Origin of the sequence: Anaeromyxobacter sp. SG66 (genome assembly GCF_022690805.1) — a bacterium.
In the GTDB taxonomy this organism is placed as follows: Bacteria; Myxococcota; Myxococcia; order Myxococcales; family Anaeromyxobacteraceae; genus Anaeromyxobacter; species Anaeromyxobacter soli.
The window spans coordinates 1-56,242 of record NZ_JALCZC010000022.1 but is presented as its reverse complement, the minus strand read 5'-3'; the positions used below and the strand labels follow the sequence as shown (position 1 = coordinate 56,242).

Here is a 56,242-nt window from a genome sequence, read left to right as displayed (position 1 = left end):
CGCGGCCGCGCCACCGGGCCGCGGCCACCGCCGGCTTCTGGGTCCTGGCCTCGGCGTTCCTCGTGCACGCCGTCGCCATCGGCGTCGGCTGCAGCGAGTACGGCGGGGCGGAGTTCTTCGGGCTGCGCGGCGGCCTCGTCCTGCTCGTCTGGCTCCTCACCGGCGCGTACCTGTTCCTGCAGCGCTACTACAAGCTCCCCACCATCGGCGCCTTCGTGACGCCGCTCGCGCTCGTCGTGCTCCTGCCCACGCTCTTCGGGACGCCCGGCCACCCCGGCGTCGCGCCCGAGACGGTGCGGTACCCGAGCGTCACCCTGCACATCCTCTCCGCGGTGGGAGGCGTGGCGCTCTTCGCGATCGCGTTCGGGGTCGCGATCATGTACCTGCTGCAGGAGCGCGAGGTGAAGGGCAAGCGCTTCGGCGCGCTGTTCTCGCGCCTGCCCTCGCTGGACGCCCTCGATCAGATGATCCAGCGGCTCGTCCGCGCCGGCTTCGTCGTCTACACGGTCGCGCTCGTGGCCGGCACCATCACCGCCACGGCGGTGTGGAACAGCGCCTGGTCCTGGGATCCGCAGCAGGTGGTCTCGCTCGGGATCTGGATCCTCTACGGCGCGATGGTCCAGCTCCGCCACAGCGGCTGGCACGGGCGGCGGTACGCGCTCATGACCCTCGTCGGGTTCGTCATCCTGCTCTCGTCGATGGTGTCGCTGAAGATCGTCCCCGGGGTGACCCGCCACGCCGGCGACTACGGCGCGCGGGTCTCGGAGATCTCGCAGTGAGCGGGCGTGAGATCTACCTCGTCGGCCTCTCGCACAAGAGCGCGCCCATCGAGGTGCGCGAGCGGGTCGCCCTGACCGGCGATCTCCTCAAGGCGGCGCTCTGCGCGCTCAAGGGGTCGGACGGCGTCGCCGAGGCGGTCGTCGTCTCCACCTGCAACCGCGTGGAGGTCTACGTCCACGCCGACGGCATCGAGCCGGCGCGCGGCTTCTTCACCTCGCGCACGGCGGAGGCGGACGGCCACCTCTACGCAAAGATCGGCGTGGAGGCGATCCGCCACCTCTTCCGCGTCGCGGCGAGCCTCGACTCGATGGTGGTCGGCGAGCAGCAGATCCTCGGACAGGTGAAGGAGGCATACGGGCTCGCGAGCGCCGCGCAGTCGGCCGGCCCGTACATGTCGCGCCTCTGCAACCGCGCCTTCGCGACGGCCAAGCGCGTCCGGAGCGAGACCGACATCGGCCGCGGCGCGACGAGCATGTCGCAGGTCGCGGTCGAGCTCGTGGAGAAGATCTTCGGGGATCTGAAGGGCAGGACCATCCTGCTCGTCGGCGCGGGCAAGATGGGCGCGCTCTCCGCGAAGGCGCTCGCGGTGCTCGGCGCGGATCGCATCCTCGTGACGAACCGCTCGCCCGAGCGCGGCATGGCGCTCGCCCAGCAGGTCGGGGGGAGCTTCCGCGCGTGGGACGAGCTGCAGCGCCTCCTCGTCGAGGCGGACGTGGTGATCGTCTCGACCGGCGCGCCGACCTACGTCGTCACCCGCGAGATGGTGCACCAGGCGATGAAGGCGCGCCGCAGCCGCTCGATGTGCCTCATCGATCTGGCCGTGCCGCGCAACGTCGATCCGGCCTGCGCCGACCTCGGCGAGGTGTTCGCCTACGACGTGGACGACATGGAGAAGGTCGTCCAGGCCACGCAGGAGGCCCGCCGCGGCGAGGCGCTCCGCGCCGAGGCGATCGTCGAGGCGGAGGTGATGGCCTTCGCGAGGGAGCGGGACGCCCGCGCGGCGCTGCCGGTCCTCGCGCAGCTCCGGCGGCACGCGGAGCAGATCGCGCGGGCGGAGGCGGAGCGGACGCTCTCGCACCTCGGCCCGAAGCTGGACGAGAAGGGCAAGAAGAGCGTGGAGGCGATGGCGCAGGCCATCGTGAACAAGCTCCTGCACGGTCCGACGGCGCGCCTCAAGGCGGCGGCGTCGACGGGCGACGGCGACCTCCCGGGCGCCGCCGCGGAGCTGTTCGGCATCGAGAACGAGCCGGCGCGCCCGGAGAGCGCGCCGGCGGACCCCGTCGAGGGCCGCGCCGCGGCCTCGTCGGAGCGCAGCTAGGAGAGCTACCCGAGATGATCCGCATCGCGACCCGCCGCAGCCCCCTCGCCAAGTGGCAGGCCCACCACGTCTCTGACCTCCTCCGGGCGAAGGAGCCCGGCCTCGAGGTCCGCCTCCACGAGCTCGTCACGAAGGGCGACCGGATCCTCGAGGTCCCGCTCGCCGAGGTCGGTGGCAAGGGCCTCTTCGTGAAGGAGATCGAGGACGCGCTCCTGAACGGGGACGCCGAGATCGCCGTCCACTCGATGAAGGATTTGCCCGCCGTGCTGGCGCCGGGCCTCGCCATCGGCGCGGTGCCGGAGCGAGAGGACCCGCGCGACGCGCTCTGCTCGCCGCGCTACAAGACGCTCGCCGGGCTCCCCAGGGGCGCCAAGGTCGGCACCTCCAGCCTCCGTCGCGGCGCCCAGCTCAAGGCGCTCCGCCCCGACCTCCACATCGAGGTGGTCCGCGGCAACGTCGAGACCCGCCTCCGCAAGGCGAGCGAGGGGCTCGACGCGGTCGTCCTCGCGTACGCCGGGCTGCGCCGGCTGGGCCTCGCCGAGCACGCCACCTACGTCTTCCCCCCCGAGGAGATGCTCCCCGCCGTCGCCCAGGGCGCGCTCGCGCTCGAGGCGCGCGCGTCGGACGGGCCGACGATGACGCGGCTCGCCGCGCTCGACCACGCCGAGACGCGCACCCGCGTCGAGGCGGAGCGCGGGTTCCTCGCCCGCATCGAGGGCGGCTGCCAGGTGCCCATCGCCGGCCACGCCACCGTCCAGGGCGGGCGCGTCGCGATGCGCGCGCTCGTCGCGTCGCTCGACGGCACACAGGTCATCCGCGGCGAGCGGAGCGGCCCGGCGGCCGAGGCGCGCGCGCTCGGCGTCGCGCTCGCCGAGGAGCTCCTCTCGAAGGGCGCGGACGCGATCCTCCGCGAGTGCGAGGGCAAGATTCCGGGCCTCGCGGCGCCGAAGCGCTAGGCGGCTTCCGTGGCGGCCCGCCTCGACCGTCGCACCGTCGTGGTCACCCGCGGGAAGGGCGGCGAGGACGCGCTCTCCGTGCGCCTGCGCGCCCTCGGGGCGCAGGTGCGCGAGGTCCCGTCCATCGCGTTCGCGGACCCCGGCGATCCGGGGCCGCTCGACGCGGCGCTGCGCGGGCTCGGCCGGTTCGACTGGGCGGTCTTCACGAGCGCGACCGCGGTCGATCGCACCGTGGCGCGGCTCTCCGCGCTGGGCGTGGAGACGGCGGCGCTCGCGCGGCTGCGGCTCGCAGCGGTGGGGCCCGCGACCGCCGAGCGGCTCGCCCGCGCGGTGCGGGAGCCCGACCTCGTCCCCGGCGAGGCGAAGGGCGACGCGCTCGCGCGGGCGCTCGAGCCGCACGTGCGCGGGCGGCGCGTGCTCTTCCCGCGGCCGGCGGAGGGGCGGCCGGAGACCATCGCGGGGCTCCTCGCGGCGGGCGCGGAGCTCACCGCCGTCGAGGCGTACCGGACCGTGCCCGCGCCGGCGGAGGCGATCGCCCCGCTCGGCGACTGGCTCGCGCGCGGAGAGGTCGATGCCGTCGCGTTCGCCTCTCCGTCCGCCGTCCGGGCGGTCGCGAGCGCCCTCGGCGAGCGGGCGCCGCTCCTTCGCGGCGTGCTCCTCGCCGCCATCGGCCCTACCACTGCTGAGGCCCTGCGCGAGCACGGCCTCACGCCGGGCGCGGAGCCCGAGCGGTACACCGGAGCGGACCTCGCGGAGGCGGTCGCGGCGAGGCTCGGCCCCGGGTAGATCTTCGAGGCGAGGGTCTGCGCATGACGACTGAGCTGGACATCGGGGAGACCCTCATCCGCATCCGGGTGCCGCTCGAGCGGTCGGACGGCGAGGCCGGTCCTCCCGACGACTGGCTGTGGGCGGAGCCGCTCGGCGCGGGGCGGTACCGGGTGGAGAGCTGCCCGTTCTTCGCCTACGGCATCTCGCGGGACGACGTGGTCCTCGCGGCCACCGAGGGCGAGGGCGGCGGCGCGGTCGACGAGGACGCGCCCCGGCTCGACGACGTCGTCGAGAAGTGCGGCCACCGCACGCTGCGGCTCGCGCTCGATCCGGGCGCGGAGCTGTCCGACGAGGGCGTGCAGACGTTCCTCGAGCGGCTCCTCGAGCACGGTTGCACGCACGAGGCGCTGCGCCCGAAGCTGGTCGCCGTCGACGTGCCGCCCGAGGTGGACGTGGCCCGGGTCGCGGAGGTCCTGCAGGACCGCGCGAACGAGGGGCTGCTGGTCTGGGAGTGGGCGGATCCGAGGCCCTGCTGAGGGATCACGAGCGGGCGCCGCCCTCAGGAAATCCGAGGACGACGCCGCCGGCCTCAGCGCCCCTTCTTCGCGGCCGCCCGGCGCTCCTTGCGCGCCTCCTTCTCGGCGCGGCGGCGGGCGAGGAACCCCTGCTTCTCGGCGCGCGGCGCGGCCGGCGCGGCGGCGGGGGCACCGGCGCGCGGGGGCGCAGCGCGAGGCGAGGAGCTGGCGGACGGAGGCGGCGCGGCGCCGGCCGCCGCGGTCCGCGCGACGCGCGGCTCACCCGGGCGCTTCGGCGCGAGGGTCCAGTGGAAGAGCCGCTTCACGACGAGCGTCGCGTAGGCGCCCGGCGGCAGCGTGAACGCCACGTTCACCCGCAGGCGACCGCGGTTCAGCTCGTCCCGCTTCGCCTCGCCGACGGCGAGCCGGCCGGGGAACACCAGGATCGGGCGCTCCTCGGGGTCGAAGTGGATCTCGGGCGTGCCGGGCACGGCGAGATCCGCGAGCGTCTGGCCCTCGCGGCGGAGCACCGAGAGCGCGGCGCTCTCCACGGCCGGATCCGAGAACTTCGTCCCCGGGCCGAGGAGCGGGAAGCTCCGCTCGTGCAGCAGCCGCGCCTGCGCGGCGTCGAGCTCGCGCGGGAACAGGAGCGAGCCCGCCTGGTAGCGGATGGACACGAGGCGCTGAATCCCGACGACGTCCTTCAGGTACTGCTTCACGCCCTCGTTCCACAGCCAGCTCTGGTAGGCGAACACCTGGAGCGCGCGCCAGCGCGGCTCGGTCCGCAGGAGCGCGCCCCGGTAGTCGCTGGGGTTCTTGCGCAACCACCGCACGACCGCCTCGTAGCGCTCGGCGCCGGGGTAGGGGTTCCTGCGATCCCACTCGCCCCAGTGCTCCTTCCAGAACCCCTTCACCCGCGCGTCGTCGGAGGCGTCGAGCTCGCTCGGGTGCGCGAGGACGTTCCGGAGCGCGAGCTCGAAGTCACCGCGCATGAGGTCCTTCACGATGAAGCCCTGGCCGTGCTTCAGCGCGCCGAACCGCTGCGAGTCGAAGTAGTTCACGACCCCCAGGCGGCGGACCTCCGCGATGGAGGCCGTGAGGCGGGCGACGTCGTCCTCGGAGAGATCGCGGACGGTCACGGCGAAGCGGTTCGAGGTCGTGTTCTCCGCGGAGATCGCCTCGCGGGACCGCCCGAGCGGCTTCAGGCGGAGATCGGGATCCTGCAGCTCGATCTCGCGGCGGTGGATCGCGATGAGCTGGGTGGTGCGCCCCTGCTTGTCCTTGAGGCCGCAGAAGCTCACGGCCGCGCGGGGGATCTTGAACTGCTTGCAGATGCGCTCGACCGCGTCGAACGTGGAGAGCTTCTGCTTGTCCATCAGGTAGACGTAGTGCGAGCCCTTCGGGTCCTCGTCGAAGCGCCACGACTCGGAGACCTGGAAGTCCTCCGGCTTCTGCTTGAGCTTCATGCGCGCTCCCTACCACGGAACGACCGCCGGGGCGCGGTGCGGGGGGTGGCGCCGCTCCCCTGGCCGGGTGTATGGACCCCGTCCGACCCCGTGCGGCGTGCGCCCGTGGGGCCCGGGGGCGGGTCGATCTCGGAGGTCCGAATGGGCATGGGAGAGCTTCTCGTCGTCCTCTTCATCGTGGTGCTCTTCTTCGGCGCGAGCCGCTTGCCCGCGCTCGGGGAGGGGCTCGGCAAGGCGCTGCGCAGCCTGAAGGGTGCGGTGAGCGGGGAGGGGGTCTCGGGGGGCGGAGAGAAGGCCCGAAAGGTCCCTCCGCGCGAGCTCGGTCCGGGCAGCAGCGAGGGTGAGACCGGAGGGGACGAGCGCTAGTCGAGCGGAGCGCGGCGCGGGAGCACGTCCGGGCGATCCCGGGAAGCGGCCGGCTAGGCCGTCTTCTGCCGGAAGAACAGGACGATCGACAGACAGTGGAACTCGTCGTCGCTCGACTGCGTGACCACGCGGTCCACGACCTCGAGGTCGGCGTTCGAGCGCATCCAGCGCGTGACGGTCTCGCCGAGCTCCTCGCGTTCCTTGGCCTTGGTCGCGGAGAAGACCTTCACCCCGGTGAACTGCTGCATCGCGCTCTCCCCTGTCTCTGACGCCTCGCCCCTTTGCGGCGCGACCGACCCGAAAAAGTATTGCCGACGCATTTTGCACTGTCAAACCTGCGACGCCGATAACACTCGATGTCTCCTCGCGGTTTTTGGGGTCCGCGCCCCCGCCGCGGCTTTTGCTCGGCGGTTTCGGCGTCCCTAGGTTCAGGCCGAGCGGAGGGGTCATGCGGCCGAAGAAGGGCTTCGCGGTCGAGTTCATCAACCGGATCCGGACGATGGATCCCTCGGAGCTGAACGCACTCATCGTGCGTGAGGCGGGGGAGGACCTCGCCCAGTTCTTCCTGTCCTACAGCGCGAGCCTCATCTCCCGTGATCCCGAGAAGGTCCTCGAGAACACCTCGAGCCTCATGTTGATGGGCTATCTCATCCGCGCGGCCGAGGACCGTCGCGAGCACCGCCACGAGCAGGCGGTCGCCCTCGCCTGATCCTTCTCAAGCTCCCGCGCCCCGTGCTAAGCACGCGACGGCCCAGCAGAGGCCGGGGGCGCCATGCTCATCGATCTCCACGTCCACAGCCATCACTCCCGCGGCGGCACGCTCGCGCCGCGCGATGCGCTCCGCCGCGCGAAGGAGGCCGGGCTCGACGGGGTGGCGTTCACGGACCTGAACACGCTCGACGGCCTCGACGAGATCCGCGCCGCGGGCCGGGACGAGGGCCTGCTCGCGCTCGTGGGCGTCGAGGTCTCGACGGATCGCGGCCACTACCTCTGCTTCTTCCCCGATCCGTCGAAGGTCCCGGCGCCGCCGCAGGCGTTCGGGTCCGCGACCCCGTGGCCGGTGCGCGACGTGCTCGCGAAGGTGCGGGCGCTCGGCGGCGTGGCGGTGGCGGCGCACCCCTACGACAAGACGATCGACCGGCCGAGCGGGGACTTCATCTTCACGCTCGAGGGGCTCGCCGCGATCGAGGGCTTGAACGCGCGCGTCACGGCCGCGGCGAACGACCTCGCGGTCGAGGCCGCGGACCACATGACCCTGCCGTGCACCGGCGCGTCCGGCGCGCACGCCTCGCTCGACGAGATCGGGAAGGCCGCGACGCTGTTCCGTGACCCGGTGACGAGCGAGGCCGACCTCGTGGCGCAGCTCAAGGCCGGGACGGTCTTCTGCGTCGCGATGGGCGTCACGCCGCAGCCCGCGTCAGCGGGCGACCGTCGCGAGCGGCGCGACGACCGCGGCGGGCATGGCCACCGGGGCGGTCATGGCGGAGGTCACGGCGGGCGCCGCGAAGGCGGCGGGAACCGCGGCGGCCATCGCGACCGCGGCGGGCGCCGGTAGAGAGCCCCACCGCAGGCCGGATCCGTACTGCCTCCGTACGCCGAGCAGCGGAGCGACGAGTCCGCCCGGCGCAGGCCGGGATCGTGCGCCGTACGCTAGCGCTCCCAGCGGACCAGTCGATCGTCCTGCAAGAACGCGCGGCGCTTGCCGCCCGCCCACGACCACTCTTCCGTCCCCGCGGGCCGGTCGATGCGCTTCCGCTCCGGGAGGCCCCACGCCATCTCCAGCGCGCGCGGGCTCATGCCCTCGGCGGGCTCCTTCTTGAGGATCGCGGCGCGCTGGTCCGGGGGGAGGCCCCGGAAGAACGAGGAGGGATCCTCGACGGAGAGGATCTGCTCGACCTCGGCGCGGACGTCGGCGTAGCTCGCGGCGGTCTGCGGGAGGACCACGACGAGCGGCCGCGACTCGCCGGCCGCCTCGACGTAGACCCACGGGCTGTATCGCGGCGTCATCACCACGCGGCGCGCGATGAGCCAGCCGGTCGGGAACTCCACCTCGCGCAGCCGGACCGCCGTCCCGGGCGGGAGGATCCGCTCGGGCGTGGGCGGGGCGATCGGCGTGCCGCCGGTCGTCTCGATCATGTCGAGCTCGGCCGGCGACTGATCGGTGAGCAGCATCTTGGACCGGTCGCCCCAGAACGGCGCGACGTAGGCGGCGACGCGCAGGTAGCGCTGCTGCCCGTCGAGCTCCTGGTGGACGCGGGTTCGCTCGGTGTCGGGGATGGCCGCGTGCGGCGCGCAGGCCGCGAGGGCGAGGAGGGCGGGGACGAGGAGGGGAGCGCGTCGCATGCACCATTCTTCGCAGAGCCCCGCCCCGCGCACAAGCGAGGCTCCGTCGGCGCTCGAGGTGCCGCGAGGCCGATCGGGTCGGCGCGGCCGGAGAGCGGGGCCGCGCGCTCGCACCCGTCTACTTCCGCTCGGCGTTCTTCCCTTCCTCGATGAGCTCGCGGACGCGCTGCCCGCCCTTGTGACCCAGCTCCGAGTAGCCCTTCGAGCCGAGCTGCTCCTTGCGCGCCTCGCCTCCGAGGCGGCCTGCCTCGCGTACCGTCATGTTGCCGCTCGCGCGGCGCTGTCCCTTGTCCCGGTCCGGCATGTGCGACTCCCTGTCCTCCTGAGGATGGGCCAAAGCTGAGGGTGGGCCCTCTGCGGGGCAAGGGCGCGCGCGCATAAGCTTCTCCCGCCGACGCACCGGGCGCGCCGGCGGGCGCTCCTCGGGGCGGCGCAGGCGGTCGCTCACCGTTACGCTTCAGGCCATGGCGCGGCTGAGCGACAACGCCCTTCACGTCCTGGAACGCCGCTACCTCCTGCGCGACGAGCACGGCGCCGTGGTCGAGACGCCGGAGGCCCTGTTCCGGCGCGTCGCCCGGGCGGTCGCCGCGGCGGAGCCGCCCGGCGAGCGCGATCGAGCCGCCGAGCGGTTCGAGGCACGCATGACGGGGCTCGAGTTCCTGCCCAACTCGCCGACCCTGATGAACGCGGGCCGGACGCACGGCCAGCTCGCCGCCTGCTTCGTGCTGCCCGTGGAGGACGACCTCGCAGCGATCTTCGACGCGCTCAAGTGGGCGGCCCTCATCCACCAGTCCGGCGGAGGCACCGGCTTCGCGTTCTCGCGGCTGCGGCCGCGCGGCGACGTGGTGAAGACCACGCACGGCGTCGCGAGCGGTCCGGTCTCGTTCATGCGCGTCTACGACGCCGCGACCGAGATCATCAAGCAGGGCGGCGTGCGGCGCGGGGCGAACATGGCGGTCCTCTCCGCCGCGCATCCGGACGTCGTCGAGTTCGTGGACGCGAAGCGCGGCCACGGCCTCGAGAACTTCAACCTCTCCGTCGCCGCGCCCGACACGCTGTTCCACGCCGCGTCGCGCGGCGAGCCGTGGCCGCTCCGCCATCCGAGGAGCGGGGCGGTGGTGCGGACGATCGACGCGCGGGCGCTGCTCGACAGGATCGCGGAGGCGGCGTGGGCGTCGGGCGAGCCGGGCCTCCTCTTCCTCGACCGCGTCGAGGCGGCGAACCCGACCCCCGACCTGGGACACTTCGAGGCGGTGAACCCGTGCGGCGAGCAGCCGCTGCTGCCCTTCGAGGCGTGCACGCTCGGCTCCGTGAACCTCGGCCGCTTCGAGCGGGGCGGCCGCGTGGACTGGGACGCGCTCGCCGCGTGCGTGCGGGACGGCGTGCGCTTCCTCGACGACGTGCTCGACGTGAACGTCTGGCCGCTGCCGCAGATCGCGGAGATCTCGCACCGCAACCGGAAGGTCGGGCTCGGCGTGATGGGCTGGGCGGATCTGCTCGTCCGCCTCGGGACGCCCTACGACGCGCCCGAGGCGCTCGCGCTCGCCGACGAGGTCATGGGCTTCGTGCAGCGCGAGGCCCACGCCGCGAGCGAGGAGCTCGCGCGCGAGCGCGGCCCGTTCCCTGGCTTCCCCTCGAGCGCGCTCGCGCGGGACGGCCGCCCGCCGCGCCGGAACGCGACCGTCACGACGATCGCGCCGACCGGCACGCTCGCGCTCATCGCGGGCTGCTCCTCCGGCATCGAGCCGCTCTTCGCGCTCGCCTACGTCCGCCGGGCGCTCGACGACTCCGAGCTCCGCGAGGAGCACCCCCTCGTCGCGCGGGCCCTCCACGAGGCCGGCGCCGGCGCGGCGATCTCCTCGGTGCGCGCGGCGGGACGCGCGCGCGGGATCGTGGGCGTGCCGGACGCGGTCGCGCGGCTCTTCGCCACCGCCTACGACGTCTCGCCCGAGGCGCACGTCCGGATGCAGGCGGCCTTCCAGCGCCGCACCGACAACGGCGTCTCGAAGACCATCAACCTGCCCCGCGACGCCGTCGTCGGCGACGTGGCGCGCGCGTATGCGCTCGCGTTCGAGCTCGGCTGCAAGGGGATCACCGTCTACCGCGACGGCTCGCGCGAGCAGCAGGTGCTCACGAGCGGCGCCACGCGGAACGGCGAGGAGTGTCCGCAGTGCGCGTCCGCCCTCACCCGGGCCGGCGGCTGCATGACGTGCGGTCACTGCGGCTGGGCGAGCTGCGAGACGACCGAGTGAGGTGAGCCGTGCCTCGCTGCCGCGCCCGGGCCATCCGGGGCCGGCGGTCGTTCCGGGCGGGGCGCGGGAGGGGAGCCCTCGCTCGCATACGCGTCCTGCGCGGACGCGTCACGTCGTCACGGGAGTGGTAGGGGCCTTCCACCGACATTACAGACAGTGCCGGACGTCGGGAGAAGTCGCCGTCAGGGAGGTCCCCGATGAGAGCGATCGTCGCGGATGATCACGAGGTGGTGCGGCGGGGCGTGCGTGCCCTCGTCGAGTCGCACCCCGGCTGGACGGTGTGCGGCGAGGCCTCGAACGGACGGGACGCCGTCCGGCTCGCTCAGGAGCTCCGCCCGGACGTCGTGGTGCTCGACGTCACCATGCCCGACCTGAACGGGCTCGAGGCGACGCGCGAGATCCGCTCGACGGTGCCCGGCACCGAGATCGTCCTCCTCACGGTGCACGACTCGGATCAGCTGCTCGATCAGGCGCTCAGCGCCGGCGCCCGCGGCTACGTCCTCAAGGAGGACGCCGCCCGTCACCTCGTGGACGCCATCGACGCGCTGTCCCGCCACACCCCGTACCTCACGGCGCGCGGGGCGGAGCGCCCGGCCGCCGTTCCGGCCGCGGAGGCGGGCCGGAACGCCGCCGTGTCGCGCGGAGGCCGCGTCACCTCCCTCACGCAGCGCGAGCGCGAGGTGCTCCGGCTGCTCGCGCAGGGCGAGTCGAACCGCGAGGTCGGCGAGCAGCTCTCCATCAGCGCGAAGACGGTCGAGACCCACCGGGCGAACGTCATGCGGAAGCTCGGCGCGAGCTCGATCGTGGACCTCGTCCATTACGCCATCCGCAACGGCATCGTCGTGCCGTGACGTGACCGCGCGGCCTGCGGAGAGCCTCGGGGGCCGCGGTCGCGAAGCCGCAGGCGACGGCGCGCGCCAGTCCCCGGCTTGCCGCCGAGGCGTCCCGTGGGGGCGGGCGGCGATCGTGCGCAGACGGCTCCGGAGGGGGCGCGCGTCGCGGATGGGGCCTGCGTAGACGATGGCGACGCGCTCCGACACCGACCCAGCGTCGACCGGCGCCGAGCGGCGGGCCGACCCGATCGCGTCGGCGGCCGAGCAGCTCCTCGCGGTGGGCGCCGCGGAGCTCGACGCCGCGGTGGACGCAGTCCTCCGGCACGCGGTCCTGCACGTGGGCGCGGAGCGCGGGGCCGTCGTCCTCCTGGGCCGCGAGCAGAGCCTGGCGCTCGAGCGGTCCTGGGCGGCCCCCGGCGTGCCGCCGGTCCGGGAGCAGCTCGACGCGCCCTGGGTCCGCGCCGAGATCCAGGCGGGCAGGGTGGTCGCGCTGTCGTCCACGGACGATCTCCCGTCCTCGGCGGAGGCGGAGCGGCGGATCGCCCGGAAGAGCGGCATCCGCTCGGCGCTGTTCGTGCCCCTCGTGTGCGCGGGGCACCCGGTCCTCGGGTGGGCGGGGTTCGTCACGCTCTCGCGGCCGCGCCCCTGGGCGGCGGGGGTCATCGAGGACGCCCGCCGGCTCGCGACGCTCCTCGCCGCCGCGCTCCTGCGGCTCCGCGCCGAGCGCGAGCGCGACGAGCAGGCCCGGCTGCAGGCCCTCGCGCTCGAGGTCTCGTCGGGCTTCATGGACCTGCCTCCCGAGCGCGTCGTGGAGGGCGTCGTCGGGGCGCTGCGGCACACCGCGCGCGCGCTCGAGGCGGATCGCGGGTCCGCGTGGCTCCTGGAGGACGAGGGCGGCGCCGTGATGCGCCTGCTCGCGTCCTGGCCGCCGGACGCCGGGCTCCCGGAGCGCGGCGCGCGGGACGAGAAGCCCTGGCTCGGCGCGATCCTCGAGCGTCACCTCCGCGAGCACCGGCCGTACGCGCTGCACACGATAGACGAGCTCCCGCCGACCGCCGAGGCGGATCGCCAGCGCCTGCGCGCGCTCGACGCCGAGGCGCTCGCGGCCATCCCGCTCCGCGCCGGCGATCGCGCGCTCGGCTGGCTCGCCTTCTCGTGCCGGCGGCCCCACGCGTGGTCGGCGCACGCGCTCGCGAACACCCTCATCGTCGGGGACGTGGTCGGCGGCGCGATCGCGAGGGCTCGCGACGCCGAGCGGATGCGCGCGAGCGAGCTCGGCGCGCTTGCGTCGCGGGACCTCCTCCAGTCGACGATCGACGCGCTGTCGGCGCACGTCGCGATCACCGACGCGGAGGGGACCGTCCTCGCGGTGAACGCCGCCTGGCGGCGCTTCGCGGACGAGAACGGGCTCGCGATGCCGCGCCACGGGCTGGGCGCGAGCTACGTCGCCGAGTGCGAGGCCGCGGCCGCGAACGGCTGCGCGGAGGCCGCGGCCGTGAACGGCGCCATCGGCGCCCTCGCCGCCGGCCGGCTCGACGACTACCGCGTCGAGTACGCGTGCCATGGCGCGCAGCGGCCGCGCTGGTTCCAGCTCCGCATCACGCGCTTCGGAACGCCCAGCGCGACCCGGCTCGTGTTCGCGCACGAGGAGGTCACGGAGCTCAAGCAGTCCGAGGAGCGGCTCCACGCGCTCACCGGCCAGATCCTGCACGTGCAGGACGGCGAGCGGCGGCGCATGGCGCGCGACCTGCACGACGGGGTCGCCCAGCAGGTGTTCGCGATGTCGCTCGAGCTCGCCCGGGCGCGCGGACGCGCCGAGGACCCCGAGGTCCTCCGATCGCTGCAGGAGTGCGAGGCCCTGTGCCGGATGGTGCTCCAGGACCTGCGCACCGTCGCGCACGTGCTCCACCCGCCGATGCTCGACGTGGTCGGGCTCGTGCCGGCGCTCGACTGGTTCGTCCGCGGCTTCGCGGCCCGCAGCGGGATCGACGTGGCGTTCCGGTCCGAGGGCGTCGAGCGGCTCGCCCCCGAGACGGAGCTCGCGCTGTTCCGGGTGGTGCAGGAGGCGCTCGCGAACGTCCAGCGCCACTCGGGGAGCCCGTCCGCCCAGGTGTCGCTGACGCAGGGGGAGGGCGAGGTGGTGCTCGTGATCCGCGATCAGGGCCGGGGCATCCAGCTCGGCCCCGGCGCGCTCGTCGGCGTGGGCGTGGGAGGGATGCGCGAGCGGATCCGCCAGCTCGGCGGCACGCTGCGGATCGTGGGCGGGGCGGAGGGGACCGAGATCCGCGCCACGGTGCCCGCGCGCGTTCCCTGATCGAGGGCGCCCGCTTCGCGTCGCGAATCTCGAATCGCGCCGGCCCCTCAATCCCCGCGCACGGCCCGCTCGCCCAGCTCGCGCGAGCGCCGCGTCGCGGCCTCGACCGCCGCGATGAGCGCGGCGCGCAGCCCGCCCTGCTCGAGCACGTGCACGCCCGCGATGGCCGTCCCGCCCGGGCTCGTCACCTGGTCCTTCAGGCGGCCCGGGTGCTCGCCCGTCTCGAGCACCAGCTTCGCGGAGCCGAGCACGGTCTGGGCGGCGAGCGCCATCGCCACGGAGCGGGCGAGCCCGACCTTCACCCCGCCGTCGGCGAGCGCCTCGATGACGAGGAACAGGAACGCCGGTCCCGAGCCGGAGAGGCCGGTCACGGCGTCGAGGAGCGGCTCCTCGACGACGACCGTCGTACCGACGGACTGGAAGAGCGCGCGGGCCTGCTCGAGGTCGGCGTCGGTGGCGTGCGCCCCGCGCGCGAGCGCGCTCGCGCCGGCGCCCACGAGGGCGGGCGTGTTGGGCATCGTCCGGACGATGCGGACGCCGGCGCCGAGCTTGCGGGCGATCGCCGCGATCGAGACGCCGGCGGCGATCGAGATCACGAGCTTGCGGTGATCCACCGCCGGCGCGATCTCGTCGAGGAGCTGCTCCATCGTCTGCGGCTTGACGGAGAGGACGACGATGTCCGCCTGCTCGGTCGCCTCGAGGTTCGAGGCGACCGTCGTGACGCCGTAGCGCTTCGCGATCTCGTCGCGCCGCTCCGAACGGAGCTCGGCGCACAGGATCTCGGCGGCGGTCGCCGTCCCCGCGCGGAGGAGCCCCTTCACGAACGCCTCGGCCATGTTTCCGGTGCCGAGGAACGCGATCTTCTTCCCGAGTGCCATCGGGGAAGCCTAGACGACCCGGCGGGATTCGTGAACAGCCAACGAGCGAAGCGCCTCCGGGTGGGCGTCGCGCGCTCGAGACCGCGCGTTCCCGGGCCCGGCCAGAGGGGTGAGGCGCCGGCCGTGCGCGCGAGGGCTGCTCCATGGAGCGCGCTACCCGATGATGAAGTCCTCCTTCGCCACCGGGCCCCGCGTGAACCGGTCGAGCGTGAACTGCTCGAAGATCTCGTGCTTGCCCTTGCCGGTGAGCCAGTCCGCGTACAGCTCCGCGACGGCCGGCGCCATCATGAACCCGTGGCCGACGAACCCGGAGAGCTGGTGGAAGTTCTCGAACCCGGCCGGGCCGAGCACCGGGTTGTTGTCGGGCGTGACGTCGTAGCAGCCCGCCCACTGCCTGAGGACCCGCGTCCCGGCGAGCACCGGGATGCAGTCGATCGCGGCGCGCGCGAACCGCGCGAGGAAACGGAGCGTCGACCCCTGCACGACGCCCTCCGGCTCCAGCGGATCGCCCATGCCGCCCACGAGCTCGCCGCGCTGGGACTGCGAGAAGTAGAGGCCGTTCCCGAGGACCGACACGAGCGGATCGAGCCACGGCTTCATCGGCTCCGTGACCAGGATCTCGTGGCGCGTGGGGCGGTTCGGGAGCGCCACGCCCGCGAGCGCGGCCACCTCCTTCGACCAGGCCCCGGCGGCGACCACCACGAGATCGCAGGCCACGCGGCCGCGGTCCGTCACGACGGCGGTGACCCGCCGCTCGGCCGTCTCGAAGCCGGTGACCCTCGTGAAGGTCGCGATGCGCGCGCCGGCCGCCTCCGCCTGGCCGGCGTAGCCCCACAGGAACGGCCAGGGGAAGACCACCCCGTCGTCGGGGTTGTACGAGGCCGCGAGGAAGCGCGACGGATCGAGCTCCGGCACCACCTCGAGCGCCTGCGCCCGGTCGATGACGCGGGTGCGCAGCCCCTCCTCGCGGTGGAGCTCGGCGTTGCGCTCGATGCGCTCCACCTGCTCCGGCGTGGGGGCGAGGAACAGGTACCCGCCGCGCCGGAACCAGACGTTCACGCCCATGTCCACCGCGAAGCGGTCGCAGAGCTCGAGCGAGCGGCGCGCGAGGCGGATCATCGTGGGGGTCGTCCACTGCGCGCGGACCCCGCCGCCGTTCCGGCCCGAGGCACCCGCGTTGAGGTAGGCGCGCTCCAGCACGAGCACGTCCTTCGTGCCGCGCCGGGTGAGCTCGTAGGCGAGGGCGAGGCCCATGATGCCCCCGCCGACGATGACGACGTCGGCGCGCGCGGGCAGCGGCGCGAGCTCGGCGGCGGGCGTTCGCGCCTCGGCCGGGTGGACGGGCACGCCGTCGTCGATGGGGAGGTCGGCCGGCTCGATCGCCGCGAGCGCGCCGAGCGGCGCCGGCCGGTAGGGCGGCCGCACCGTGAAGGGCAGCACCTCGGCCGGCGTGGCGCCGAGCCGGAGCAGCTCGCGGGCGACGAGGGCGACGCAGCTCTTCCCCTGGCAGGGCCCGGTGCCGAGCCCCGTGTAGCGCTTCACCGACTCGAGATCGCGGTTGCCGGCCTCGAAGGCGCGCCGGACCTCGTCGAGGAGCACGTCCTCGCAGCTGCACACGAAGGTCTTCGTCATCGCGCGGCCTCCCCCGCCCGCCGGCCCGCCTCGGCCGCGCGCGCGCCGTCCATCGTCCCCGTCACCTCGCCCGCCGCGAAGAGCCCGTCGACGCCGGTCCGCCCGTCGGCGGCCACGCGCAGGGCGAACACGCCCGTGGTCGCGTCGAGCACGAGCTCCGCGCCGAGCTCGCGCGCGAGCTCGGTCGCCGGCGCGGGAGGGGTGGCCACGGCGACGACGTCGACCGGGATCCGCTCGCCCGCGAGCTCGAGCGCGCGCACGCGCGCGCGGCCGAGGACCCGCCCGCCCTCCGCGCTCCGCAGCCGGCGGACCTCCATCCCGGCCGCGGCGAGCCGGGCCGTGAGCGCCTCCGGCTCCGCCCCCTCGCCGAGCACGATCGCGCGCCGGCCCGGGACGACCCCGTGCTCCGCGAGAGCCACCGCGAGGCCGCGGCCCCCGTACACGCCCGGTCGATCGCCGTCGGCGATGGCGGGCGGCTGGGGGTGGCCGCCCGCCGCGACCACGATGCGTCCGGGCCGCACGAGGCGGAGCCGCCGCGGCGGCCCGTCGGCGTCGAGCGCGGCGAGGGGGCTGCCGCCGTCGCGCCAGAGCCCGAGCACCGCGGTGCGCAGCGCGACCTCGCCCCCGGCCGCCGTCACCCGGGCGACCACCCGCGCCGCCCAGGCGAGGTCCGGCTCTCCCCGCAGGCCGTAGCGACAGCGGAGCCGTCCGCCCACCGCGGGCTCGGCGTCGGCGACGAGCACCCGGCGGCCCAGCTCCGCGAGGGCCTCGGCGGCGGCGAGCCCCGCGGGGCCGGCGCCCACGACGAGCGCGTCGAAGCGCTCCTCCGAGGCCGGCGCGGAGCGCTCGGCCGGGAGCGCCTCGACGTCGGGCAGCGTGCCGAGGCCCGCGAGCCGGCGCGAGAACGCCACCGCGGCGTGGTTCGCGATCCCGCTCCAGGTCATGAGGTGGTGGTGATCGAGGCCGTGCGGGTAGACGAGGTCGATCGCGCCGAGCAGGTCGTGCTGGGCCGTCGGCAGCGCGTTCTGCGTCTGCACCGTGAGTCCCTGCTGGCACGGCGTCCGGCAGGCCCGCTGGTTCGGGAGCCCGCCGGCGCGGACGAGGCAGGAGCCGCACGAGCCGGTGAGGCAGAAGGCGCCGCGCGGGCGGTGGTACTTGGCGCTGCGCGACACGAGGGGGCGCCCGTGGGCGAGGAGCGCGGCGGCGACGGGCTCGCCCCGCCGCGCGGGGATGGGCTCGCCGTCGAAGAAGATGGTGCAGTCGGGATCGAAGGTCGGGAGGCGGGGCATGGGGTCCTGGCTCGGGCGCGCGGAGAATAGCGCCGAGGCGGCCCGGCGTCTCGCCCGCGCACCGTGCCCGAAGGTGCCCTGTGGCGCGTCCGCGCGCCGCCCGGGTTATGACACACCGCGTGGCGGTCCTCTTCGTCTTCGTCGACGGCGTCGGCGCCGGGCTCCCGGACCCGGACCGGAACCCGCTCGCCCGCGCCGACCTGCTGCTGTCGCGCTTCGCGGACGGCACCGGGACGCCGCTCCCGGCCGGCGGGCGTGCCGTCCTCGCCGACGCGTGCCTCGGCGTCCCCGGTCGCCCCCAGTCGGCGACGGGGCAGACGGCGATCCTGACCGGCGAGAACGCGCCGGCGGCGGTGGGTCGTCACGTGCTCGGCTTTCCGAACGCGCCGCTCCGCGAGCTCCTCCGCGCGCGCTCGCTGTTCCGCGCGCTCGCCGCCGCGGGGCGCACCGCGGTGTTCGCGAACGCGTACCCGGTCGCCTACCTGCGCGCCCTGGGCCTCGAGGCGGACGGCGAGCCGGAGCTCGCGCTCGGGCGTCGCCGCCCGCGCGCCGCGGCGACGACGATCGCGTACGCGGCGGGGGGCTTCCGCTTCCGGACGTGGGCCGACGCGCGCGCGGGGCGGGCGCTCACCCACGACCTCACCGGGCGCCGCGCGCGAGCTCACGGCGCGGACGTGCCCGAGCGCGCGCCCGAGGAGGCGGCGGGGATCCTCGGCGCGCTGGCCGCGGGCGCGGATCTCGCGCTCGTCGAGTTCTTCGAGACCGACGAGGCCGGCCACGCGCGGTCCATGCCCGCCGCCCTCGACGCCTTGCAGCGCGTCGACGCCTTCCTCCGCGCGCTCGTCGCCGCGCTCGGGCCGGACGACGCGCTCGTCGTCGCGAGCGACCACGGCAACGTGGAGGATCTGTCCATCCGCAACCACACCCGCGCGCCGGTCCCCGTGCTCGGGTTCGGCCGCGCCGCGGCCGCGCTCGACGCCGTGCGGGACCTCACCGACCTCGCACCGCTCCTCCTCGGCCTCGCCGGGGCGCTTGCGCCGCCCGCACGCTGAACGGTAGAGGAGGGCGTGCCCCGCGTCGCGCTCGCCGCCGCGCTCGCGCTCCTCGCCGCGTGCGCTCCGCGCGCGCCCCGCGACGGGGCCGGCGCCGAGCGCGCCCTCGACGTCTCCGCCGGCGGGGCGCGCTTCCGCATCGTGTTCGGCCCGGAGGACGCCGGCGAGGCCCGGCGCGTCGCGGACGCGCTCGCCCTCGCGGCGCCGCGCGCGCAGCGCTTCGGGGCGCTCGCCGTCCCGGTGACCATCACCCTCCACCCCAGCCACGCGGCGCTCGAGCGCGCCGCGTCGCGGCCGGGCTACCCCTGGCTGAGGGCCTGGGCGCGCTACGCCACGATCGAGCTGCAGTCCCCGCGCACGTGGGGAGGGCTCGGCGGGCTCGTCGGCGCGCGCCGCGGCCGGGTCGCCGAGCTCCTCGCGCACGAGCTCGCCCACTGCGCGATGTGGCAGCGCGCGGGCGACGCGCAGACCTGGCTCTACAAGGGCATCCCGCGCTGGTTCACCGAGGGGCTCGCGAGCGTCGCGGCGGGGCAGGAGCGGCGCCACGCGGCTCTCGCGGACCTCGCGCGCTTCTACGACGGCGCGGCGCCCTCCGCGGCAGGGGGCGCTGGCGGCCCGGATCCGCTCTCCGAGTCGGAGGCGCTGTACCTCCGCCAGGCGGAGCTCGTCTACGGCGCCGCGCACCACGCGTTCGGATTCCTCGTCGCGCGCTACGGCGACGCGCGCGTGCGGGCCGTGCTCGACGGGATGGGCGCGGGGCTCTCGTTCGCGTCCGCCTTCCGCGCCGCCGTCGGCCTCGAGCCCGAGGCGTTCGAGGCGGAGTTCCGGCGCTACGTCGCGTGGCGCGGCTTCGAGCGCTGAGCTCAGGCCCGGCGCACGACGCTCGCGACCAGCCACAGCCTGTCGCCGTAGGCGCGCTCCGCGCAGAGCCAGAGCCGCACCGGCTCGCCGGCCACCTGGAGGGCCGCGCCCGACTCGGGGCCCCACACCCACTCGCGCGCCTCGGCGCCCCCGCCGCTGCGGGGCGGGCCGGCCTCGGCGCCCAGCAGCGCGAGGGACACACGCACCGGGTCCGCCGGCTCGGCGCCGACGACCTCCATGAGCGTCACGAGCCCCTCGCGATCCGCCTCGAGGTGGGCGACGGCGGCGAGCTCGCCGTCCTTCCGGAAGCAGACGTCCGGCTCGGAGAGATCGATGTTGAGGAGGCGGCGCCGCTCGGCGTCGAGCCCGATGGGCGTCGCGTAGGGCGTCCAGCCCGCGCGGAGGAACGCGTCGAGGGCGCCGCGGCGCGGCTGGAGGAGGACGGAGTCGAGCGTGGGGACGGGGAGGGGCAGGCTCACGGCGCCACCCCCGGACTGCGCGGGGAGGCGCCCGAGGGGGCCTCGGACCAAGGCGCGGGCAGGATCGGGCTCCGCTCGCTCGCGCGGGCCACCCGCTGCAGCTCGATCTCGCCGACGAGCGCGGCAGGGGCCACGGTCGACACCGGCACGTAGCCGCTCTCCGCGCCGCAGTAGCCGTTGAACACCTTCACCTCGCGTGTCGTCGCCATCACCTTGTTCACGCTGGTGAGCGGCGTCCCGACGAGCTCCACGCCGCGCACGAGCACCTCCTCGCCGGTCCTCGCGTCCACCCGGTAGACGAGCCGCGGGGTCCCCTTGAACGCCTGGTAACCGTAGGACATCGTGTTCGTGTCGCCTCCCGTGACGTCGCGGATGACGAGCCCGTAGGGCTTCCCCTGGCGGCGGGCCTCCTTCATGAGCAGGCGCTTCAGCTCGTCGTGCGACACCGTCCGCCGCGACTCGACGACGAGGTTCGCCATCCGCGCGGTGGGGCTCCGCCCGCCCTGGCTGCGGCCGTGGCCGTTCGAGCGCTCGAACGGGCGCACCGGCTTTCGCGAGAGCAGGTAGGTCACGAGCCGGCCGTCCTTCACGAGCACCGTGCGCTGCGCGGCGACGCCCTGATCGTCGAACGCGTAGCTGCCGTTGAGCGCCGTGCCGGCGGCGCTCTCCAGCGTCGGGTCGTCCACGATCGAGAGGAAGGCGGGGAGGATCTGCTGCCCCACCTGCCCCTTGAACGTCTGACCCTCCTTGTCGTCGTCGACGCGCTCACCCTCCAGCCGGTGTCCGACCACCTCGTGGAAGAGCACGCCCGCCGCCTCGGGCTCGAGGATCGCGGGCCCGGTGTACGGATCGATGGCCGGCGCCTTGCGCAGGGCCTCGAGCTCCGCGGCGACGGCGTCGACGGCCTCCCGGACCTCGCCCTCCGATGGGAGCGCGGCCTCCGTGCGCGCGTAGAAGTCGCGCCCGTCCTCGAGGAGCTGGCCGTCCGGCGCGCGGGTCACCGCCTGCAGGTGGACGAGGTAGAGCGTCCGCTCCGTGACGAGGGCGGACCCCTCGCTCGAGGCGAACCAGCGGACCTGCCTCTCCGCGGTGATCCGGAGGGAGGCGTCGAAGATCGCGGGGTGCGCCCGGAAGCGCGCCGTGGCCTCGCGCGCGAGCGCCTTCCAGCGCTCGCGGTCGAGGGGGAAGGGCAGGGGAGCGTCGACGTGGCGCGAGGCCGCCTCGCGCGTGAAGCTCGGGGCGCGCGCGGGATCGTCCTGCCGGTACACCTGGCGCGAGCGCTTCTTGAAGTACGACGACAGCGCCTCCTTGAGCTTCTCGTCGGTCGCGAGCCACAGCGCGTTGCGCAGCGCCGTGGTGTCGCCGTCGAGCGGCGCCTCCTTCGGCGCGTACCAGCTCGGCCCCTCGCCCATGACGAGGAACGGCCCCTCGTCCGGCGCGGACGAGTCGAGCTCGTAAGAGCCGACGCGCAGATCGACGAACAGGTTGCGGTCGCGACGCGCGTCGTCCTCGAAGAGCGCTCCGAAGCGCGCGCTGATCTGGTGGCGCGCCACGTCCGTCACCTGGTAGCCGATGAAGTACGGCGCGTCGTAGCCCTCGATCCGCAGCCGCTCCATCGAGCGGGAGAGCTCCGCCTGCATGGCGCCGAGGATGGCCAGCCGCTCGTCGGCGACCGCCTGCGCGGGCGGGTGAGGGGGGGCGGGTGCGGCGGCGACCGCGAGGGCGGCGGCGAGGGCGGCGGCGAGCATCGCCCGTGACTTAGCACGGGGCCCCGGGCGGCGCGGGCTCGGATCGTCCTCCGGGGCGGCCGCGGCTCGGCGGCCGGCCGGGCGAGCTTTCGCCCCGTCCCCCACCGCGCGTGCGTTCGCCTGGCGGTGCACGGCTCCGGAGTCCCGCGAAGCGTGCAGACGCGCGCGAGCGGAGCCGCGCGGTGCCGCTCGTGCCCCGCCCTGTTCACCGGTTGGGAAATCCGTTTCTCCCTCCGCTCGCCGAGCTCGCGGCCGGCGCGTCGCCGGGGGGGAGGCGCGCGCTGGCAAGACCGTTGCTATCTCGTTTCGGTGGGTCCGGGGTGCCGGGCGCGGGGTCCTGAAGGCGGACGGGGAGGCGGGGCGTGAGAGCGGTGGCGGTGGGACTTCTGATCGAGGAACAGCGGGGCGAGATCGCGTCGGCTTGGCGGGGGACGGTCGAGCACGAGCTCGGCGGAGAGCCGGCGATCGGGTTCGCGGTGGGGCCGCTGCTGCGGGAGATGGCGCTCGCCCTCCGGGGCGACGCCCCGCCGTCCCGCGCGCGCTCCATGGAGGACGGGCTGCAGCGCTGCGCAGTGCTCGTCCGCTCGGGCGCCCAGGGGGCGCGCGTCGCGCGGGAGTTCAAGCTCCTGCACCGCGCCGTCTGGGACACGCTCCGCGCCTCGGGGCGAATCATCGCGGCGGACGAGCGCCGCGCGGTCGACGAGTGGCTCGACGAGGCGCTCGCGGCGTCGCTCGAGCGCCTGGATCGCGTCCGCGCGCGGGTCGAGCTCCTGGAGCGCGCGCCGTCGGCCAGCCCGGTGGCCCGGCCGGCGCCCGCCCTCCAGCGGCCTCCGCCGCTGCCCTCGGCGCGCGCGCGGCAGGCCGCGCGGCCTCCGCCGCTGCCGGCGTTCCCCGCCGCGCCCCACGGCGGTGAGTAGCAGCCGAGGTCGGGGCAGAGCCTGATCGGGCGGTTCCCGCCGCCCACCCTCGCGCCGCGCGGCTCACGCCGTGCGGCGCGAGCCGTTTTGGCCGTCCGTGCGTCGCCGGCACGCGGCCGCGCGTGACCGCCGCGCGCCCATCCCGCCGCGCCTATCCCCAAATTGGCCACAGCCTGGGCGCCGCCCGTACGACGGGCGTGCGAGCAGGGCGTAGCCCACGCCCGCGCCGGGGCGCCGAGCCGGCGCGGATCTTCCAGTAACCCCAGCCCCGATCGCGAGCAGGCGAGCTCGCTGTACGAATCGGCTCACCCTGGCGCCGGGCGTCGGATGGCGTGGGTGCGCGGCCGAGCTTCACCCTCTCCGCGGCACCTCTGCTCACCGGGGGGCGAGAAATTCGCTCGCTTGGGCCTCCGTTCCTCGTTCGCAAACCCGAACGGGAAAGGAGCCCCACCCGATGACTTCCCGCCGAGCCGTCCTCTTCGCCGCCGCCCTCTCGATCGCCCCGATGTTCGCCTCCGCGGCGGACGTGTGGGTGGCCCCTGCGACGGAGAAGATCCGGCCCGACGCAAAGCCGCGCCCGAGCACCGAGGCGCGCATCGCGGCGGCCCGCAACGAGTTCGAGGCATTCCAGGTGGTGGTGACCGGTCCGGCGCGCGGCGTGTCCGCGAGCGCCACGAGCCTCCAGGGGCCCGGCACCGTCGACGACGTGAAGCTCTACCGCGAGGACGCGATCGACGTGCAGACGCCGTCTGCCCTCGACGGCGGCACCGGCCGGTGGCCGGACGCGCTCGTGCCCGACGTCGACGACGTCGTGGGCGAGAAGCGCAACGCGTTCCCCTTCGACGTCGCCGAGGGCGAGAGCCGGGCGATCTGGGTCGAGGTGCGGGTACCGCGCGACGCGAAGCCCGGCAGCTACTTCGGGAAGGTGACGGTGACCTCCGACGCCGGCGAGGCGCAGATCCCCGTGATGCTCACGGCCTGGGACTTCGAGCTGCCGTCGACGGCGTCGCTCAAGACGCACTTCGGCCTGTCGTACGGCCTCATCCCCGGCGGCCACGGCGTGTCGCCCGAGGACGACGCCGCCATCCGCGCGCGCTACGCCGCGCTCGGCCTCGACCACCGCATCTCGCTCTCGGGCGTCGCCGACGACGGCCACCACGGCGACTTCGACCACTTCGACCAGTACTACGCGGCGCTCGTGGACGGCACGGCGCAGACGCGCCTCCCCGGCGCGAAGCTCACGACCGTGAAGTACGTCGGCAACCAGACCTCCGTCGACGAGCACCGCCGCTGGGCGGAGCACTTCCGCGCGAAGGGCTGGATGGATCGCCTCTTCGACTACACCTGCGACGAGCCGCCCCTCACCTGCAGCTGGGACGACATCCCCACCCGCACGCAGGCCGTCCATGACGCCGACCCCGAGTTCAAGACGCTCGTGACGACGCAGATCTGGGACTCCGACGCGCACGGCGTGTCGAGCGACATCGACATCATGGTGCCGGTCATCAACTGGATGGACGACAAGCCGACCGGCGAGCACCCCGGCGACAACCGCTCCAAGTACGACGGCTTCCTCGCGCAGTCGAAGGCCAAGGAGCTCTGGCTCTACCAGAGCTGCATGAGCCACGGCTGCGGCGGCACGGTGAACATGGGCAGCCCGTCGGAGTGGGACGAGTACACCACCGGCTGGCCCTCCTACATGATCGACGCGTCCGCCGTGCGGAACCGCGCCATGGAGTGGATCTCCTTCCTCGAGGGCGCGACCGGCGAGCTGTACTGGGAGACGGCGTTCGCGTTCACCCACGACGCGTGGTCGAACCAGTGGGACTTCTCCGGCAACGGCGACGGGACGCTCTTCTACCCCGGCCGGCCCGATCGGATCGGCGGCTCGACCCAGATCCCCGTCGCCTCGATCCGGCTCAAGATGATCCGCGAGGGCATGGAGGACTACGAGTACCTGAAGCTCCTCGCCGACGCGGGCCAGGGCGACGCCGCGCGCAAGATCGCGCGCGACCTCTTCCCCTCCGCCTCGCAGACCGAGGTCGACCCGCAGCGGGTGATGGCGGCGCGCGAGGCGCTCGCGATGCAGATCCTCGCGGTGCAGGGGAAGAAGCTCGCCTCGGTGGGGGGCGTGCCGGGCATGCCGAGCTTCCCGCTCGTGCAGGGCGGCGGCTGCGGCTCCTCGGGCGGGTTCGGCGCGGGCGCGCTCCTCTCGCTGCCTTCGCTCGTGGCCTGGGCGCGGCGGCGCCGCCGGGGCAGGTAGTACCCACCGTCACGTGTGCGCAGAGGGGCGCGGCCGGTCCGTCCGGCCGCGCCCTTTCCTTTCCGTCACAGTCCGGCGGTCGTAGAATCCGGCGCGCGTGCGCGCGTTCGGAAAGTACCGGCTCGTCGAGCCGCTCGCCTCCGGCGGCATGGCGGACGTGTGGCGCGCGGAGGTCACCCTCGCGGCCGGCGTGGTGAAGGAGGTCGCGCTGAAGCTCGTGCGCGGCGAGCACGAGGCCGAGGGCGCCTTCGTCCGCATGTTCATCGAGGAGGCGCGGCTCGCCTCGCGCCTCGGCCACGCGAACGTCGTCCAGGTCTTCGAGTTCGACCAGATCGACGGCCGGTACTACATCGCGATGGAGCTCGTGCGCGGGCACCACCTCGGCCGCGTCGTGGAGCGGGCGCGCGAGCGCGGCGTCCGGCTCGGGCTCCCGCGCGCGGTCCACGTCGCCGCCGAGGTCGCGAAGGGGCTCGCCTACGCCCACCGCCTCGGGGACGGCGGCCGCCCGCTCGGCCTCGTCCACCGCGACGTCTCCCCGCACAACGTGCTCGTGTCGTTCGAGGGCGAGGTGAAGCTCGCGGACTTCGGCATCGCCCGCGCGATGGGCCGGGCGGGGCTCACCGCGCCGGGAACGCTCAAGGGCAAGCTCGCGTACATGGCGCCGGAGCAGGCGCGCGGCGAGCCCGTGGACGCGAGGGCGGACGTGTTCGCGCTCGGGGTCGTGCTGTGGGAGCTCTGCGCGGGTCGCCGGCTCTTCGCGCGCGACTCCGAGGCGGCGACCTTCGGCGCGGTGCTCGGCGAGGCGGTCGTCTCCCCGCCGTCGGCGTGGAACGAGGAGGTGCCGCCCGAGCTCGACGCCGTCGTCCTGGGCGCCCTCGAGCGCGACGTGGAGCGGCGGACGGCGTCGGCGGAGGGGCTGGCGGAGTCGCTCGCCCGCGTGCTCCTGCGGATCACGCGCTCGCCCGCGGACGTGGATCTGCGCGCGCTCATGCAGGCGCTCTGGCCGGAGGGGCCCGCCCCCGCGCCCGCGCCGGAGCGCACGCGCGTGAGGCCGGTGCCCGTCGCGGCGGAGCCGGTGGGTGGGGCGACCCGGGTGTCCGCTCCGCCGGCGGCGACCCTCGAGGCCGAGGCGAGCGCCCGCCCGGTCCCGAGCGGCGAGCTGCGGGAGGAGTCCGCCACCCGCACCGCCGCGCCGTCGGCTCGCCGTCGCACGCCCCGGCGCGCGCTCGTCCTCGCCCTGGTCGCGGTCGCCCTCGCGCTCGCTGCCGGCCTCGCCCTGCGGCGGGGAGCGAGGCGCGAGGCCGTGGCGCTGCAGCCGGTTCGCGCGGCGGCCTCGGACCCCGCGCGCGGCGCGGGCGCTGCCGCGGCCCTTCCGCCCGGAGACGCCGCTCGCGCCTCGCTGGCGCCCGCGTCCCTCACCCACCCGTCGCCCTCGGACCGGTCCTCCGGGCTGCCGTCTCCTTCCGGCGTGAACGAGCCGCACGAGGCGAGCGTCGCGTCAGACGCGCCCCCGCCCGCGGAGCCGACCGGGCCTCGCGCGGCGCCCGCGGCGGAGCCACCGGGCGGGCGCGGGCTGCAGCTCTCGCCGCTCCCCGCGATCGAGGCGCTGCGGATCGCGCCGAGCCTCAACGGCCTCGCCCTCCCCGCGGCGTCGTCGGGGCTGGGCGTGCTCGGCGTGAACGCGGTGCCGTGGGGGACGGTCCACGTGAACGGCGCGCGCCTCGGCGAGACGCCGCTCGACGTTCGCCTGCCGGCGGGCCGCTACCGGGTCCGCGTGGACCATCCCAAGGGCGCGGACGTGCGAGTGGTCACGATCACGCCCGGCCGACGAACGGTCGTGCTCGCGCGGCCTGGCGCGCGCTGAGCCCGGCGGCGCTGCCGCCGCGATCGCCCCGGCCCCCCGTCGATCCGAGCCCGCCTTTGATCGCCGCTCCGTTCCTCGACGGACGGCGACCGTCCCCGCTCACCGCGCACCCCGGGTGGATCGCCCGCCTCCGGTCGCAGTGACGCGCGGTCGCTGCCACCGCTGACCCTGCGACAAGACGCCCTCCCTCAGGGACCACCGGTCTCGGTTGACCCTCTGCCACTCAGTGGAGTACCTTCCAAATCAAGTTTCCAAAAGAAGATTTTCGATCCATGAACCCAGCCGAGTACCTCCGCACCGAAGAGATCGCCCGCGTCGAGCGCGAGCGTGCGGGTGGAATCACGAGCGGCGAGGTGGTGCGCCTCTTCGAGTCGAAGGGCGCTCGGCTCTCCGCCTCGACGTTCCGGAAGTACGTGCAGATGGGGCTCTTGCCCCGGAGCCGGCGCGTCGGCCGGAAGGGCAAGCACACCGGGTCGACCGGGCTCTACCCGGTCTCGGTCGTGCGGCGGATCGCGCTCATCAAGCGGATGATGGCGGAGGGCTACACGGTCGAGGACATCCGCGGGAGCTTCGTCACGGTTCGCAACCAGCTCGAGGACGTCGAGAAGGGGCTCAACGAGCTCGTGGCGCAGCTGTCGCAGAAGGCGCGGGCGCACCCGCGCCGCAAGCAGTTCGAGGAGGAGCTCTCCCGCGCGGAGCGCGAGGCGCGCAGCGCGCTCGGGAGGCTCGAGAAGGTGGGAGGCGCGGTCGCGACCGTCCCGGCGGAGGCCGCCGGGGCGTGACGATCGTGGGCGCCGGCCCGGCGCCTGGTGGACGGTGCGGCGCTCAGGCCGCGGTGGACGGTGGAGAGGGAGGGCAGGGGATGAGCGAGGCGAAGCGGAGCGAGCCGCAGATCCAGGCCGGCGACGAGGCGCGCGAGGACGGGGAGGAGCTGCTGGTGGGCCCGGTGGGCGGCGCGCCGGAGGACGGCGACCTCGACCTCGAAGGCGACATCGACGACAAGCGCGGCCGCCGGCGGTCGAAGACGATGTCGCGCAAGGAGATCGCGCGCGAGCTCCGGCGCCAGCGCGCCTTCGGGATCGTCGATCCCGAGCTCGAGGCGACGGTGCGGGAGATCGAGGCGAGCCGGCCACGCTCGCGGGCGGAGTGCGCGAACGGTCCGCGCCCCTGCATGTTCATCGCCTGCAAGCACCACCTCTACCTGGACGTGAACCCCGCCACCGGGTCGATCAAGCTGAACTTCCCGGATCGCGAGGTCTGGGAGCTCGACGAGACGTGCGCGCTCGACGTCGCGGACCGCGGCGGGATCACGCTCGAGGAGGTCGGGTCGATCATGAACCTGACCCGCGAGCGCATCCGTCAGGTCGAGACGCGGGGGCTCGCCAAGCTGCGGACCATCGCCGAGGACGAGCCGCGCTCGCCCGGCGGCTGCGGGGCGGACGATCTCCTGGATTGATTCGCGGGTCGGCCAGCCGCCGGCGGGCAGCAGCGGCGGCGGGCGGGCGGCGGGGGTGCGGCGCGCGGCCCCGCCGCTCACCCGTTGAATCCTCCGGCGGCGCGGGCTACAAGGGCACCCCTTCCCGGAGGTGTTCAAAATGGTCCGCCGCGCTCTCGTCTCCGTCTCCGACAAGACGGGCCTCGTCCCGTTCGCGAAGCGCCTCGCCGCGCTCGGGGTCGAGATCCTCTCCACCGGCGGCACGCAGCGCGCGCTCGCAGACGCGGGCATCCCGGTGGTCCCGGTGGGCGACTACACGCAGGCCCCCGAGATCCTGGGCGGCCGCGTGAAGACGCTCCACCCGCGGGTGCACGGCGGGATCCTCTATCGCCGCGGGCTCGCCTCGGACGAGGCGGACGTGAAGGCGCGGGACATCCCGCCCATCGACCTCGTCGTCGTGAACCTCTACCCGTTCCGCGAGGCGGTCGCGGCGGGGAAGCCGTTCTGGGAGTGCGTCGAGGAGATCGACATCGGCGGGCCGACCATGGTCCGCAGCGCGGCGAAGAACGCGGCGCACGTGGGCGTCGTCGTGGACCCCGCGGACTACGAGCGCGTCGCGGCCGAGCTCGAGGCCTCGCGCGACCTCTCCGGCCAGACGCGCTTCGATCTCATGAAGAAGGCGTTCGCGCACACCGCCGCGTACGACGCCGCGATCTCCGAGTACCTCACTGCGCGCGAGACGCCGGAGGCGCCGCCGGCGCACTTCCCCGCGACGCTCGGCGCCGTCTACACGAAGGCCCAGGATCTCCGCTACGGCGAGAACCCGCACCAGGCGGGCGCGTTCTACCGCGCCGGCCGGGAGCCGGACGAGCCGACGGTCTCGTTCGCGAAGGTGCTGCAGGGCAAGGAGCTCAGCTACAACAACCTGCTCGATCTCGAGGCCTCGCTCGCCGCCCTCAAGGAGCACGACGAGGTCGCCTGCGTCGTCATCAAGCACAACACGCCGTGCGGCGTGTCGCTCGGCGCGACGCCCGCCGAGGCGTTCGCCCGCGCGCGCGAGTGCGATCCCGTCTCCGCGTTCGGCGGCATCGTCGCGCTCAACCGCCCGGTGGACGCCGCGGCCGCCAAGGAGCTCACGGACCTGTTCCTCGAGTGCGTCATCGCGCCGGGCTACGACGCCGCGGCGCGCGCCGCGCTCGCCGCGAAGAAGAACCTGCGGCTGCTCGAGGCGCCGCGCCTCGCCGCGCCGCGCGCGAGCTGGACCCGCCGCCCGGAGGAGCTCCGCGAGCTCCGCTCGATCCCGGGCGGCCTGCTCGTGATGGACCGCGATCTGGGCGCGATCCGCCGCGAGGACTGCAAGGTGATGACGAAGCGCGCGCCGACCGACGCGGAGTGGCAGGATCTGCTCTTCGCGTGGAAGGTCGTGAAGCACGTGAAGTCGAACGCGATCGTGTTCGCGCGGGAGCGCCGGACGGTCGGGATCGGCGGTGGGCAGACGAGCCGGGTCGAGTCGGTGAAGACCGCGCGCATGAAGGCGCAGCTCCAGCTCGCCGGCTCGGCGGTCGGCTCGGACGCGTTCTTCCCGTTCAAGGACGGGGTCGAGGAGATCATCAAGGCCGGCGCGACCGCGATCATCCAGCCGGGCGGCTCGATCCGCGACGCCGAGGTGATCGAGGCGGCGGACGCCGCCGGGGTGGCGATGGTCGCCACGGGGATGCGGCACTTCCGGCACTGAGGGCGCTCCCCGCGCGGGCTCGTCCCTGCTGCGGCCAGGGCTGGCGCGGCGCTCGCGGCACTCCTGCGATGTGACGCTGCGGCACGTTCCTCCGGGTGACGGCGAGGGCGGGGGCGCGGCCGGGCCTCGCGCTCGCACGCCTCCTGGCGAGGCGGGCCGGCGCATCGGGAAAGGCCCTCCCGGGGGGCTTTCCGGTCTGGAGGGAGGCCGCCGAGCCGGGGTGGAGGAGGGCTCGCCGACCCCCGCCGTGGCCCGATGGGACGTGATATAAGCCCGGGTCTCCATGCGCGTACTCGTCGTCGGATCGGGCGGGCGCGAGCACGCCCTCGCCTGGAAGATCTCCCGGAGCCGCCTCGTCCGTGAGCTGTTCGCCGCCCCCGGCAACCCCGGCATCGCCGAGGTGGCGACGCTCGTGGCGCTCGAGGCGACCGACGTCGAGGGCATCGCGCACTGGTCGCGCGAGAACCAGATCGACCTCGTCGTGATCGGCCCGGAGGCGCCGCTCGTCGCCGGCCTCGCCGACCGCATCGCGCGCGAGGGCATCCCGGTGTTCGGCCCGAGCGCGGCCGCCGCGGAGATCGAGGGCTCGAAGGCGTTCGCGAAGGAGATCATGGAGGCGGCCGGGATCCCGACCGCCGGCCACGGCACGTTCACCGCGCTCGAGCCCGCGCTCGCCTTCGCCCGCGCGCGCGGCGGGCGGGTGGTCGTGAAGGCGGACGGGCTCGCCGCCGGCAAGGGCGTCGTCGTGTGCGGCGAGCTCCCCGAGGCGGAGGAGGCCCTCCGCGCGATGCTCGTCCAGAAGGTCCACGGCGGCGCCGGCGCGCGCGTCGTGGTCGAGGACCGGCTCGAGGGGCCCGAGGCGAGCTGCATCGCCTTCACGGACGGCGAGCGGGTGCGCATGCTCGCCGCGGCGCAGGACCACAAGCGCATCTTCGACGGCGACCGCGGCCCGAACACGGGCGGCATGGGCGCGTTCTCGCCGACGCCCACGGTGACGCCGGAGGTGGCGGCGATGGTCGAGCGGGACGTGCTCCTGCCCGCCGTCCGCGAGCTCGCCCGCCGGGGCCGCCCGTTCCGCGGCGCACTCTACGCGGGCCTCATGCTCACGCCCGACGGCCCGCGGGTCCTGGAGTTCAACGCGCGGCTCGGCGACCCGGAGACGCAGCCCATCCTGCTGCGCATGACGAGCGACGTCGTCCCCGCGCTCCTCGGCGCGGCGGAGGGAGACCTGTCGAACGTGACGCTCGAGTTCGATCGCCGGGCGGCAGTCGGCGTGGTGCTCGCCGCGGAGCACTACCCGGCGAAGCCCGCCGCGGGGGATCCCATCGACGGCCTCGCCGGCCCGTTCGAGGAGGGCGTGCAGGTGTTCCACGCCGGGACGGCGCGCGCCCGGGATGGACGGATCGTCACCGCCGGCGGCCGCGTGCTCACGGTGTGCGCGCTCGGCGATGACCTCGACGACGCCGCCCGCCGCGCTTATGAGGCGGCGGCCAGGATCCGCTTCCGCGGCATGCAGCTGCGCAGGGACATCGGCAAGAGGGCGTGATGGAGCCGAAGGTACTCATCCTCATGGGGTCCGACTCCGACTGGGAGGTCATGGCCGAGGCGAAGAAGGCGCTCGACGAGCTGGGCATCCCGGCGGAGGTCCACGTCTCCTCCGCGCACCGCACGCCGGAGCGCACGGGCAAGCTCGCGCGCGAGGCCGCCGGCCGCGGCATCCAGGTCCTCGTCTGCGGCGCCGGCTCCGCCGCGCACCTCGCCGGCGTCTGCGCCGCGGAGACCGAGCTCCCCGTCCTCGGCGTGCCGCTCGCGGCGAGCGATCTGAAGGGGCTCGACGCGCTGCTCTCGACCGCGCAGATGCCCGCGGGCGTGCCCGTCGGCACGCTCGCCATCGGCAAGGCGGGCGCGCGGAACGCTGGGCTCCTCGCGGCGCGCATCGTCGCGCGCACGGACGCGGAGGTCGCCGAGCGCGTCCGGGCGCAGCGCCGCAAGATGGCCGAGGAGGTCCTCGCGAAGGACGCCGCCCTCCAGGCGAAGCTCGCGCCGCCGAAGGGCTAGCCGGTTGCGGCTCCTCCACCGGTACCTCGCCAAGGAGATCCTGCTCCCCTTCGCGGCGGGCCTCCTGTTCCTCACCCAGATTTTGCTCGCGACGCAGCTCCTCGCGCAGGCCGACGTGCTCTTCGGCTCGGGCGTGTCGCTCGTGGACGTGGGCGCGGTGATCGTCTTCCTCCTGCCGTATTTCCTCGGGTACGTCCTGCCGATCGCGTTCCTGCTCGGCGCCGTGCTCGGGGTGGGGCGGCTCGCCGAGGACCGCGAGGTGGTGGCGCTCGGCGCGGCGGGGTTCTCGCCGGCGTTCCTCGTGCCCGTCCCGCTCGCGCTCGGCGTCGCCGTCGCGGGCGTGGGGCTCTGGCTGTCGCTCGAGGCGGTGCCGGCGAGCCTCGACGCGGCCCGCACGCGGCTCAACGAGATCGTGAAGCACAACGTCATGAACGACGTCCGCCCGGGCACGTTCTACGACCAGATCCCGGGGTACACGCTCTACGCGCAGCGGGTCCACGGGGGGCGCTGGGAGAACGTCCTCATCAGCGACCGCTCCGATCCCTCCGCGCCGGTGCTGGCGCTCGCCCACGGCGGCCGGCTCGAGCCGGTCGGTGCGGGGGAGGAGATGCGCCTCGTCCTGGACGACGGCGAGGTCCATCGCGAGCAGGTGGACTCGGACGAGTACGTGCTCGCCACCTTCCGGCGGGCCGAGGTCGTCCTCGGGCTCGGGACCGCGCTCTCGGATCGCAACGCCGTGTCCCGCACCGGCCGCGAGGGCGTGGCCGAGCTGCGCGCGCGCGCCGCGGAGGCGCGCGCCAAGGGAGACGTCGTCGGCGCGCGGCGCGCGGAGGGGACGCTGCACCGGCGGATCGCCTCGGCCCTGGCGGTGATCCCGTTCGCGCTGCTCGCCGTCCCGCTCGGCGCCTCCCGGAGGGCGGGCCGCGCGTTCGGGGTGGGGTCGACCTTCCTCGTGGTGGTCGCCCACTACCTGCTCCTGCGCGCCGGGGAGGTGATGGCGCAGCGCGGCGCGCTCCCGGCCGCGCTCGCGCTCGAGCTGCCGACCCTGGTCCTGTCCGCCCTCGCGCTCGCGCTCATCGCGATCCAGGTCCACCGCGGCACGGGGGCGGTGCGGTGATCCTGTTCCGGTACGTCGCGCGCCGGACGCTCGCCGCGTTCCTGGGCGCGCTCGCGGGCGTCGTCGCGATCTTCCTGGCGGTCGACTTCGTCGACAACGCCGCCGCGTTCACCGGGCCGGGCTGGGTCGGGGCGGTGCTCGAGCTCTACGTGTACAAGGCCGCCGTGGTCGTGCGGCAGGTCGCGCCGGCGGCGATGATCCTGGGCGCCGCCATCGCGGTCTCGACGTTCCGCCGGACCCGCGAGTACACCGCAATGCGCGCGGTGGGGCTCGGACCGTGGCGGCTCGCCGTGCCCGTCATCGCGGTGACGATCCTCTCCGGCGGAGCGCTCCTCGTCGTCCACGACCTGTGGGGCGTGGAGGCCGCGGAGCGCGCCGAGGAGATCCAGGCGCTCCGCTTCGGGCGGGGCGGCGACCGGCGCCGCTTCGAGGCGGCGCGCGAGCCGAAGCGCTGGTTCCGCGGCAAGGACGGACGGCGGGTGTACCACCTCCGCGGGACGCTGCCCGACGGCGGGTTCGCCCGCGTGACGGTGATGGAGGTCTCGGACGCCTTCCGGCTGGTGCGCCGGATCGACGCCGACAAGATGCGGCCCGAGGGGGGCGGCTGGCTGCTCGAGGACGTCGAGGACCGGACGTTCCAGCCGGACGGGAGCGTGCGGCTCGACCGGGCCGCCTCGCGCCGGTACGAGTTCCCCGAGCCGCCCGACGCCTTCGCGGTGGTCCCCGGGCGGCCCACGCAGATGCGCTGGAAGACGCTGCTCTCCCAGATCGCGATCCGCCGCCGGCTGGGCCTGCCGGTCGCCGAGTTCCAGCTCGAGCGCTACAACCGGCTCGCGTACCCGTTCGCCGGCGCGCCCGGCGCGATGCTCGCGCTCGCGCTCGCGCTGCGCCGCAACCGCAAGGGCCACATCGCGGCGGCGCTCGTCGAGTCGGTCGGGGTCTCGCTCCTGTTCTGGGGAGCGCAGGGCGTCACCTGGGCGATGGGGCTCTCGGGGCACGTCGCGCCGTGGCTCGCGGCCTGGGCGCCGAACGTCGTGTTCCTCGTGGTGGGCGCGGTCGCGGTGCGGCGGGCGCGGTGACCCGAGGGGCGACGCCAGGAGGCGCTCCGGACGGTTGTGTATTAGTGTTGGGCGGCATGCGTGCTGGGGAGGCGGTCGTCGGCCCGAGCGATGAGGCTCGGCATGGGGGGCTTGCGCGCTCCCTGCTCGCGCGCGCCGCCATCGCCGGCGTGACCGTCCACGCGGCGTTCCTCCCCATCTCCATCGCGGGCATGCAGATCGGGCTCGCCGTCGCCGCGGTCGCCGTGGCGGGGCTGTGGGTGCTCGGCGATCGGCCCCCCGTCGCGCGCGTCGCCGTCCCCGTGCTGGTGCTCGCCGCGAGCGCGGCCGGGTCGGTCGCGCTCGCATGGTCGGCGGGCCTGCCGCCGGGCTCGCCCTCCGCCGCGTTCCACTGGCGCTACCTGCTCGCGCCGCTCGTGGTCGCCCTCGCGCTCGAGGCGGGAGCCGGCGACGATCCCGAGGCGCCTCGGCGGCGGGCGCTCCTCGTGCTCTCCGTGTGGAGCGCCGCCGCCCTCGTGCCGGCCCTCTTCGCCTGGGTCCAGGTGCGCACGGGGATCGACCCGATGCACGCGCTGGGGCTCCGCGGCACGTCCCTGCCTCCTGCGTACCGCCAGGTGTTCGCCCCGGGCGCGCCGGAGCGCTTCGCGGTCGTGGGGTTCTTCAGCTGGTACACGCGGCTCGCCCACGCGCTCACGCCGGTCGCGGTGCTCGCCGGGACGCTCGCGGCGCGGGCGCCGCTTCCCCGGAGGGCTCGCGCGTTCCTCGCCTTCGCCGCGGTCGCCTCGGGCGCCGCGGTGTTCCTGACGGGCGCGCGCTCCGCGTGGGCCGGGCTCGCCGTCGCCGCCGCGATCGTCGCGGCCGCTGCCATGAAGCGCCGGACCCGCCGGATCGCGCTCGCGACCGCGGCCGCCGGGGCGCTCGCCGTGAGCCCGCTCCTGCCCGCCGCCTGGCACTGGCTGGAGGAGACCCGCGCGACGGGGGGCGGCAACGGGCGCGAGACGATCTGGGCCGTGTGCGCGGACGTCATCCGGGACCACCCGCTCACCGGGGTGGGCTACGGCGCGCTGCCGCGCTGGTCGGCGCCCTACTGGGAGAGCCGCGATCCGCAGTTCGGCGTGCAGGCCTGGTGTCACGACGCGCTCCTCTCGGCCGTCGCCGAGGGCGGGCCGCTGCTCGGCGGCGCCGTCGTGGCCTGGTTCGCGCTCCTCGCCGTGGCGTTCGCGCGGTGGCGCCGCGGCGCGGACGCGCTCGGCCGGGCCGGCGCCGTGGGCGGGCTCGCGGTGATCGCCGCGCTGCTCGTGAACTCCGCCGTGCACGACGTGTTCTGGACGTCCGAGCCGGCGCTCGCGTTCGGCTGCGCGATCGGGATCGCGGCGGTGCTCGCGCGGCCGCGGCCGGACGCGTCGAACGGCAAGGCAGGGGAATCGCAGGCATGATGGCGCTCGTGGGATCGGTCCAGGCGGTGCTCCGCTACCGGGAGCTGCTCGCGCTGCTCGTCGCGCGCGACCTCAAGGTCCGCTACAAGCGCAGCACCCTGGGGATGCTGTGGACGCTCCTCAACCCGCTCCTGCAGATGGTCGTCTACACGCTCGTGTTCTCGACCATCATGCGGATCGGCATCGAGGGGTACCCGGTGTTCCTCCTCGCCGGCCTCCTGCCCTGGACGCTCATCTCGGTCGGCTCGGTCTCCGCCTCGATGTCGCTCCTCGGCAACCAGAGCCTCATCCGCAAGGTGGCGGTCCCGCAGGCGGTCTACCCGCTCGCCGCGGTCGGCTCGAAGCTCACGGACGCGGTCCTGTCGCTGCCCGCCCTGGCGATCCTGGCGATCGCGCTCGGCCGCCCGCCCGGCGTGTCCTGGCTCTTCGTCCCGCTCGCGTTCCTGCTCGCGGCGGCGTTCACGACGGGGCTCGCGCTGCTCTTCAGCTCGCTCTCGGTGTTCTTCCGCGACGTCCGGCACCTCATCGACGTGCTCTTCCAGATCTGGTTCTACGTGACGCCGGTCATCTACCCGGTGTCGTTCCTCGAGAACCTCCACCCCGCGCTGCGCATGGCCCTGGCGCTCAATCCGGCCGCGCCCATCGTGCGGATGTTCCAGGTGACCATCTACGAGGGGCGGATCCCGCCCGCCGGGCTCGTCGGGCTCGCGACGCTCGCGGCCGCGGTCTCGCTCCTCGCGGGCGGCGCCTTCTTCGTGCGGTCCGAGGACCGCCACATCCACAACTTCTGAACATGCCCGGATCCCTCACCTTCGAGAACGTCGGCATGCGCTTCCGGATGTACCGGGAGCGGGTGACCACGCTGAAGGAGGCGGTCCTCGGCCGCTTCCGGCACCTGCGCACCGCCGACGAGTTCTGGGCGCTCCGCGGCGTCTCGTTCCACGTCGGCCCCGGCGAGTCGGTCGGCCTCGTCGGCCACAACGGCTCCGGCAAGAGCACGCTCCTCAAGATCGCGGCGGGCGTCCTCCGCGCCTCCGAGGGGCGGGTGCAGGTCGAGGGGCGCGTCTCGCCCATGATCGAGCTCGCGGCAGGCTTCGATCCGGAGCTCACCGGCCGCGACAACATCTTCCTGAACGGCGCGCTCATGGGCCACACGCGCCGGGAGATGGAGCGGAAGTTCGACCGCATCGTCGAGTTCAGCGAGCTCGGCGAGTTCATCGACATGCCGGTGAAGAACTACAGCTCCGGCATGTACGCCCGGCTCGGGTTCGCCATCGCGGTGGACGTCGAGCCGGAGATCCTGATCATCGACGAGGTGCTCGCGGTGGGCGACGAGCGCTTCCAGGCCAAGTGCATGGACCGCATCCGCGAGCTCAAGGGATCCGGGTGCACCATCTTCTACGTCTCGCACGCGATGGAGACGGTCGCGGAGCTCTGCGAGCGGGTGATCGTGCTGCACCATGGCCGCGTCGAGTTCGACGGCGCGCCGGCGCCCGCCATCGCGCGCTACCGGGAGCTCCAGGGGTTCGTCCCGCACGCGGCGACGCGGGCGGGGTGAGGGCGCGATGGGCGTCGGTCTCCGCCGCGCCGTCCGCGCCGCGATCTCGCTCGGCGGTCCGGAGGCCGTGTACGCCGCGAAGAAGGGCGCCATCGCGCTCCGCGCGCGCCTGCCCGCGCCGCTGCTGCGTGCGCGCCACGCCGCCGCCCTCGCCGCGCTCGACGCCCGGATCGCGGAGGCGCGCGGGGTGGTGGTGTACCTCCCGACGATCAACTGGGGATACCTCCACCAGCGCCCGCACCAGCTCCTGCGCGAGCTCGGCCGCCGCGGCTACGTCGGCGTGTTCTGCACCTGCAACCCCGCGGCGGACGCGGTCGAGGGGCTGCGCGAGGTCGAGCCGAACGTCTTCCTCTGCGCGGATCCGCGGCTCGTCGCGCACCTCGCGCGGCCGATCCTGTGGCTCAACTGGACCGTGAACGAGGCGTGGTTGCGCGCGTTCCGCGAGCCGCGCGTCGTGTACGAGTACATCGACGAGCTCGAGGTCTTCAGCATGCACTGCCGGCGCATGCACGCGGACCACGACGCGCTGGTGCGCAGGGCCGACGTGGTCGTCGCGAGCGCCGACCGGCTCCACGCGGCCATCCGCGCAGCGCGACCGGACGCGGTGCTCGCGCCGAACGGCGTGCACGCTCCGGACTTCCGCGGGAGGGAGGGCGAGGCGCCCCCCGAGGACCTCGCGCGGATCGTCGCCCTGGGTCGCCCGATCGTCGGTTACTACGGCGCGCTCGCACGCTGGCTCGACTTCGAGCTGCTGAACCGCGTGACGCAGGACGGCGCGGAGCTGAGCTTCGTCGTCATCGGCCCGGATCACGACGGCTCCGCGGCACGCATCGCATCGCGCCCGAACGTGCACGTGCTCGGCGAGCGCCCGTACGGCGAGCTCGCCCGCTACTCGCGGCGCTTCGACGTCGCGATCATCCCGTTCGAGGTGAGCGAGGTGACGCGCTCCACCTCGCCCGTGAAGCTGTTCGAGTACATGGCCGCCGGCGCTCCGATCGTCACGACGCCGATGGACGAGTGCCGCAAGTACCGGTCCGTCACCACCGCCGCGACGCCCGCGGAGTTCCTCTCCGCGGTGCGGGCGGCCGTCGGCAGGCGGGGAGACGCCGCGTATCAGGCGCTCCTCTCCCGCGAGGTGCAGCAGAACACCTGGGGAGAGCGCGTGGATCGGGTGCTCGCCGCGCTCGACGCGGGAGCCACGGCGCCGGCGGAGAGGAGGCGCGCATGACGGGGCCAGCGGTGAATTCGCCGGACTACTGGGAGGCGCGGTTCGCGAGCGGAGACTGGGGGGCGCGCGGCGGGCCGGCGCAGTCCCGCTTCTTCGCGGAGCTGGCGCTCTCGCTCGTGCCCCCGGCGGTGGCGGACGACCTCCGCGCGCGCCGGGCGAGCGTGTGCGACTGGGGCTGCGGGGAGGGCGAGGGCGCCGCCGCGCTCGCGGCCGCGTGGGGGACGCCCGTCACCGGCCTCGACGTCTCGCCCGCGGCGGTGGAGCGCGCGAGCGGGCGGCACGCCGGGGTCTCCTTCGCCGTGTCGCGCGCGGGTCTCGATCGGGAGTACGACGTGCTCTTCACGTCGAACACGCTCGAGCACTTCGCCGCGCCGTGGGGCGTGCTCGCGTCGCTCCTGCCCAGGGTGGGCCGCTACGTCCTCCTGCTCGTGCCGTTCGAGGAGCGGGAGCGGATCGAGGAGCACGCCTACACGTTCGAGCTCGAGAGCTTCCCCCTGGAGGTCGGCGGCTTCGAGCTCGTCGATCTCCGCGTCGCGCACTGCGCGGGGATCGAAGGGTCGTGGTGGGCGGGCGATCAGGCGCTCGCGACCTACGCCCGGCGGGGCGCCGAGGGGATACCGCTGAGGCTCGAGCCCGCGCTCGCGGCGGGCGTGGCGCGGGCGGCGGCCCTCGCGGAAGCCCGCCACGCGCTGACGCAGGAGCGTGACGCGCTCCGCGCCGAGCGCGATGCGCTCGCTGCCGAGGGCGAAGCCGCGCGCGCACGGCTCGCGTCGCTGCGCGCGGAGGCCGCCCATTGCGCGCAGCGCCTCGAGGCCGATCGGGCGCGCCGCTCGTACGTGCTCGCGCGTGCCGTGGCGACCTTGCGGGAGCACCCCGTCTCGGCCGCGGTCGCCGCGTGGGACGGGACCACGGGCCGGGTCGAGGCGGCGCACGCGCGGCTGCGCGGGTGGGATTCTCTCGCGGACGGGGCGGCGTCGCTCCGCGCCGCGGTGGCGGCATCGCAGGAGTGAGCCGCGCGCCGGGCTCAGGCCCGGCGAGTCCCGGTCTTCCGCAGCCAGCGGTACGCGTCGACGTAGGCGCCCGCGTAGGCGTCGGCCATGGCGCGGACGTGGAAGGGCCCCATGACCTTCTCGCGGCCGCGCGCGCCGCGGGCACGCCACGCGTCCGGGTGGAGCGCCACCTCGCGCATCGCCGCGGCGAGCACCTCGACGTACTCCTCCGGGGGACGCTCCCCGAGCGCGACGAGCTGCTCGAGCGTCAGCTCCGACAGCCGCTCGTAGGGGCACGGGATCACGATCCCGATGTCGCCTTCGTGGATCACCTCCCGCGCCGAACCCACGTCGGAGACGACCAGCGGGAGCCCGAAGTACATGGCCTCCATGACCGCGATGCTCCACCCCTCCACGAGCGACGGGAGCACGAAGCAGTCGGCGGCGCGGATGAGGCCCGCGATCGCGTCGCGGCTGCCCCAGGGCAGGATGAGCACCCGGTCCGAGAGCCCGCCGGCGCGGACGGCCTCGTCGACCTCGCGGGCGTAGCGCGCGTCCAACGGATTGCCGACGAGCACGAGCCGCGCGCGCGGCACGTCGACGGAGACCCTCGCGAGCGCCTCGACGGTGGTCCGCTGGAGCTTGTTGGGCGTGAAGGACCCCACCTGCAGGAACACGAAGTCGCCCTCGGAAAGGCCGAGCTCCTCGCGTGAGCCCCGGGACGCGCCCTCGAGCGCGCTCGGGTCGAGCCCGTTCGGCACGATCCGCACGCGCCGCGGATCCACCCCGAAGGTCGCCTCGAAGAAGCGCCCCACCTGCGGCGACACGGCGAGGTGGAGATCCACGTCGCGCAGGCGCTCGGCACGAGCGCTCCGGGCCTGCGGGTCCAGCCACACGTAGCTCGAGTGCACGGTGTACACGGTCGAGAGACCCAGGCCGCGATAACCGGTCAGCCCGGCGACGCTGTGGTGCAGGTTCACCACCTGGAGCTGACGCTCCTGCGCCGCCGCGATCAGCCGTCCCTCGACGCCGCCCGTGACCACCACGTCCACGCCGTCCTTCTGCAGCGCCCGGCCGGTGAGGCCGCACTCCGTCGCGTGCACGAGGACGGTCGGACGGACACGCGAGCGATCGAGGTTGCGGACGAGGTCGGAGACGATCTGCTCGAGGCCGCCGCGGTCCATCCCGTCGACCTGGAAGCCGACGCGCAGCGGCTCGCGCACGGGGAGGACCCGCGCCGGCGGCTGGCGAGGCGCGCGCGCGCAGCGCTTCTCGAAGAGGCGCAGCTGCGCGATGCGGCGGGCGAGCTCCGGCTCGCGCCGGGGATCGAGGAGGAACACGCCGCCGGGCAGCTCGCGATCGAGGTGCGCCGCGACCAGGGGGTCGGCGGCGAAGAGCAGCTCGGCGCGCCTCGCCGCGGCCTCGTCCACCTGGTCGAGCGGGAGGTCGACCACGCACACCCGCAGCGCGTCGTCGGAGTCCTCGCGCTCGCGCACGGCGGGATCGCCTGCGCGCGACAGGGCGTACGCGACGACGTCCGGCGTCGCCCCCGCCGCCACGCTCCGCGCGCCCGGGATCTCGACGCCCAGCTGGAGCCAGGCGGGGCTCGAGGCCAGCGCGGCCAGCCGCTCGCCGTGCCGGTCGAGCAGGCGGTGCACGCTCTCCGCGATGCGAAGCTCGCGGGCGCGCGCGTTCAGCGTGTTCTCGTGGACGCGGTACCGGTAGAGGACCTCCTCCACGTGGCCGATCCCGAACAGCGCGTGGATCCGCAGCCAGTAGTCGTAGTCCTCGCCGCCGAACGTGTCCTCGGCGTAGGCGCCCACCACGCGGGCCGCGTCGCGCCGGTAGAGGAAGCTCGCACCGATGAAGTTGTCGCCGCTCCGGTGGAGGTTCTCCACCGTGACCTCGCGCGGCAGGCGCATCCGGCTGCGGTCGTGCGGGTCCTGGTTCTGCGGCCGGAAGAGCGGATCGTCGAGCGGGCGGCCGCGATCGTCGATGGCCTGGTAATCGGAGAAGACCATCGCCTGCTCCGGATGCGCGCGGAGGTACCCCACGAGCACCTCGAGCTGGCGCGGGAGCATCACGTTGTCCGCCGAGGTCCAGGTGTAGAACTCGCCGGTGGCGAAGTCGAACCCGTTGTTGAGGGCGGACGGGAGCTTCTGGTTCGGCTGGGTCACGACGACGACGCGCGGGTCGTCCGCGAAGCGCTCGAGGATGGGCTCGACGCCGTCGGTCGACCCGTCGTTGACCACGATGAGCTCGAGATCGCGGTACGTCTGGGCGAGGACGCTCTCGATGGACTCCGCGAGCATCGACGCCTGGTTGTAGACGGGGAGCACCACGCTCACCCGTCCGCGGCGCCCCAGGGTGAGCCCGACGACCTGTCCCCCGCCGTCCGGCAGGAGCGAGCGCGCCGCCGCCCCGACCGCTCGCATCCCGCCGAGGCGGGCCTTCGCCTTCCGGGCCAGGCCGTGCGCCACCCGCAGCGGCCAGAACCCGTCCCGGACGCGGTAGTAGACCCGCGCCGCGCGCCAGGCCGTGCTGGTCCGGATCCCCTCGAGCTCCGCCTCCGTGCGGCGAAGCCGCTCCCCGGTGCGCTCCAGGTCCTCGCGGAGCCGGGAGGTGCGGGCGCGCTCGCGGGCGAGCGCGAGCCGAGCCTCGGCGAGCTCCTTCTCGATGCCGCCGGGGTCCATGGCCGAGGCCTGCTCGGCGTCGTGCGACACGCTCTGCTCCTCGCGACGGCCTGGTGGCGGGGGGGAGGTCACGGTCGAGCTCATGCTGCGGGCACTTTGCCACGAGTGCCCGATCCCTTGGGACCCTTGATAGGGAGGACGTCGGGGCGGCGTCGCTCGGCGCCCGTGCACCTGCTCCGCGGGCAAGTCACCGCCGCCCCGTCACCCTCCGGTACACCTCCAGCGTCAGCCGCGCCGTGTCCTCCCAGCGGAACCGCCGCGCGCGCCCGCGCGCGGCCGCGGCGCGCAGCCGCGAGCCCTCGCGGTCGTCGAGGGCCGTCCGGATCGCCGCGGCGAAGGCCTCGGGGTCGGACGGGGCGGCGTAGCGCACCGTCTCGCCGCCGACCTCGCGGAGCGCGGGGATGTCGCTCGCGACCGCGGGCGTCCCGGCCGCCATCGCCTCCGCGAGGGGCAACCCGAACCCCTCCCGCACCGAGGGCATGACGAAGCAGGCGGCGCCCGCGTACAGCGCGGGCAGCTCGTCGTCCGGGACCGTCCCCGCGAGCTGCACGTGCGGGGCGAGATCGCCGAGCGGCAGCGACTGGGTGAGCCCGCGCCGCCCCGCGATGACGAGGCGCAGGTCGCGCCCCTCGCGGCGCAGGAGCCGGAGCACGTCGAGCAGGACCGGCAGGTTCTTGCGCGGCTCGAGGGTGCCGACCGCGAGCAGGTAGGGCGCGCGGGGGCCTTCCGGCGCGCGCGCCTCGAAGAAGACCGGGTCGACGCCGTTCGGCGTGACGTGCACGCGCTCGCGCGGGACCCCCGTCGCGCGCACGAGCTCCTCCCGCGCCGCCTCCGACGGCGTGAACACCGCGGCGGCGCGCGCGAGCGCCTGCGGGTACAGCGGCCGCGCGTACCAGCGCTGCTCGGCGGGCAGGGCGTCGGGCTCGAGCCACGGCGTCGCGTCGTGGACGGTGACGGCGGAGCGCCCGCGCCAGAGGAGCGGGGTGGGGGAGCCTGGCGAGTGGAGCAGGTCCACGCGCGCGCCGGCGGCGGCGAGCGGGAGCCACGCCTGGTCGAGCGCGACGCGCGTGCGGAGCGGCGCGGCGCGCTGCTCGACCTCGAGCTCGGCGATGCTCGGCGGCGGGTCCGGCCGGGTGAAGAGGACGAGCTCTCCCGGCGCCAGCGCCGCGAGCGCGCGGGCGAGGCCGATCGCGTGGCGCTCGGGGCCGGCGAGGCGGTCGGGGCGGAGCCAGGTGAAGTCGATGCCTACGCGCACGGGCGCTCGCTCGCGGATCGCCGTCTTCAGGCCGCCGCCCACTCGGCCGGAACGCCCGACGGCGAGAGCCCGAGCGCGTCGCCGATCCGCGCGCTCGCGCGCCCGTCGCCGTAGAGATCGACCCGGCGCGCCATCCGGGCGTAGGCGGCGCCGTCCCGGAGCAGGGAGGTGCAGGCCTCGCGGATCACCTCGCGGCTCGTCCCGACGAGCCGCGACACGCCGGCCTCGACGCTCTCCTGCCGCTCCGTGACGTCACGCATGACGAGCACCGGCTTCCCGAGCGCGGAGGCCTCCTCCTGGATCCCGCCGGAGTCCGTCAGGATGAAGCGGCTCCGGCGCGCGAGCCACACGAGCGCCGGGTACTCGACCGGCTCGACGAGGTGCACGTTCGGCAGCCCGGAGAGGATGCGGAAGACCGGTTCCCGGACGTTGGGGTTGAGGTGCACCGGGTAGAGGATCTCGACGTCGTTCGCGCTCGCCACGTCCCGGATGGCCTCGCACAGCTCCTCGAACGGTCGCCCGAAGCTCTCGCGCCGATGGCCGGTGACGAGCACGAGGGGGCGCTCCGCGCGCAGCGGGAACCGCGCCGCGTACATCTCGTCGAGCCCCTTTTCACGGAGGGTCTCGATCGCGAGGAGGAGCGCGTCGATCCCGGTGTTGCCGACCACCCGGATGCGGTCCTCCGGGATCCCCTCCGCGAGGAGGCTCGCCTTCGCGCGCGCCGTCGGCGCGAGGTGCAGGTCGGCGAGCCGCGCGGTGAGCACGCGGTTCATCTCCTCGGGGTACGGCGCCCAGCGGTCGCCGCTGCGCAGCCCCGCCTCGACGTGTGCGACCCGGACCTTGCGGTGAAAGGCGGCGAGCGCCGTCGCGAAGCACGTGGTCGTGTCGCCCTGGACGACCACCCAGTCCGGGCGGCGCGACTCGAGCAGCCGATCCACCCCCGTGAGAGTCCGGGCGGCCACGTCCGACAGCGTCTGGTTCGTGCGCATGATCTCGAGGTCGTGATCGACGTCAACCCCGAAGAAGGAGACCACCTGGGTAACCATCTCCCGATGTTGCCCCGTGAGGCATACCTCCACGTGGGCCCCGGGGCGTTGCCGGAGATCGTGTACGAGGGGAGCGAGCTTCACCGCCTCGGGACGGGTTCCGAAGACGATCAGGATGCGCATTTCGCCAAACGTTACCAAGAGTAGCGACGTGTGGATATAAAGACCTGGGGACGGTGGAGGCAGCTCTCGATCACACTCGCCGGCGGTCGCGATGAGCGCCCGGCCGCGTGAGCGCGGGGCGGCGCCCCAGGGAGACTTACGATGATCCTGCTGCACGCGCTCGAGTGGGGACTGCTCGTGCTGGGCGTCTACACTTTTGCGGTCGCGCTGTGTGGCTTCCTCCCGCGCCGGAAGAGCGCCGCCGTCGAGCCGCTGCACCGCTTCGTCGTCGTCGTCCCGGCGCACGACGAGGCGGCGGTGATCGGCGACGCGGTCCGCGCGCTCACGCAGCTCGACTATCCCCGCCGCATGTTCCGCGTCGTGGTCGTCGCCGACAACTGTAGCGACGACACCGCGGCGCGCGCGCGGACCGCGGGCGCGGACGAGGTGCTCGAGCGCGACGAGCCCGGGAGCACGGGGAAGGGTCACGCCCTCCGGTGGGCGCTCGAGCGCGTCGCGTCGCGCTGGACCCCCGACGCGATCTGCGTGTTCGACGCCGACAACGTCATGTCCCCCAACTTCCTCACGGTCATGAACGCGCGGCTCGCCGCGGGCGCGCACGTCGTGCAGGGCTACCTCGACACGAAGAACCCGGACGACAGCTGGGTGACGAAGGCGATCTCCACCGGCTACTCGGTGTCGTCGCGCCTCTTCCAGCTCTCGCGCGAGAACCTCGGCATGTCCGCGGCGCTCGGCGGGACGGGCTACTGCATCCGGACGTCCACGCTGCACGCCTTCCCGCCGGATCCCGCCTGCGTGACGGACGACGCGGAGCTGCAGATGCGGCTCCTCCGCGAGGGCATCCGCGTGGAGTGGGCGCACGACGCCGTCACGTTCGACGAGAAGCCGCTCACGATGAGGGCGTCGAACGCGCAGCGGACGCGCTGGATGCAGGGCCGCTGGGACGTCGCGCGGCGGCACCTCCTCCCGCTCCTCGCGCGGGCGCTCCGCCACGGCGATCAGGCGGCGCTCGACGGCGCCATCGCGTGCGTGCAGCCCTCGCGCTCCGCGGTGGCGGTGCTCGCGGCCGGCGTCGCGGCGGTGCACGCGGTGGCCGCGCTCCGGGGCTCGGCGCTCGCGGCGGCGTTCTCCGTTCCGCTCCCCGCCTGGGGCGCGCTCCTCGCGTGCTACGCGGTGTTCCCCATGGCGGCGATGCGCGCCGAGGGGATGCCGGCGCGCGCGTTCGTGCGCTACGCGTACACGGCGATCTTCAACTCCACCTGGCTGCCCATCCTCGTGCGCGGGCTCTTGCGCATCGGGAAGCGCGACTGGGTCTCGACGCAGCACACGCGCAGCATCCCGCTCGAGGCGCGGCTCGCGGAGCGCCGCCCCGCGCCCGGGGGAAAGCCACCCGGCTCGGAGCGGGTGGCCTGATGCTGAAGCAGCGCGCGCGAGCGGTCGCTGCCGGGCTTCGGGGGCTCGATCTCGGGCTCCTGGTGCTCGCCTTCGGCCTCGCGTACTGGGTGCGCAGCGCGCTGCCCGGCACCCTCCCGGATCTCTACGCGCCCGACCGCTACCTGGCGTGGGTCGCGGCCGCGCTGCTCCTGTGGAGCCCCGCCGCGGGGGCCTCCCACGTGTACGCCGCGTACAGGACGCGCTCGCTCGGGGTCGAGGTGCTGCGCCTCGGCCGCGCCACGGTCACCCTCGCGCTCCTCCTCGGCACCGGGACGTTCATCGCGCACGACCACCAGCTCTCGCGCCTGCTCTTCGGGATCTGGCTCGCGACGGCGCTCGCGCTCTTCGCCGCGAGCCGGGTGGTGCTCCGGACCACCGCGCGCGCCGTCCGCCGGCGGGGCCGGAACACCCGCGCGTTCGCGGTGGTCGGCAGCGGGCCGCTCGCGGTGGCGATGGCGCGTCGGCTCGGGACGCGGCGGGAGTGGGGGCTCAGGTTCTGCGGGTACATCGTCGAGCCGGACGGAGCGGTTCGTCGAGGGGCCCAGGTGCTGGGCGCGATCGAGGACATGGGGAAGATCCTCGACCTGCACGTGCTGGATCTGGTCGTGGTCGCGGTGGGGCGCGATCGGCTCCGGGACGTCGAGGAGGCCATCGCGCTGTGCGAGGAGCAGGGGGTTCCGGTGAAGATCGCCCTCGACCTCTTCCCGGCGATCGACGCGCAGCTCGAGATCGAGGAGCTCGACGGGATCCCGCTCCTCTCCCTCGCGTCCGGTCCCCAGGAGGTGCTGCCGCTCCTCGCGAAGCGTGCCTTCGACGTCGTCCTGAGCGCCCTCGGCCTCCTCGTCCTCTCGCCCGTCCTCGCGCTCGTCGCGCTCGCCGTGCGGCTCGACTCCCCGGGCCCGGTGCTGTTCCGGCAGCGGCGCGTCGGCCTCAACGGCCGCGAGTTCACCCTGTACAAGCTCCGCTCGATGCGGGTCGGCGCAGAGGACGAGCTCCACGCCCTGCGCCAGCACAACGAGGCGGACGGGCCGGTCTTCAAGATGCGCGACGATCCGCGCGTGACGGCGGTCGGCCGCTTCATCCGCCGGGCCTCGCTCGACGAGCTCCCGCAGCTCTGGAACGTGCTCTGCGGCGAGATGAGCGTCGTCGGCCCGCGCCCGCCCCTCCCGGAGGAGGTGCGCCGCTACGAGCGCTGGCAGCGCCGGCGCCTCTCGATGAAGCCCGGGATCACCTGCACCTGGCAGATCTCGGGCCGCTCCGATCTCGAGTTCGATCGCTGGATGGAGCTCGACCTCGCCTACATCGACGGCTGGTCGCTGTGGCGGGACCTGCGCATCGTCGCCCAGACGATCCCGGCCGTCCTGCTCCGGCGCGGGGCGCGCTGACGCGCCGCTCCGGCCCGACTATCCTTCGAGGCCGTGCCGCCGCTCCCCGCCGATCTCGACGCTCGCGTCACCGCCGCCGCGGACGTGCTCCGGCGCGGCGGCCTCGTGGCCTATCCCACCGAGACGTTCTACGGGCTCGGCGCGCTCGCCCGCGACGAGGCCGCGCTCGGCAGGCTCGCCCGCGCGAAGCTCCGCCCGGAGGGCAAGCCCCTGCCGCTCCTCGCGGCGGACGTCGGCCAGGTGGAGGCGGTCGCCGGGCTCACGGGCATCGCGGCCCGCCTCGCCGCGCGCTTCTGGCCCGGGCCGCTCACGCTGGTGCTCCCCGCGCTCCCGGGGCTCGACCCCGCGGTCACGGCCGGCGCCGGGACCGTCGCCATCCGCGTCCCCGGCAGCGAGGTCGCGCGGGCCCTCGCCCGGCGGGCGGGCGGGGCCATCGTGTCGACGTCTGCGAACCTCTCCGGCGAGGCGCCGCCGACCGACGCCGGAGACCTCTCGGCGGACCTCCTCTCGCGCATCGACCACGTCCTCGACGGCGGGCGCACGCCGGGCGGGCTGCCGAGCACGATCGTGGAGGTGGAGGGGGACAGCGTCCGCCTCCTGCGCGAGGGCGCCATCCCATTCGACGCCGTGCGCGCCGCGGCCGACTGACGCAAGGGGGCTGCTCCGGATGCGCGCGGTCACCTCGGGCGCCTTGCACCCCGCGGGGCGCTGATCTAGCGTCCCACCCCCATGGCGGAGATCGCCCCGTTTCACGGAATCCGATACGCCGCCTCGAAGGGCCGCGCGCTCGCACAGCTCATCGCGCCGCCCTACGACCTCATCTCGCAGGAGCAGCGCGACGAGCTGCTCCGGCGCAGCACCGAGAACGTGGTCCACATCACCCTCGGCGAGGAGCGCCCCGGCGACGGGCCGGCGCAGAACCGCTACACGCGCGCCGCGGAGTACTTCCGCCGCTGGCTCGCCGAGGGCGTGCTGCGCCGCGACCCCACCCCGGCGCTCTACCCGCTGGAGCAGAGCTTCTGGTCGCCGGATGGGCGGCGCCTCAAGCGGCGCGGCTTCATGGCCGCCGTGCGGCTGCACGAGTTCCGCGAGGGCATCATCGTCCCGCACGAGAAGACGCTCGTCGCGCCCAAGGCGGACCGGCTCGAGATCCTGAGGCACGTGGGCGCGAACCTCTCGCCCATCTTCGGCCTGTACCGGGACGAGGCGCAGGTCACGGCGCGGACGCTCGACGCGGCGACCGCGGCGGAGCCGGTGGCGGACACCGACTCCGACGACGGCGTGCACCACCGCATGTGGCGGACCGAGGACCCGGCGCTCGTGTCCGCGCTCACCGAGCTCGTCGCGCGGCAGCGCGTCTTCATCGCCGACGGGCACCACCGCTACGAGACGGCGCTCGTGTACCAGCGCCAGCTCGAGGAGGCGAACCCCGGCCTCCCCGCGGACGGCGGGCACCACTACATCCTCATGTTCCTGTGCCCGATGAACGACCCGGGCCTGTTCCTGTTCCCCACGCACCGGCTCCTGTTCGGCCTGAAGGACCTCTCCCTCCCGCGCTTCGTCGAGCGGCTCGAGCGCTACTTCACGGTGGAGACGCTCCCCGAGGACATCCGCCGCCCGGCGGGCCGCGCCTGGGCCATCTCCAAGCTCGCCGAGCACGGGGGCAAGGCGAGCACCTTCATCCTCCTCTCCGCCGAGGACCAGAAGGCGCGCGTGGTCACGCTGCGCGACGACGTGGACCTCTCCGACGCGGAGCTGCCCGCGAACCAGATGCTGCGGGCGCTCGACGTGACGGTGCTGCACTCGATCGTCTTCCAGCACCTGCTCGGCCTCTCGCCGCGGGCGCAGGAGAACCAGGAGAACCTCACCTACGTCCGCGACGCGGGCGAGGCGGTGAACCGGGTCCTCTCCGGCGAGCATCAGCTCGGGTTCCTCCTGAACCCCACGCCGATGTGGCAGGTCGAGGCGATCGGCGACGCGGGCGAGACGATGCCGCAGAAGAGCACGCTCTTCTACCCGCGCCTCCAGAGCGGCCTCGTGATGCGCCAGGTGAACCCCCGGGAGCGGCCCTAGCCGGCGAGGCCGCGCTTCTTTGTCCAAACCCGCAGTCTGCGATAGAAAACCGTCATGCCCTTCCCCCAGGACCGCCCCCGCCGCCTGCGCCGCAACGAGGCGCTGCGCAGCCTCGTCCGCGAGACGCACCTCGCGCCCGACGACCTCGTCTGGCCGCTGTTCGTGCTCCCCGGCAAGCGCGTGCGGAACCCGGTGAAGTCGATGCCGGGCGTCTTCCAGCTGTCGGTCGACGAGCTCGTCGCGGAGGCGCAGGCCGGGTACGAGGCGGGCGTCCGCTCCGTGATCCTGTTCGGGATCCCCGAGCACAAGGACGAGATCGGCAGCGGGGCCTACGACGAGAACGGCGTCGTCCCGCAGGCGATCCGCGCGCTCAAGGCAAAGGTCCCCGGGCTCGTCGTGATGACCGACGTGTGCATGTGCGAGTACACGGACCACGGCCACTGCGGCATCCTCAAGGCGCCGAAGGCCGGCGGCCCCGGGCAGGATCTCTCGGTCGACAACGACGCGACCCTGCCGCTCCTCGCCAAGGAGGCGGTCGCGCACGCCCGCGCCGGCGCCGACATCGTCGCCCCGTCGGACATGATGGACGGCCGCGTCGCCGCGATCCGGGCGGCGCTCGACGCCGAGGGGTACGGAGACGTGCCCGTCCTCTCCTACGCCGCGAAGTTCGCCGGCGCGTTCTACGGCCCGTTCCGCGACGCCGCGGAGAGCGCGCCGCGCGAGGGGCCGGGCATCCCCAAGGATCGCAAGGGCTACCAGATGGACCCCGGCAACTGGCGGGAGGCGCTCCGCGAGGTGGCGCTCGACGTCGCCGAGGGCGCCGACATGGTGATGGTGAAGCCCGCGGTGCCGTACCTCGACATCGTGCGGCTCATCCGCGATCGCTTCGAGCTGCCGGTCGCCGCGTACCACGTGTCCGGCGAGTACGCGATGATCAAGGCCGCCGCCGAGCGCGGCTGGATCGACGAGGCGCGGGTCGTGCTCGAGACCCTGCTCTGCTGCCGCCGCGCCGGCGCCGACCTCATCCTCACCTACTACGCGAAGGAGGCCGCGCACCTCCTCACCGGGAAGCGCGGGTGACCCGCGGAGCGTCCCAGCCCGACGAGCCCGGCGGGGCGGCCTCGTACAAGGTCGTCGAGGTCTCGCCCGTCGGCGAGGAGAGCCTGGAGGGGGCGCTGAACCGCTGGACCGCGGAGGGCTTCGCCTTGGAGTCGGTGCACTTCGTCATGCGCGAGGGGTCGCACCGCCCGGCGATGGCCTACCTGTTCTTCGTGCGGGGGAGCGCGTAGCGAGATGCGCGACGCGAGGCGAGAGGGCAGCCCGTACCCCAAGGCGGACCTGTCGCTCCGCGCGCTCGCGCGGCTCGCCGACTTCACCCTCGCGCTCGTCCTCGCCCAGGCGTCGCCGCAGGTGGGGCCGCTCCTCGCCGCGCTCTACCTGCTCGTCGCCGACGGCCTGCTCTCCGGGCAGTCCATCGGCAAGAAGATCTTCGGCGTGCGCACGGTCGTGGTGCCGCGCCGGGCGCCGGCCGGCTACCGCGAGTCCATGCTGCGCAACGCGCCGTTCGCGCTCGTCGCCATCTTCTACGCGGTGCCGCTGCTCTGGCCCGTGCTGTTCGTCGCCGGCGTGCCGATCGTCGCCTTCGAGGCGTACATGATCTACACGGACCGGCTCGGCGTCCGGATCGGCGACATCTTCGCCGACACGCAGGTGGTCGACGGGAAGGTGCTGGCGAAGGACGCGGCCGTGGCGCCCGACCTCGCCGCCACGCCGGCGCCGCCGCCCTCCGCGAGCGCGACGCGCGGCGGCGCGGCCCGGTCGGCCGCCTAGGAGCATGACCCGCGAACCGCCAGCGAGCGAGGCGAGCCCGCCGCGGCGGAGGCGCAGCCCCCGTTAGTTCCTTCCAGGAGCCGGCCCACGATGCGCATCGCGCTCACGCACAACCTTCGACTCTCCGACTCCGAGGAGGAGGCCGAGTTCGACACCCGCGAGACCGTCGACGCCCTGGCGGCCGCCATCGAGCGCCTCGGCCACCGCGTCGAGCGGATCGAGGTCTCCGGGCCGGCGTCGCGCACCGTCGCGCGCCTCGAGGCGTTCGGGCCGGACCTCATCTTCAACACCGCCGAGGGGCGGCGCGGCCGCTTCCGCGAGGCGTTCTTCCCGGCGCTCTTCGACGAGCTCGGGATGCCGTACACCGGCTCCGACGCCTACGCCCTCGCGCTCACGCTCGACAAGCAGCTCACGAAGCTCGTGCTCGCCCAGCACGGGGTCACGACGCCGCGCTGGCAGTACCTCGAGGACGCGCAGAAGCTCCAGCCCAACGCCCTGCGCTACCCCGTCATCGTGAAGCCCAACTTCGAGGGCAGCTCGAAGGGCATCACGCAGGACTCGGTGGTCGAGGACGCCCTGCGGCTCCACGAGGTGGTGCGCGAGTCCCTCCGGCGCTACCCCGCGGGGCTCCTCGTGGAGGAGTTCATCGTCGGGCGGGACGTGACGGTGCCGTTCCTCGAGGCGGCCGCGCCGGAGCGGCACGGCGTGCTGCAGCCGGTCGAGTACGTCATCGACGAGGCGGCCACCGCCTCCCGCCGGTACGCCATCTACGACTACGAGCTCAAGACCAAGCTCGACCGGTACGTGTCCGTGCGCGCGCCGGCGAAGGTGAAGCGGAGCCAGGCCGAGCGGATCCAGCAGCTCTGCGAGACCGTCTACCGCCAGCTCGGGATCCGCGATCTCGGCCGGATCGACCTGCGCCTCGGCGACGACGGCGGGATCTACTTCCTGGAGATCAACGCGCTGCCCTCCCTCGAGCCCGGGGCGGGCATCTACGCCTCCGCCGCGCTCGAGGGGCTCCACGACGACGCCGTGCTCGGCGCGGTCATCCAGAGCGCGACGCGCCGCTTCAACATCGCCGAGCCGCGCGGACGGCGCGGCCGCCCGAGGCGCACCGAGCGGCTCAAGGTCGGCTTCACCTTCAACGTGAAGCGGCTCACGCCGGACCCGTCGGGCGAGGGGGACGAGGAGGCCGAGTACGACTCCCCGAAGACGCTCCAGGCGATCCGCGAGGCCATCGCGAGCTACGGCCACGAGGTGGTCGATCTCGAGGCGACGACCGAGCTGCCCTTCGTCCTCGCGGCGACGCCGGTGGACGTCGTGTTCAACATCGCCGAGGGGTTCCGGGGCCGGAACCGCGAGTCGGCGGTCCCGGCGCTCCTCGAGCTCCTCGACATCCCGTACACGGGGTCGGATCCCGCCGCGCTCTCGGTCTCGCTCGACAAGGCGCTCGCGAAGCGCATGGTCCGGACGCACGGGGTGCTCACGCCCGACTACGTGGTGATGCACACCGGGAAGGAGCGGCTCCCGCGCGAGCTCTCGTTCCCGCTCCTCGTGAAGCCCGTCGCGGAGGGGACCTCGAAGGGCGTCACGAAGAAGTCCATCGTGCGCGACGAGGTCGAGCTGCGCGAGGTCGCGCGCGAGCTCATCGCGAAGTACCGCCAGCCGGCGCTCGTCGAGGCGTACGTCGCCGGGCGCGAGTTCACGGTGGGGCTCCTCGGCGAGCGCCGCCCGCGCGTGCTGCCGCCCATGGAGATCGTCTTCCTCGACGCGAGCGATCCCACGCCCATCTACTCGTTCGAGATGAAGCAGGACTGGAACGAGCACATCCGCTACGAGGTCCCCGCGAAGCTCGCGCCGCGCGAGCTCGACCGGCTCGAGAAGGCTGCGCGCGAGTGCTTCACCGCGCTCGGCTGCCGCGACATCGCGCGGGTGGACTTCCGCATGGACGCGGAGGGCCGGATCTACTTCATCGAGTGCAACCCGCTGCCGGGGCTCGCGCCCGGGTGGTCGGACCTCGTGCTCATCTCGCAGGCCGCCGGGATCGACTACCGCGGGCTCATCGGCGAGATCCTCGCGTTCGCGATCCGGCGCTACCAGGAGCGGGAGCGAGAGCGGGAGCGGGCCCGGCGGGCGCAGGCGGCGGCCGAGCGCGAGGCCCTCGCGGAGCGCGCCGTGGCGGAGCGGGGCGCGCACGCGCAGGCGGTCGCGGGCGCCGCCAACGGGTCGAACGGCTCGGAGAAGCCTTCCGGGACGCCCGGCGAGGGCGCGCCGCCCGTATAATCGCGGGCGATGCCCGACGACCGCCCGACGAACGAGCCGCGCCGCCGCGCGCGGGAGCTGGGGATCCCGCTCGGGCGCTACAAGACCGGGCGCTGGAACGCGATCACCGACGTCGCGGGCGTGAAGGTCGGCCACGCGACGATCATCCGCGGGGCCGCGGGGCCGCTCAAGGTGGGGAAGGCGCCGGTGCGCACCGGCGTCACCGCGATCCTCCCGAACCCGGCGAACGTGTTCGAGGAGCGCGTCGTCGGCGGCGGCTTCATCCTGAACGGGGCGGGCGAGGTCTCGGGGATGACCCAGCTCCTCGAGTGGGGCCTCATCGAGACGCCGATCTTCCTCACCAACACGCTCTCCGTCGGCGCGGTCTCGGACGCCGCCGTGAAGTGGATGATCGACCGGTTCCCGGGCATCGGGCACGAGCACGACGTCATCATCCCGCTCGTCGGCGAGTGCGACGACTCCTGGCTGAACGACATCGCCGGCCGGCACGTGCACGAGGAGCACGTGACCGAGGCGCTCCGGACCGCGAGCGACGGGCCGGTCGCGGAGGGGAGCGTGGGCGGCGGGACGGGGATGATCACCTGCGACTTCAAGGCGGGGATCGGCACCGCGAGCCGCAAGCTCCCGGAGGTGCTCGGCGGCTACACCGTGGGCGTGCTCGTCATGTCGAACTTCGGCGTGATGCGGCAGCTCCGCGTGGGCGGGCTCCCGGTCGGCGAGGTGCTCGAGGCGCGGTACCGCTCGGCCCCGCGCCGGAGCCAGAACTACGGCTCCATCATCGCGGTGATCGCGACGGACGCGCCGCTCATCACCCACCAGCTCAACCGGCTCGCCAAGCGGGCCGCGCTCGGCATCGGCCGCGTCGGCTCGACCGCGATGCACGGCTCGGGCGAGATCGTCCTCGCGTTCTCGACGGCCAACAAGGTGCCGCGCGAGTCGCGCAAGATGGTCTACCGGGTGAAGATCCTCCTCGACCAGCGGCTCGATCCGCTCTACGAGGCCGTGATCGAGGCGACCGAGGAGGCGATCCTCAACTCCCTCTGCATGGCGCGCGACATGGACGGCGCGAACGGCCACGTCTCCCGGGCGCTGCCGCTCGCCGACGTGAAGGAGCTCGTGCAGCACTGGACGTCGCGTCACGGCGCCGAGCCCGCTCCGGCTGGCCGCCGGCCGCAGCCAGAGCCGGGCGCGGCGCCGAGGATCCCCGCCGCCGTCGCGAAGCCGAGCGCGGCTCGGGGCGCCGAGGGCATGCCGCGGCCGACGCGGCCTGCGGGCGCGCCGCCGCCGGCGAGGATCGAGCGGGCGGACGCGCGCAGCGACTCGCAGGAGGCCAAGGCGGAGGGCGCAGCGACGGGGGAGGGCGCCCCTCGCCCGGACGGCGGCGAGACGCCGGACCGCTGACGCTCTGGCGCGCCCGGCCCCGGCGTGCGATACACCGTCGCCGGGACGACTTTTCCCCATCGGTCGACACGACCCGACCCACGGAGGCCCCATGGCCAACTCGAAGAGCAAGCACATGCGGATGAAGAGCGAGCGGCGCCGGAAGTGGAAGGCCCGCAAGCGTCGCCAGAAGGCCTCCAAGGGCCAGGCGAAGAAGTAGCGCGCCGCGCGACGGCGCTCGCTTCACGAGCGGCGGGGCGGCCTCCGGGCCGTGCCCGCCGTCGCGCTTTCCGGCTCCCTGCCCGGTCCGGGCCGTCCGCCCGATCAGAACCGCAGCGCCAGCCCGAGCTCCGGCCCCGAGAAGTGGAGCTGCGGGCCGTCCTTCCGATCGCCCGAGACGTCGATCGCCCGCCAGCCGAGCGTGAGCGCCAGCGGACCGCCCCGGAACGCCGCCGCGAGCCGGGCGTCGGTGACGGGAACCGGGGTCGGCGTCACGCGGGCGTGACCCTCGACGCCGAACGGCCCGACGAGGCCGAGGTGGCCGGACACCCCCACGTCCGGCCCGAACGCGATCGTCCCCGCGTACGGCTCGCCGACGAGCCCGCCCGAGTCGGGCATCGACAGCATCGACGCGCCGACCTCGAGCCGCATCCGGTAGGAGGGCGCGGACAGGAACGACCAGGTTGCGTGCATCGTGCCCCACCCCAGCGTGGCCGCGTCGTTGGTCATCGCGCCGCGCAGGCGGTCGCGGCCCACGGCGCCGATGCTGGCGTGGAACCCGAGGTGACGCCCCTCGATGACGAGGTCGAGCACGCCGGCGCCGCCTCGCGTGTGGCCGGCCGCCTGGAGCGACAGGAGCGTCGTCGTGCGGTCCGGGCTCCCCTCGGGCGGTGGGAGATAGGCCTCCGGCGGATAGGGCACGTAGGGCCGGTACATGGGGTAGTAGCCCCACCCCCAGCCGAGCCCCCACCAGAACGGCGCGATCCCGAGGGCGTACGCCGGGTACGGGTAGTATGGATAGGACGGATAGTATGGGTAGTAGGGGGAGTAGGGGTAGCGAGGAGAATACGGCCCCGGCGCCGGGCGGTGGCTCGGCGGCACCGTGCCGGTGGGCGGCGGCGCGGGGCGGACCGCGGCGCTGCCGCGCGGGGGTGCGGGCCGGGTGCCGTAGTACGGGGACTGGGTCGCCCGGGTGGGCGCGCCGGAGGGCCCGACGCGAGGCTGGCCGGCCC

General features: G+C 74.5%; 51 protein-coding genes (1 of these 51 cut by a window edge). 38 read left to right on the top strand and 13 right to left on the bottom strand.

The features are described from left to right. The 5 genes in view from MNZ39_RS09095 to MNZ39_RS09075 are tightly spaced (at most 23 nt apart) and all read left to right on the top strand, a layout consistent with a single transcriptional unit that may run on beyond the window. On the top strand, positions 1-779 hold the 3' portion of the coding sequence (locus MNZ39_RS09095) for an inner membrane protein YpjD (RefSeq protein ID WP_242337582.1). It extends 73 nt beyond the left edge of the window; 779 of the gene's 852 nt are visible here — the last part of the coding sequence; its start codon lies off the left edge, out of view; it ends in the stop codon at positions 777-779. Then, positions 776-2,098 (top strand): glutamyl-tRNA reductase, encoded by a 1,323-nt coding sequence (gene hemA / locus MNZ39_RS09090; protein ID WP_242337580.1) that lies wholly within the window; start codon positions 776-778, stop codon positions 2,096-2,098. Before MNZ39_RS09095 ends, hemA begins: the two co-directional genes overlap by 4 nt. 14 nt (positions 2,099-2,112) lie before the next feature. Further along, entirely contained in the window at positions 2,113-3,054 is a 942-nt protein-coding gene (hemC, locus tag MNZ39_RS09085; RefSeq protein ID WP_242337578.1) for a hydroxymethylbilane synthase, read from the top strand. 9 nt (positions 3,055-3,063) lie between these two features. After that, on the top strand, positions 3,064-3,840 hold the full coding sequence (locus MNZ39_RS09080) for a uroporphyrinogen-III synthase (protein WP_242337576.1): 777 nt from the start codon (positions 3,064-3,066) through the stop codon (positions 3,838-3,840). Between the two features lie 23 nt (positions 3,841-3,863). Continuing rightward, a complete protein-coding gene (locus tag MNZ39_RS09075; RefSeq protein WP_242337574.1) occupies positions 3,864-4,358 on the top strand; it encodes a DUF4265 domain-containing protein in 495 nt (164 codons plus the stop codon). Between the two features lie 53 nt (positions 4,359-4,411). Here the strand turns inward: MNZ39_RS09075 and truD are convergent, their stop codons facing one another. Then, positions 4,412-5,803, bottom strand: coding sequence for a tRNA pseudouridine(13) synthase TruD (gene truD, locus MNZ39_RS09070; RefSeq protein ID WP_242337572.1), 1,392 nt, complete (start codon positions 5,801-5,803; stop codon positions 4,412-4,414). A 141-nt stretch (positions 5,804-5,944) separates the two neighbouring features. Between truD and MNZ39_RS24905 the strand changes: the two genes are divergently transcribed. Next, the gene (locus MNZ39_RS24905) at positions 5,945-6,169 is read left to right on the top strand and encodes a twin-arginine translocase TatA/TatE family subunit (RefSeq protein WP_308197070.1); all 225 of its coding nucleotides are present in this window, start codon (positions 5,945-5,947) and stop codon (positions 6,167-6,169) included. 53 nt (positions 6,170-6,222) lie between these two features. On the opposite strand, the gene MNZ39_RS09060 is transcribed toward MNZ39_RS24905, so the two are convergent. Beyond that, positions 6,223-6,417 (bottom strand): hypothetical protein, encoded by a 195-nt coding sequence (locus MNZ39_RS09060; protein WP_242337570.1) that lies wholly within the window; start codon positions 6,415-6,417, stop codon positions 6,223-6,225. A 200-nt stretch (positions 6,418-6,617) separates the two neighbouring features. Between MNZ39_RS09060 and MNZ39_RS09055 the strand changes: the two genes are divergently transcribed. Together MNZ39_RS09055 and MNZ39_RS09050 are read left to right on the top strand one after the other, a co-directional pair. Next, positions 6,618-6,878, top strand: coding sequence for a hypothetical protein (locus tag MNZ39_RS09055; protein WP_242337568.1), 261 nt, complete (start codon positions 6,618-6,620; stop codon positions 6,876-6,878). A gap of 63 nt (positions 6,879-6,941) precedes the next feature. Further along, positions 6,942-7,724 carry a PHP domain-containing protein gene (locus MNZ39_RS09050; protein WP_242337566.1) on the top strand — a complete coding sequence of 261 codons (783 nt, stop codon included), beginning with the start codon at positions 6,942-6,944 and terminating at the stop codon, positions 7,722-7,724. A gap of 95 nt (positions 7,725-7,819) precedes the next feature. Here MNZ39_RS09050 and MNZ39_RS09045 read toward each other — a convergent pair whose 3' ends face one another. Next, positions 7,820-8,512 (bottom strand): hypothetical protein, encoded by a 693-nt coding sequence (locus MNZ39_RS09045; RefSeq protein ID WP_242337564.1) that lies wholly within the window; start codon positions 8,510-8,512, stop codon positions 7,820-7,822. Positions 8,513-8,630: 118 nt separating this feature from the next. Then, positions 8,631-8,816: a hypothetical protein gene (locus tag MNZ39_RS09040; protein ID WP_011985696.1), complete on the bottom strand. Its 186-nt coding sequence runs from the start codon at positions 8,814-8,816 to the stop codon at positions 8,631-8,633. Between the two features lie 160 nt (positions 8,817-8,976). Between MNZ39_RS09040 and MNZ39_RS09035 the strand changes: the two genes are divergently transcribed. The 3 genes from MNZ39_RS09035 (at position 8,977) to MNZ39_RS09025 (ending at position 13,911) form a co-directional block, all read left to right on the top strand. After that, the gene (locus MNZ39_RS09035; RefSeq protein ID WP_242337562.1) at positions 8,977-10,764 is read left to right on the top strand and encodes an adenosylcobalamin-dependent ribonucleoside-diphosphate reductase; all 1,788 of its coding nucleotides are present in this window, start codon (positions 8,977-8,979) and stop codon (positions 10,762-10,764) included. A 197-nt stretch (positions 10,765-10,961) separates the two neighbouring features. Beyond that, positions 10,962-11,615, top strand: coding sequence for a response regulator transcription factor (locus MNZ39_RS09030; protein ID WP_242337561.1), 654 nt, complete (start codon positions 10,962-10,964; stop codon positions 11,613-11,615). A 169-nt stretch (positions 11,616-11,784) separates the two neighbouring features. Then, the gene (locus MNZ39_RS09025) at positions 11,785-13,911 is read left to right on the top strand and encodes a GAF domain-containing sensor histidine kinase (RefSeq protein WP_242337559.1); all 2,127 of its coding nucleotides are present in this window, start codon (positions 11,785-11,787) and stop codon (positions 13,909-13,911) included. Between the two features lie 47 nt (positions 13,912-13,958). On the opposite strand, the gene proC is transcribed toward MNZ39_RS09025, so the two are convergent. The 3 genes from proC to MNZ39_RS09010 all read right to left on the bottom strand — a co-directional run bounded on the left by proC (position 13,959) and on the right by MNZ39_RS09010 (position 17,710). Further along, positions 13,959-14,789 (bottom strand): pyrroline-5-carboxylate reductase, encoded by an 831-nt coding sequence (gene proC, locus MNZ39_RS09020; RefSeq protein ID WP_242337557.1) that lies wholly within the window; start codon positions 14,787-14,789, stop codon positions 13,959-13,961. A gap of 153 nt (positions 14,790-14,942) precedes the next feature. Next, positions 14,943-16,421, bottom strand: coding sequence for an FAD-dependent oxidoreductase (locus tag MNZ39_RS09015; protein ID WP_242337555.1), 1,479 nt, complete (start codon positions 16,419-16,421; stop codon positions 14,943-14,945). Beyond that, positions 16,418-17,710, bottom strand: a complete 1,293-nt coding sequence (locus MNZ39_RS09010; RefSeq protein ID WP_242337553.1) for a 2Fe-2S iron-sulfur cluster-binding protein — start codon at positions 17,708-17,710, stop codon at positions 16,418-16,420. Before MNZ39_RS09010 ends, MNZ39_RS09015 begins: the two co-directional genes overlap by 4 nt. A 107-nt stretch (positions 17,711-17,817) precedes the next feature. Here MNZ39_RS09010 and MNZ39_RS09005 point away from each other — a divergent pair, with 107 nt between their 5' ends. After that, on the top strand, positions 17,818-18,762 hold the full coding sequence (locus MNZ39_RS09005; protein ID WP_242337551.1) for an alkaline phosphatase family protein: 945 nt from the start codon (positions 17,818-17,820) through the stop codon (positions 18,760-18,762). 15 nt (positions 18,763-18,777) lie between these two features. Further along, entirely contained in the window at positions 18,778-19,623 is an 846-nt protein-coding gene (locus MNZ39_RS09000; RefSeq protein ID WP_242337549.1) for a hypothetical protein, read from the top strand. A 2-nt stretch (positions 19,624-19,625) separates the two neighbouring features. Here the strand turns inward: MNZ39_RS09000 and MNZ39_RS08995 are convergent, their stop codons facing one another. Then, positions 19,626-20,102, bottom strand: a complete 477-nt coding sequence (locus MNZ39_RS08995; RefSeq protein ID WP_242337547.1) for a hypothetical protein — start codon at positions 20,100-20,102, stop codon at positions 19,626-19,628. Next, positions 20,099-21,850: a TldD/PmbA family protein gene (locus tag MNZ39_RS08990; protein WP_242337545.1), complete on the bottom strand. Its 1,752-nt coding sequence runs from the start codon at positions 21,848-21,850 to the stop codon at positions 20,099-20,101. Before MNZ39_RS08990 ends, MNZ39_RS08995 begins: the two co-directional genes overlap by 4 nt. A 377-nt stretch (positions 21,851-22,227) precedes the next feature. On the opposite strand from MNZ39_RS08990, the gene MNZ39_RS08985 reads away from it, so the two are divergent. The 15 genes from MNZ39_RS08985 (at position 22,228) to MNZ39_RS08915 (ending at position 39,529) form a co-directional block, all read left to right on the top strand. Then, complete coding sequence (locus tag MNZ39_RS08985) at positions 22,228-22,767, top strand: hypothetical protein (RefSeq protein ID WP_242337543.1); 540 nt, start codon at positions 22,228-22,230, stop codon at positions 22,765-22,767. A 454-nt stretch (positions 22,768-23,221) separates the two neighbouring features. Then, on the top strand, positions 23,222-25,030 hold the full coding sequence (locus MNZ39_RS08980; RefSeq protein ID WP_242337542.1) for a glycoside hydrolase domain-containing protein: 1,809 nt from the start codon (positions 23,222-23,224) through the stop codon (positions 25,028-25,030). Positions 25,031-25,127: 97 nt separating this feature from the next. After that, positions 25,128-26,894 (top strand): protein kinase, encoded by a 1,767-nt coding sequence (locus MNZ39_RS24900; protein ID WP_242337540.1) that lies wholly within the window; start codon positions 25,128-25,130, stop codon positions 26,892-26,894. A 272-nt stretch (positions 26,895-27,166) separates the two neighbouring features. After that, on the top strand, positions 27,167-27,676 hold the full coding sequence (locus MNZ39_RS08970; RefSeq protein WP_242337538.1) for a MerR family transcriptional regulator: 510 nt from the start codon (positions 27,167-27,169) through the stop codon (positions 27,674-27,676). A gap of 80 nt (positions 27,677-27,756) precedes the next feature. Then, on the top strand, positions 27,757-28,350 hold the full coding sequence (locus tag MNZ39_RS08965) for a sigma factor-like helix-turn-helix DNA-binding protein (protein WP_242337536.1): 594 nt from the start codon (positions 27,757-27,759) through the stop codon (positions 28,348-28,350). A 139-nt stretch (positions 28,351-28,489) separates the two neighbouring features. Further along, on the top strand, positions 28,490-30,064 hold the full coding sequence (gene purH / locus MNZ39_RS08960) for a bifunctional phosphoribosylaminoimidazolecarboxamide formyltransferase/IMP cyclohydrolase (RefSeq protein WP_242337534.1): 1,575 nt from the start codon (positions 28,490-28,492) through the stop codon (positions 30,062-30,064). A gap of 283 nt (positions 30,065-30,347) precedes the next feature. Continuing rightward, positions 30,348-31,610, top strand: coding sequence for a phosphoribosylamine--glycine ligase (gene purD, locus MNZ39_RS08955; RefSeq protein ID WP_242337532.1), 1,263 nt, complete (start codon positions 30,348-30,350; stop codon positions 31,608-31,610). Further along, positions 31,610-32,122, top strand: a complete 513-nt coding sequence (gene purE / locus MNZ39_RS08950) for a 5-(carboxyamino)imidazole ribonucleotide mutase (protein ID WP_243337962.1) — start codon at positions 31,610-31,612, stop codon at positions 32,120-32,122. The genes purD and purE overlap by 1 nt, the downstream gene beginning before the upstream one ends. Before the next feature lie 4 nt (positions 32,123-32,126). Continuing rightward, positions 32,127-33,239 (top strand): LptF/LptG family permease, encoded by a 1,113-nt coding sequence (locus MNZ39_RS08945; protein ID WP_242337527.1) that lies wholly within the window; start codon positions 32,127-32,129, stop codon positions 33,237-33,239. Continuing rightward, complete coding sequence (locus tag MNZ39_RS08940) at positions 33,236-34,318, top strand: LptF/LptG family permease (protein WP_242337525.1); 1,083 nt, start codon at positions 33,236-33,238, stop codon at positions 34,316-34,318. Before MNZ39_RS08945 ends, MNZ39_RS08940 begins: the two co-directional genes overlap by 4 nt. 149 nt (positions 34,319-34,467) lie before the next feature. Continuing rightward, positions 34,468-35,733, top strand: coding sequence for an O-antigen ligase (locus MNZ39_RS08935; protein WP_242337523.1), 1,266 nt, complete (start codon positions 34,468-34,470; stop codon positions 35,731-35,733). Beyond that, positions 35,730-36,524: an ABC transporter permease gene (locus tag MNZ39_RS08930; RefSeq protein WP_242337521.1), complete on the top strand. Its 795-nt coding sequence runs from the start codon at positions 35,730-35,732 to the stop codon at positions 36,522-36,524. Before MNZ39_RS08935 ends, MNZ39_RS08930 begins: the two co-directional genes overlap by 4 nt. 2 nt (positions 36,525-36,526) lie before the next feature. Then, positions 36,527-37,291 (top strand): ABC transporter ATP-binding protein, encoded by a 765-nt coding sequence (locus MNZ39_RS08925; protein ID WP_242337519.1) that lies wholly within the window; start codon positions 36,527-36,529, stop codon positions 37,289-37,291. Between the two features lie 7 nt (positions 37,292-37,298). Beyond that, the gene (locus MNZ39_RS08920; RefSeq protein ID WP_242337517.1) at positions 37,299-38,519 is read left to right on the top strand and encodes a glycosyltransferase; all 1,221 of its coding nucleotides are present in this window, start codon (positions 37,299-37,301) and stop codon (positions 38,517-38,519) included. Next, on the top strand, positions 38,516-39,529 hold the full coding sequence (locus MNZ39_RS08915) for a methyltransferase domain-containing protein (RefSeq protein ID WP_242337516.1): 1,014 nt from the start codon (positions 38,516-38,518) through the stop codon (positions 39,527-39,529). The genes MNZ39_RS08920 and MNZ39_RS08915 overlap by 4 nt, the downstream gene beginning before the upstream one ends. Before the next feature lie 14 nt (positions 39,530-39,543). On the opposite strand, the gene MNZ39_RS08910 is transcribed toward MNZ39_RS08915, so the two are convergent. The 3 genes from MNZ39_RS08910 to wecB all read right to left on the bottom strand — a co-directional run bounded on the left by MNZ39_RS08910 (position 39,544) and on the right by wecB (position 44,625). Further along, positions 39,544-42,231: a glycosyltransferase gene (locus MNZ39_RS08910; protein WP_242337514.1), complete on the bottom strand. Its 2,688-nt coding sequence runs from the start codon at positions 42,229-42,231 to the stop codon at positions 39,544-39,546. A gap of 157 nt (positions 42,232-42,388) precedes the next feature. Continuing rightward, entirely contained in the window at positions 42,389-43,456 is a 1,068-nt protein-coding gene (locus MNZ39_RS08905) for a glycosyltransferase family 1 protein (RefSeq protein WP_242337512.1), read from the bottom strand. Between the two features lie 26 nt (positions 43,457-43,482). Next, entirely contained in the window at positions 43,483-44,625 is a 1,143-nt protein-coding gene (wecB, locus tag MNZ39_RS08900) for a non-hydrolyzing UDP-N-acetylglucosamine 2-epimerase (RefSeq protein ID WP_242337510.1), read from the bottom strand. 141 nt (positions 44,626-44,766) lie between these two features. Between wecB and MNZ39_RS08895 the strand changes: the two genes are divergently transcribed. The 10 genes from MNZ39_RS08895 (at position 44,767) to MNZ39_RS08850 (ending at position 55,230) form a co-directional block, all read left to right on the top strand. Beyond that, positions 44,767-46,038, top strand: coding sequence for a glycosyltransferase family 2 protein (locus MNZ39_RS08895; protein ID WP_242337508.1), 1,272 nt, complete (start codon positions 44,767-44,769; stop codon positions 46,036-46,038). Further along, positions 46,038-47,444: a sugar transferase gene (locus MNZ39_RS08890; RefSeq protein WP_242337507.1), complete on the top strand. Its 1,407-nt coding sequence runs from the start codon at positions 46,038-46,040 to the stop codon at positions 47,442-47,444. Before MNZ39_RS08895 ends, MNZ39_RS08890 begins: the two co-directional genes overlap by 1 nt. 33 nt (positions 47,445-47,477) lie before the next feature. Beyond that, positions 47,478-48,092 (top strand): L-threonylcarbamoyladenylate synthase, encoded by a 615-nt coding sequence (locus tag MNZ39_RS08885; RefSeq protein WP_242337504.1) that lies wholly within the window; start codon positions 47,478-47,480, stop codon positions 48,090-48,092. Positions 48,093-48,173: 81 nt separating this feature from the next. Next, complete coding sequence (locus tag MNZ39_RS08880; RefSeq protein WP_242337502.1) at positions 48,174-49,517, top strand: DUF1015 domain-containing protein; 1,344 nt, start codon at positions 48,174-48,176, stop codon at positions 49,515-49,517. Positions 49,518-49,571: 54 nt separating this feature from the next. Continuing rightward, positions 49,572-50,597: a porphobilinogen synthase gene (gene hemB / locus MNZ39_RS08875; RefSeq protein ID WP_242337500.1), complete on the top strand. Its 1,026-nt coding sequence runs from the start codon at positions 49,572-49,574 to the stop codon at positions 50,595-50,597. Then, entirely contained in the window at positions 50,594-50,806 is a 213-nt protein-coding gene (locus MNZ39_RS08870; protein ID WP_242337498.1) for a DUF4177 domain-containing protein, read from the top strand. The genes hemB and MNZ39_RS08870 overlap by 4 nt, the downstream gene beginning before the upstream one ends. A gap of 4 nt (positions 50,807-50,810) precedes the next feature. After that, positions 50,811-51,347: an RDD family protein gene (locus tag MNZ39_RS08865; protein WP_242337496.1), complete on the top strand. Its 537-nt coding sequence runs from the start codon at positions 50,811-50,813 to the stop codon at positions 51,345-51,347. Positions 51,348-51,437: 90 nt separating this feature from the next. Further along, positions 51,438-53,630, top strand: coding sequence for an ATP-grasp domain-containing protein (locus tag MNZ39_RS08860; protein ID WP_242337494.1), 2,193 nt, complete (start codon positions 51,438-51,440; stop codon positions 53,628-53,630). A gap of 9 nt (positions 53,631-53,639) precedes the next feature. Continuing rightward, complete coding sequence (locus MNZ39_RS08855; protein ID WP_242337492.1) at positions 53,640-55,031, top strand: P1 family peptidase; 1,392 nt, start codon at positions 53,640-53,642, stop codon at positions 55,029-55,031. 91 nt (positions 55,032-55,122) lie between these two features. Then, positions 55,123-55,230 carry an aminopeptidase gene (locus MNZ39_RS08850; protein WP_242337490.1) on the top strand — a complete coding sequence of 36 codons (108 nt, stop codon included), beginning with the start codon at positions 55,123-55,125 and terminating at the stop codon, positions 55,228-55,230. A gap of 104 nt (positions 55,231-55,334) precedes the next feature. On the opposite strand, the gene MNZ39_RS08845 is transcribed toward MNZ39_RS08850, so the two are convergent. Then, positions 55,335-56,242: hypothetical protein (locus tag MNZ39_RS08845; protein ID WP_242337488.1), on the bottom strand; the 908-nt coding region annotated here is incomplete at its 5' end.

Bases quoted from the DNA above. Each gene is read 5' to 3' on its own strand.
- MNZ39_RS08980 (WP_242337542.1), top strand. From the start codon at position 23,222: ATGACTTCCCGCCGAGCCGTCCTCTTCGCCGCCGCCCTCTCGATCGCC.
- MNZ39_RS09060 (WP_242337570.1), bottom strand. From the start codon at position 6,417: ATGCAGCAGTTCACCGGGGTGAAGGTCTTCTCCGCGACCAAGGCCAAG.
- purD (WP_242337532.1), top strand. From the start codon at position 30,348: ATGCGCGTACTCGTCGTCGGATCGGGCGGGCGCGAGCACGCCCTCGCC.
- purE (WP_243337962.1), top strand. From the start codon at position 31,610: ATGGAGCCGAAGGTACTCATCCTCATGGGGTCCGACTCCGACTGGGAG.
- MNZ39_RS09015 (WP_242337555.1), bottom strand. From the start codon at position 16,421: ATGACGAAGACCTTCGTGTGCAGCTGCGAGGACGTGCTCCTCGACGAG.
- MNZ39_RS08865 (WP_242337496.1), top strand. From the start codon at position 50,811: ATGCGCGACGCGAGGCGAGAGGGCAGCCCGTACCCCAAGGCGGACCTG.
- truD (WP_242337572.1), bottom strand. From the start codon at position 5,803: ATGAAGCTCAAGCAGAAGCCGGAGGACTTCCAGGTCTCCGAGTCGTGG.
- MNZ39_RS09050 (WP_242337566.1), top strand. From the start codon at position 6,942: ATGCTCATCGATCTCCACGTCCACAGCCATCACTCCCGCGGCGGCACG.
- proC (WP_242337557.1), bottom strand. From the start codon at position 14,789: ATGGCACTCGGGAAGAAGATCGCGTTCCTCGGCACCGGAAACATGGCC.
- MNZ39_RS24905 (WP_308197070.1), top strand. From the start codon at position 5,945: ATGGGCATGGGAGAGCTTCTCGTCGTCCTCTTCATCGTGGTGCTCTTC.
- MNZ39_RS08895 (WP_242337508.1), top strand. From the start codon at position 44,767: ATGATCCTGCTGCACGCGCTCGAGTGGGGACTGCTCGTGCTGGGCGTC.
- hemC (WP_242337578.1), top strand. From the start codon at position 2,113: ATGATCCGCATCGCGACCCGCCGCAGCCCCCTCGCCAAGTGGCAGGCC.
- MNZ39_RS09035 (WP_242337562.1), top strand. From the start codon at position 8,977: ATGGCGCGGCTGAGCGACAACGCCCTTCACGTCCTGGAACGCCGCTAC.
- MNZ39_RS08860 (WP_242337494.1), top strand. From the start codon at position 51,438: ATGCGCATCGCGCTCACGCACAACCTTCGACTCTCCGACTCCGAGGAG.
- MNZ39_RS09030 (WP_242337561.1), top strand. From the start codon at position 10,962: ATGAGAGCGATCGTCGCGGATGATCACGAGGTGGTGCGGCGGGGCGTG.
- MNZ39_RS08915 (WP_242337516.1), top strand. From the start codon at position 38,516: ATGACGGGGCCAGCGGTGAATTCGCCGGACTACTGGGAGGCGCGGTTC.
- MNZ39_RS09055 (WP_242337568.1), top strand. From the start codon at position 6,618: ATGCGGCCGAAGAAGGGCTTCGCGGTCGAGTTCATCAACCGGATCCGG.
- MNZ39_RS08850 (WP_242337490.1), top strand. From the start codon at position 55,123: ATGGCCAACTCGAAGAGCAAGCACATGCGGATGAAGAGCGAGCGGCGC.
- hemB (WP_242337500.1), top strand. From the start codon at position 49,572: ATGCCCTTCCCCCAGGACCGCCCCCGCCGCCTGCGCCGCAACGAGGCG.
- MNZ39_RS08965 (WP_242337536.1), top strand. From the start codon at position 27,757: ATGAGCGAGGCGAAGCGGAGCGAGCCGCAGATCCAGGCCGGCGACGAG.
- MNZ39_RS09045 (WP_242337564.1), bottom strand. From the start codon at position 8,512: ATGCGACGCGCTCCCCTCCTCGTCCCCGCCCTCCTCGCCCTCGCGGCC.
- MNZ39_RS08855 (WP_242337492.1), top strand. From the start codon at position 53,640: ATGCCCGACGACCGCCCGACGAACGAGCCGCGCCGCCGCGCGCGGGAG.
- MNZ39_RS08880 (WP_242337502.1), top strand. From the start codon at position 48,174: ATGGCGGAGATCGCCCCGTTTCACGGAATCCGATACGCCGCCTCGAAG.
- purH (WP_242337534.1), top strand. From the start codon at position 28,490: ATGGTCCGCCGCGCTCTCGTCTCCGTCTCCGACAAGACGGGCCTCGTC.
- MNZ39_RS09040 (WP_011985696.1), bottom strand. From the start codon at position 8,816: ATGCCGGACCGGGACAAGGGACAGCGCCGCGCGAGCGGCAACATGACG.
- MNZ39_RS09005 (WP_242337551.1), top strand. From the start codon at position 17,818: ATGACACACCGCGTGGCGGTCCTCTTCGTCTTCGTCGACGGCGTCGGC.
- MNZ39_RS09010 (WP_242337553.1), bottom strand. From the start codon at position 17,710: ATGCCCCGCCTCCCGACCTTCGATCCCGACTGCACCATCTTCTTCGAC.
- MNZ39_RS08930 (WP_242337521.1), top strand. From the start codon at position 35,730: ATGATGGCGCTCGTGGGATCGGTCCAGGCGGTGCTCCGCTACCGGGAG.
- wecB (WP_242337510.1), bottom strand. From the start codon at position 44,625: ATGCGCATCCTGATCGTCTTCGGAACCCGTCCCGAGGCGGTGAAGCTC.
- MNZ39_RS08925 (WP_242337519.1), top strand. From the start codon at position 36,527: ATGCCCGGATCCCTCACCTTCGAGAACGTCGGCATGCGCTTCCGGATG.
- MNZ39_RS08990 (WP_242337545.1), bottom strand. From the start codon at position 21,850: ATGCTCGCCGCCGCCCTCGCCGCCGCCCTCGCGGTCGCCGCCGCACCC.
- MNZ39_RS08890 (WP_242337507.1), top strand. From the start codon at position 46,038: ATGCTGAAGCAGCGCGCGCGAGCGGTCGCTGCCGGGCTTCGGGGGCTC.
- MNZ39_RS08920 (WP_242337517.1), top strand. From the start codon at position 37,299: ATGGGCGTCGGTCTCCGCCGCGCCGTCCGCGCCGCGATCTCGCTCGGC.
- MNZ39_RS08970 (WP_242337538.1), top strand. From the start codon at position 27,167: ATGAACCCAGCCGAGTACCTCCGCACCGAAGAGATCGCCCGCGTCGAG.
- MNZ39_RS09075 (WP_242337574.1), top strand. From the start codon at position 3,864: ATGACGACTGAGCTGGACATCGGGGAGACCCTCATCCGCATCCGGGTG.
- MNZ39_RS09025 (WP_242337559.1), top strand. From the start codon at position 11,785: ATGGCGACGCGCTCCGACACCGACCCAGCGTCGACCGGCGCCGAGCGG.